Genomic DNA, 55,337 nt, shown 5'->3' with positions numbered 1-55,337 from the left:
GTGCCGTGCTGGGCACAGGGCACCCGCAGGCGCGAATCGGCCATGCCGTCTCCGTAATGGATGAAGATCTCGCGCGTGCCGAGTGCAAGCTGTTCGTCGCGCAGGCCGGTTACGCCGTCCAGTGGATCGGCGGGCAGGCTGCCGTCGAGGAACAGGGCGACCACACGGTTGCCGGCCGCCTGCGGAAACGGATTGCGCGCCACCACGCCGGCGATCTCGTTGGCCGAGCGCACCAGCACGCCTACCGGCTTGCCGGCGTACGCCTGCAGCCGTTGGGCGAGGGCCTCCCGCACGGCGGCTTCATCAAGCCCGCTGCGGAATACCGCGTTGCCACTGGCGATGTAGGTGCGGGTGTCGGAAAAGCCGGCGTCCTTGCACATCGCCACCAGTTCGCGCATCGGCAGCTTGCCGGTGCCGCCGACGTTGACCGCGCGCAGCAAGGCCACGTAGGCGTTCATGGCGTCCCCGCCTGCAGGCGGTCGTACATGCGTACCAGGTCAACCAGGGTGCGTGCGCCCATCTTGCGCATCACCTGTGCGCGACGCACCTTCACGGTGATCTCGCTGACGCCGAGGTCAGCGGCGATCTGCTTGTTGAGGCGGCCACGCACCACGCCATCGACCACCTCCCGCTCGCCGGCATTGAGGGTGTTCCAACGCAGCTGCAGCGCGCCGAGTGCCTCGCCCTCGCGGCGGCGCTGGCGGTCGATCTCGATGCCCTTGTGGATGGCATCGAGCAGTTCCTGGTCACGGAAGGGCTTGGTGAGGAATTCGATGGCACCGTCCTTGATCGCGTTGACGCCCATCGCGATGTCGCCGTGGCCGGTGATGAACACCACCGGCAACTGCAGGCCGTGGCTGCCCATGGTGCGATGGAATTCGAGCCCGCTCTGGCCGGGCATGCGCACGTCCAGCACCAGGCAGGCCGGCGCGTCTTCCAGCTCGTGTTCGAGGAACGCCTGGGTGGAGGCGAAGGCCCGCACCTGCAGGCCCATCGAGGCCAGCAGGTCTTCCAGCGCCGCGCGCACAGAGGCATCGTCGTCGACCACATAGACGATGGGTGCCGGATCGGGCGCGGCGGCAGTGGGCTTACGCATGGTGGGCGTCCGTGGCAACGGGCAGGTGGAACACGAAGCAGGCACCGCCGCCTGCCGGGCGTTCGGCACGGATCTGGCCGTCGTTGGCCTCGATCATCGAGCGGCTCAGGCTGAGGCCCAGCCCCAACCCGTGTGACTTGGTGGTCCAGAACGCGTCGAACACGCGCTCGGGATGCTCGGCGGGCAGGCCGACACCGCGGTCGCGTACGCTGAGGCTGACCCGTTGGCCGTCGCGCCGGGTCAGCAGGGACAGGCGTCGGTCGGCGGTGGGCACGGTCTCCATCGCGTCCACCGCATTGAGGATCAGGTTGCCGATCACCTGCTGTACCTGCACACGGTCGGCCTGCACCGGTGGCAGCTCGGCGTCCAGCAGCAGCGCCACGGCCACGCCATGCCGGTCCAGCTCGCTGCGCGACAGCGCCAGCATTTCCTCCACGGCCTGGTTCAGGTCAAAGGCGCGCCGCTGCGGTGCCGCGCCCTGGGTCAGGCCACGGATGCGGGCGATCACGTCGCCGGCGCGGTGTGCATCGGCCAGGATGCGGGCCACGGTCTGCCGCGCCTTGTCCACGTTTGGTGGATCCTGCGCGAGCCAACGCTGGCAGGCCTCGGCGCTGCTGGCGATGGCCGCCAGCGGCTGGTTCACTTCATGGGCGATGGAGGTGGTCAGCTCGCCCACGGTGGAGGCGCGCGCTACCCGCAGCAGGCGGCCCTGTGCTTCCTGCACGGCGGCCTTGGCCGCTTCCATGTTCAGCGCGAGATAGGTGGTGATGCCGATCACCAGCATGCCGATGACCGAGTTGACCAGGCCGATGCGATAGGTGCCGAAGCGGGTCAGGAAGAAGCTCAGCCCGGTCAGCGCGATGCAGGCGATGGCCAGGGTGATCAGTCCGCGCGCGCCCAGCACGCGCGACGCCGCAAGAATGACCGCCGCGTAGAAGCAGGCGGCAGCAACCGCGTAATCGGTGACGGTGTCGATCAGGAAGATCGCCGCCATCACGACGATCAGGACCAGCAGCACCAGTCGGCGGCGGGGCGACAGCGATGGCATCGGGACGGCTCCCTGGCGTGGGGTGAAAGGATAGCAAAGCCGCCAACGCTAGATGCCGACCGGTAGTGCCGGCCCCTGGCCGGCAGCTGCACGGTGTTGCTGGAGCTCATGAGGTTGCCGGCCAGCGGCCGGCACTACCGCCAACGGTCGGCACCCACCAAAGCGATGCACGGTGCGTCCAGGGATCATGAAGTTGCCGGCCAGCGGCCGGCACTACTCCTCCAGGCTGGCGTTCCAGAATCCCTGCAGGACGCCGGGCGTCGCCGCCAGCGTGGCCAGCACCGCATCCAGTTCACCGGCATCCACCGTGGTGGCATACAACACCGCTTCAATCTCCACATCGCGCTCGCCGAACGGGCGCTGGTCCACCGCGCGCACCGGGTACTGCGCCTGCTCAAGCAGCAGCAACAGCCGGTCCAGCACCTCGGCCTGCTGTTCGCGCTGGCAGACCACGTTGATCGCGTAGGTCGCCTCGCTGAGCGCTTCCGGCAGCGGCTGCCGCTGGATGCGGTTCACCACCGGCCGCAGCAGGGTGTTGGCGGCCAGCACGAACACCGCAGCCATCACCGCTTCCGGCAGCAGCTTGATGCCCGCGCACGCACCCACCGCCGCCGATCCCCACAGGGTGGCCGCAGTGTTCAGGCCGGACACCTGGGCGCCGTCCTTCATGATCGCGCCGGCACCGAGGAAGCCAACGCCGGAGATCACATAGGCCACCACATGCAGCGGTGACGGCGGGCCGCCGTACAGGTCATGGAAGCGCACCGCCAGATCGACGAACACCGCCGCCCCCACCGCCACCAGCGTATTGGTACGCAGGCCGGCGGTGCGTTGCCGCAGCTGCCGTTCCAGGCCGATGACCGTGCCCAGCACGAACGCCACCGACAGGCTGATCAGCGAGCTGAGCGTGGCGCCGGCGTTGAACGCCGGCAGGTTGGGATTGATGTCCATTGTGTTTCTCCCTGGACAAAGCGGCGGGCGCTTACTGCCAGCCGTAACGACGGATGTAGAACCGCTTCAGCGCAGTGGTCAGCACCGCATAGCCGAACAGGATTGCCACCAGGAACGGCCAGTAGCCAGCCGGCAGTGCCTGCAGCTTGAAGTAGCCGGCCAGCGGGCTCATCGGCAGGAACACGCCAACGGTCATGATCAGGCCGGTCATCAGCAGCAGCGGCGGCGCGGCGATGCTCTGCAGGAACGGCAGCTTCGGCGTGCGGATCATGTGCACGATCAGCGTCTGGGTCAGCAGGCCGACCACGAACCAGCCGGACTGGAACAGGCCCTGGTCGGCCGGCGTGCGCGCATCGAACACGTACCACATCAGCGCGAAGCAGGTCAGGTCGAAAATCGAGCTGATCGGCCCGAAGAACACCATGAAGCGGCCGATGTCCGCCGGGTTCCACTTCAGCGGCTTTCGCACCAGCTCCTCGTCCACGTTGTCGAACGGAATGGCGATCTGCGAGATGTCGTACAGCAGGTTCTGCACCAGCAGCTGCAGCGGCAGCATGGGCAGGAACGGCAGGAAGGCCGAGGCCACCAGCACCGAGAACACATTGCCGAAGTTGGAGCTGGCGGTCATGCGGATGTACTTCAGCATGTTGTTGAACGTGCGCCGGCCCTGGATGACGCCTTCCTCCAGCACCATCAGGTTCTTTTCCAGCAGGATGATGTCGGCCGCCTCCTTGGCGATGTCCACCGCACTGTCCACGCTGATGCCGATATCGGCCGCGCGCAGCGCCGGTGCATCGTTGATGCCGTCGCCCAGGAAGCCGACCACCTTGCCCTGTGCGCGCAACTCGCGCACCAGGCGCTCCTTGTGCAGCGGTGTCAGCCGGGCGAACACGCGATGGTGGTGCAGCGCCCGCGCCAGCGCGCCGTCATCCATGCGCTCGATCTGCGGGCCGGTCAGGATGGTGTCGGCGTCCAGCCCCACCTGTGCGCAGACACGGGCGGTCACCAGCTCGTTGTCACCGGTGAAGACCTTGACCTCCACGCCATGCGCGGCCAGCGCCTGCAGTGCCTGCGCAGCCGATTCCTTCGGCGGGTCCAGGAAGGCCACGTAGCCGACCAGGGTCAGCCCGCACTCGTCGGCCTGCGAATAGGTGGTCTGGCTGGCAGCGGTTTCCTTCATCGCCACCGCCACTACGCGCAGGCCCTGTTCGTTCAGTTCCTCGGTGGTCTGCCGCACGCGGGCCAGGCGGTGCTCGTCCAGCGGCATGTCCTGGCCGTTCTCACGCACGGTGCTGCACACCGCCAGCATCTCTTCCACGGCACCCTTGCAGATCAGCTCGTGGTGATCCTCGCGCTCGGAGACCACCACCGACATGCGGCGGCGCTCGAAGTCGAACGGGATCTCGTCCACCTTGTGGTAGTCCTGCGACAGCCGCAGCGAACTCTGCAGCTCCACGTGCTCCAGCACCGCGCGGTCCAGCAGATTGATCAGGCCGGTCTGGAAGTGGCTGTTGAGGTAGGCGAACTTCAGCACGTCTTCCGAATCGTGACCGAACACATCGGTGTGGCGCTCCAGCGCGATCCTGTCCTGGGTGAGCGTGCCAGTTTTGTCGGTGCACAGCACTTCCATCGCGCCGAAGTTCTGGATCGCATCCAGGCGCTTGACGATCACCTTGCGCCGCGACAGCAGCACCGCACCCTTGGCCAGGGTGGAGGTGACGATCATCGGCAGCATTTCCGGCGTCAGGCCCACCGCCACTGACAGCGCGAACAGGAACGCCTCGGTCCAGTCACCCTTGGTCCAGCCGTTGATCAGCAGCACGAACGGCACCATCACCAGCGCGAAGCGGATCAGCAGCCAGCTGACACTGTTGACGCCGGCCTGGAACGCGGTCGGCGCACGGTCGGTTGCAGTGCTGCGCTGGGCCAGCGTGCCGAAGTAGGTGCGGTTGCCGGTGGCCAGCACAATGGCGGTGGCGGTACCGGACACCACGTTGGTACCCATGAACAGCAGGTTGTGCTGTTCCAGCAGGCCGGCCAGGCCATCGCCCGGGTGCGCGAACTTCTCCACCGGCAGCGACTCGCCGGTCATCGCCGCCTGCGCCACGAACAGGTCCTTGGCGGTCAGCACGCGGCAGTCGGCCGGAATCATGTCGCCGGCCGACAGCACAATGTGGTCGCCGGGTACCAGTTCACGGATCGGCAGGTCCAGCAGGCGTGCCGGGCGACGGCTGTGCAGGTGCGCGCCGAAGTACTGGTCGGCCACGTCGGCCGCCTCGGTGCCGGGATTACGGCGCAGCACGCGTGCGGTGTTGCCGACCAGGGCCTTCAGCCGCTCGGCCGCCCGGTTCGAACGACCCTCCTGCGCGAAGCGGATCAGCGTGGACAGCAGCACCATCGCACCGATGACGATCGTCGCCTTGATGTCCTCGGTCAGCCAGGACACCGCCGCCAGTATGGTCAGCAGCAGGTTGAACGGGTTGCGGTAGCACTGCCACAGGTGCCGCCACCACGGCAGCGGCTTTTCGTGATCCACCTCGTTGGGGCCGAGCGTGGCCAGCCGCTCCCCGGCCTCGTGCGGGCTGAGGCCATCGGCATGCGACCCCAGCGTGGCCAGCAGCTGGGTCTCATCCTGCTGGGCAAGGGTGACCAGGCCGGTGGTGAGCGCGAACGGCGCGGCCTCGGCGTTGCCTGGGCCGAGCCCGGCTTCGGGCATCGCACGGCGGCGGAACAGGTTGCCTGCGCGGCGGCTGCGCAGGAAGGCGTTGAACCAGGCGTTGAGCAGGCTCATGGGACGCTCCTCGAATGTCAGAGCCGGCCGCAGCCGGAACACGAACGGGATGGGTGAGACAGATCAGGCGTGGCGCATCGCCAGAACCGCCGGCGACCACGGCTGCATGCGCAGGCGCTGGCTGCCACCGATGCACAGTGGCTTCATCGCGTCGCGCAGGGGATAGGGCAGGTGGCGCAGCACATTGATGCGCTCGCTGATCGGCAGCAGCGACAGTGCATCGGCTACCACACGCGGCGAACCGAGCGACAGCGAACGGGCGAACATCACGGGGCCGTGCTGCAGCAGCTGGCTGCGCAGGGCGGCGACATCGCGCTCGCCGATCATGCGGCGCACGGTGATGTAGAGGATCTTGTAGGACATGGGGGCGATCTCCAGGCAGGCGGCGCCTGGCGGTCCCCGTCACTCAGGCAGGCAGGGACCGGCGGGCAGGCGCCAGGAACAGGCAACAAGCGGTCATCCGGGGCGCGGTGCGCCCGGCAGGGTCGGGGTCCATCTGCGTCTCCATGAGGGGGGGTTCCAGCCAGGGTTGCCCTGGCCAGTGGCGCTATTGTCCGCCCCTGAATGGGGCAGGCCTAGAGGCCCGTGGGTTAGCCCGGCTATACCTTGGTATAGCCGGGCATGCGCAGCGCCAATTGAGGTTCAGTGCTGGGTCAATGCGCGCCGCTGGTCTGCCTGCACACGTCATACTCGCCGCGGCTCAGCGCCTTGTTGCGGTCGGTATCGCAGGCGTGCAGTCGCTCGGCCCAGTCCGGCGCCACTGCATCGACTTCCGCCAGGGTGACAATGCCATCCTTGTCCTTGTCCAGCGACTCATAAGACGGTATCAGCTTCACTTCGGTGACGTCCTCGGCGGCGGTGGCCTTGCTTGCCTCCTGGGTCCTGGAACAGGCGCCCAGCAGCAGGCCGATGGTGATGACGAGGACAGCAGGAACGTAGCGAATACCGGTCATGACAGGCTCCAGAAGTGGGGACGCGGGCCACGGGTGTGGATGGCCACGGCCGGATATTCGGCCCGGATCTGTAAGCGAGCTGCGAAGAACCGACCGGGTCGCCAGATGGCGGTGGGCCACCGTTCACCCGCACGCCCCATGCGTGTACCGGCCGCACCTGACGAAATTGTCAGGCAGGCGACAGCGAGGCGCCGGAGGCCAGCCGGGAGGATGGCATCAGGCCCGCGCAGCCCCCGCGCCGGCACCGGTATGGATCCCTGTCATGCGAATTCCCTTCCTGTCCGCACGAATGCGTCGCCGCCACCTTGCCCTGGGCGTGTTGCTGCTGGTGGTGTTGTCGCTGGTGATGCTGTTCCAGGGTATGTCGCGCAGCGACGCGCAACCGGCCAACGCGCCGCCGCCGGTACCGGTGGTGACCGGCCGTGTCGAGCAGCGCGACGTAGCCCATTGGCGCAGCGGCGTAGGCACGGTGCAGTCGTTGCAGAGCGCCGTGCTGCGGCCGCAGGTCGATGGCGTTCTGACCGAGGTGCTGTTCGAGGAGGGCCAGAAGGTGCGCAAGGGCCAGTTGCTGGCCCGTATCGATGATCGCGCGATCCGTGCCGACCTGGGTGGCGCACAGGCTGCGGTGGTTCGCGACCGTGCCACGCTGGATGCCGCGCGCTCGGACCTGGCGCGGCTGCAGCACCTGTCTACCGACCAGCTGGTTTCGCGGCAGATGCTGGAGCAGCAGGTGGCCACGGTGCAGCAGCTGCAGGCCACCGGGCGTGGCAATCAGTCGGCGGTGGATGCCGCACGGGTGCAGCTGTCGTACACCCGTATCCTGGCGCCGATGGATGGCCGCATCGGCCTGCGCCAGGTGGACCCCGGCAACCTGGTGCGTGCCACCGATACGCAGGGACTGGTGACGGTGCAGCAGACAGATCCGATCTCGGTGGTGTTCGCGCTGCCGCAGGACGCGTTGCCGCAGCTGCGGCAGGCACTGGCTGCCGGCGACGTGGCGGTGCAGGCGCTGGACCGCGATGGTGGCCAGCGCCTCGCCGAAGGCACCCTGCAGGTGATCGACAATCAGATCGACGAGACCTCCGGCACGGTGCGGTTGCGTGCCCGCTTTGCCAATGCCGACGACCGGCTGTGGCCCGGGCAGCTGGTCAGCGTGCGGGTACGCATCGGCCAGACCACGGACGCACTGGTGGTGGACGCTGCCGCAATCCAGCGCGGTGTCGAGGGCAGCTTCGTCTACCGCGTAGTGGGAGATGGGAGCGTCGAGGTGCTACCGGTCACCGTCGGTGAAGCCGAGAACGGGCAGGTGGCCATACAGGGCGAGCTGCGGGTGGGTGATGTAATCGTGCGCGATGGCCAGTCGCGCCTGCGCCCGGGTGTGGTCGTCACTGAAGCCGGCGCACCGGTTGCCAGGGCCGGGGCCGCACCATGAGCACCCGCGTTTCGCTGTCCAGCTGGTTCGTCCGGCATCCGGTGGCCACCACGCTGCTGACGCTGGCGGTGATACTGCTCGGCGTGGCCGCGTTGCCACGGTTGCCGGTGGCACCTCTGCCTGAAGCGGAATTCCCGACCATCCGCGTCAATGCCAGCCTGCCCGGCGCCAGCGCCGAGACCATGGCGTCGGCGGTGGCTACGCCACTGGAAACGCAGCTGACCGGCGTGCCCGGCATCATCGAGATGACCTCCACCAGCGCGCTCGGTAGCACCTCGATCACGCTGCAGTTCGATCTGGAAAAGAACATCGATACCGCCGCACAGGAAGTACAGGCGGCAATCAATGCGGCGGCCGGGCGCCTGCCCAGCGACCTGCCGAACCTGCCGACCTGGCGCAAGGTCAACCCGGCCGACAGCCCGATCCTGGTGCTCAGCGTGGTCTCGGCACAGATGTCGATGACCGAGCTGAGCGACCTGGCCGAGAGCCGCCTGGCGCGTTCGATCAGCCAGATCAGTGGCGTGTCCGAGGTCAATATCGTCGGCCAGCAGCGCCCGGCCATCCGCATCCAGGCCCAGCCGGAGCGCCTGGCAGCGATGGGCATGACCCTGTCCGACCTGCGCGGCGTGGCCCAGAACGCCAGCCTCAACCAGGCCAAGGGCGCGCTGATGGGCGAACAGCGCACGTCCACCTTCGAGGCCAACGACCAGCTGTTCGATGCCCAGGACTACCGCCAGCTGGTGGTCGCCTACCGGCAGGGTTCGCCGGTTACGCTGGGCGATGTCGCGCAAGTGGTCGACGGTGCCGAGAACGCCTATGTGCAGGCGTGGCCGAACGGGCAGCCGGGCGTGGGCCTGATCATCAGCCGGCAGCCGGGCGCGAATATCGTTCGCACCACCGATGCGGTACTGGCCGCCTTGCCGGAGCTGCGCGCCAACCTGCCGGCCAGCGTCGATGTGGAAGTGCTCAACGACCGCACGCGCACCATCCGCGCGTCGCTGCACGAGGTGGAGGTCACCCTGGTGCTGACCATCGTCCTGGTGGTGCTGGTGATGGGGCTGTTCCTGCGCCAGCTCTCGGCCACGCTCATCGTCGGTGCGGTGCTGGTCGTAGCGCTGGTCGCCACGTTCGCAGCAATGTATGTGGCCGGCTTCAGCCTCAACAACCTCACCCTGGTCGCACTGGTGGTAGCGGTCGGCTTCGTGGTGGACGACGCCATCGTGGTGGTGGAGAACATCCACCGCCATCGCGAGGCCGGTTTGGGGCCCGTGGACGCGGCACTGAAGGGTGCCGAGGAAATCGGCTTCACCGTGGTGTCGATCAGCCTGTCGCTGATCGCGGCGTTCATCCCGCTGTTGTTCATGGGCGGCGTGGTCGGGCGCCTGTTCGCGGAGTTCGCGATGACCATCACGGTCGCGATCCTGATCTCCATCGTGGCCTCGCTGACGCTGGCGCCGATGATGGCTGCGCACCTGATGAAGCGCATGCCGGCCCATCGCGACGGCCAGGACACGCTGGCCGGGCGCCTGTTGGCCGGCTACGACCGCAGCCTGCAGTGGGCGTTGGGCCACCAGCGGCTGGTCCTGCTCGGCTTCGGCGCGACGGTGGCGGTAGCGGTAGCCTCGTACGTGGTGATCCCGAAGGGCTTCTTTCCGCTGCAGGACACCGCCTTCGTGTTCGCCACCACCGAAGCGGCACAGGACATCGGCTTCGAGGAGATGGCGGCCAAGCACCAGCAGCTGGCGAAGATCGCCGCCGAGGATACAGCGCTGCAGGCCTACAACCATGCGGTGGGTGCTACCGGTGGCAGCCAGACCCTGTCCAATGGCCGCTTCTGGTTCATCCTGAAGGACCGCGGCGACCGCGACGTGGACGTGCACGGCTTCATCGACCGGCTGCGCGCGAAGATGGCCAGCGTGCCGGGCATCACCGTGTACATGCGGGCCGCGCAGGATATCAACCTGGGCGCGGGGCCGGCGCGTACGCAGTACCAGTACGCACTGCGCGGCCAGGACAGCAGGGAGCTGTCACGCTGGGCCGAGCAGCTGACCGAACGCCTGCGCGGGCTGCCGCAGCTGCGTGACGTGTCCAACGATCAGCAGGTCGGCGCCAGCGTTACCCGGCTGCAGATCGATCGCACTGCTGCGGCACGCTTCGGACTTACTGCCAACGATATCGACCAGGTGCTCTACGATGCGTTCGGCCAGCGCCAGATCAACGAGTTCCAGACCGAGACCAACCAGTACCGGGTGATTCTGGAGATCGCGCCCGGCCTGCTTGGCCAGGTCGATGCGCTGTCCTACTTCCACCTGCGTTCGCCGCTGACCGGGCAGATGGTACCGCTGTCGGCGGTGGCCCAGGTGCAGCCACCGGGCAACGGGCCGCTGTCGATCAGCCACAACGGCATGCTGCCGGCGGTGAACCTGTCGTTCAACCTGGCGCCGGGCGTCTCGCTGGGTGAGGCGGTTACCCTGGTCGAGCAGGCACAGGCGCAGATCGGCATGCCCGACAGCATCAACGGGCGCTTCCAGGGCACCGCACAGGCGTTCCAGGAATCGCTGGCCAGCCAGCCGTTGCTCATTCTGGCCGCGCTGCTGGCCGTCTACATCATCCTCGGTGTGCTGTACGAGAGCTTCGTGCACCCGCTCACCATCCTGTCCACGCTGCCGTCGGCCGGTATCGGTGCCGTGCTGATGCTGTGGCTGTGGGGGCTGGATTTCTCGATCATGGCGCTGATCGGCATCGTGCTGCTGATCGGCATCGTCAAGAAGAACGGCATCCTGATGGTCGACTTCGCGCTGGATGCCCAGCGCAACCGCGGGTTGACCCCGCTGCAGGCCATCCACGAGGCCTGCCTGACCCGCTTCCGCCCGATCATGATGACGACGTTGGCGGCGCTGCTGGGTGCCATTCCGCTGATGATCGGCTTCGGCACCGGCTCGGAGCTGCGCCAGCCGCTGGGTGTGGCGGTGGTGGGTGGCCTGCTGATCAGCCAGTTGCTGACCCTGTACAGTACCCCGGTGATCTACCTGGCCCTGGACCGGCTGTTCCTGCAGCGCCGACGCGAACGCAGGGCGGCCGCCGGTGCCGCGCTGACGGAGCCCGGATGAAACTGCTGATCGTCGAGGATGAGAGCAAGACCGCCCACTACCTGCGCACCGGCCTGGGCGAGCAGGGCTGGGCGGTCGACCTGGCCGCCGACGGCGTGACCGGCCTGCACCTTGCCCGCGAGTTCGACTACGACGTGATCGTGCTGGACGTGATGCTGCCCGGCATGGACGGCTTCAACGTGCTGCGCGAACTGCGCCGCAGCAAGCAGACCCCGGTGATCATGCTGACCGCGCGCGACCGCGTGGATGACCGCGTGCACGGGCTGGGGCAGGGTGCCGATGACTACCTGGTCAAGCCGTTCTCGTTCATCGAACTGCTGGCGCGCCTGCAGGCGCTGGTCCGGCGCGGCCGCCAGCAGGAGCCGACCGAACTTCAGGTGGGCGACCTGCAGGTCAACCTGCTGGCGCGCCGCGCCTATCGTGACGGTGCGCGACTGGACCTGACCGGCAAGGAATTCGCGCTGCTGGCCCTGCTTGCGCAGCGGCGCGGGCAGATCCTGTCCAAGACAGTGATCGCTGCGCAGGTCTGGGACATCAATTTCGACAGCAACACCAACGTGGTGGAAGTGGCGATCAAGCGCCTGCGCAGCAAGCTTGACGGCCCGTACCCCAGCAAGCTGCTGCATACGGTGCGCGGCATGGGCTACGTGCTGGAGGTGCGCGATGATGAGGGTGATGGTCGATGAGGTGGTCGATCGCCCAGCGCCTGTCGGCGATGTTCGCGCTGGCCGCGCTGCTGGTATTCGCCCTGCTGGGCATCGGCGTGTATGGCGTGCTGGAACGGCAGGTGGTGCGTTACCAGCACGCCGAGCTGCAGACCAAGCTGCACGCGGTCAGCGGCAGTGTGGCGATGTGCGATACCCGCGAACGCTGGAGCAAGGTGCGCGACAAGGTCGGCAACCTGATTTCCGGCGACCGCGACACGCTGGTCTGGGCCTGGAGTGACGACCCGACCTTCCGCATCGGTAGTGAGCGCCCACAGGTGCAGCCACCCAATGGCCACGACAGCGGCATGGGCACGTTGCAGCGCGAGGGCCAGCATCCGCTGCGTACGCTGTATGAGCGCGTGCCCGGCAAGGGCGTGCGGCCGGCGGTGGACCTGTGGATCGGTATCGACTCCGAACCGTACACGCATGCCTTGCAGCGCTTCGCCGTGGCGCTGTGGGTTGCCGGCGGGCTGGGCGTGCTGCTGGTGGCCGGCCTCGGCTACTGGATCGCGCGCCTGGGACTGGCCCCGTTGCGCGCGCTTTCGGACGAGGCGCGCTCGCTCAGCCCGCAGCGGTTGTCACAGCGGCTCGGCACACAGGCGCTGCCGGCAGAGCTGGGGCACCTGACGCATGCCTTCAACGGTGCACTGGATCGCCTCGAGGCCGCCTACACGCGGCTGGATGCGTTCAACGCAGACGTGGCGCATGAGCTGCGCACGCCGCTGGCCAACCTGATGGGGCAGACCCAGGTGGCCCTGTCACGGCCGCGCGACAACGCGCAGCTGCAGGACGTGATGCAGTCCAACCTGGAAGAGCTGGAGCGGCTGCGTGCCATCGTCAACGACATGCTGTTCCTGTCGCGGGCCGGGCAGGGCGACATCGCGATGGAGACCCGGCCGGTCGCGCTGGCCGACGAAGTGGCCGCCGCCGGGGACTTCCTTGAATTCCTGTTCGAGGAAGCCGGGCTGACCCTCCGCATCGAAGGTGATGCGACCGCCAGCATCGATCCATCGCTGTTCCGGCGTGCCCTGACCAACCTGCTGCACAACGCCGTGCAGCATGCGCGGGCCGGTACCGCGGTGCGGGTACAGCTGCAGGCCGAAGGCAAGGGCGCGCGCATTGCGGTGTTGAACGAAGGCGATGGCATCGCCGCCGAGCACCTGCCGCTGTTGTTCGAGCGTTTCTACCGGGTTGACCAGGCCCGCGAGTACCGGGGCGAACGCCACCACGGCCTGGGCCTGTCGATCGTCAAGGCCATCGCCGTGCTGCATGGTGGCGATGTGTTCGTGGCCAGCCGCGACGGGCTGACCACGGTGGGGTTCACGGTGGCGTGTTGACGCTGCGGGTCAGGTGCCGTTGCCGAACCGGTCGGCAAACGCATCCGTGGCCCGCACCAGCGCATCGACCGTGGCCGGCTCGTTGGCGCTGTGGCCGGAGGTCACCATCTCCAGCCGCGCTTCCGGCCAGGCCTTGGCCAGGTCCCACGCGCTGCGCGGCGGGCAGATGATGTCGTAGCGCCCCTGGACGATCACGCCGGGCAGGTGGCGGATGCGATCGATATCGCGCAGCAGCTGGTCGGGTTCCAGGAAGATGCCGTTGCGGAAGTAGTGCGCTTCAATACGAGCCTTGGCCAGCGTATCCAGCGGATCATCGGTGGATTGCGCATCCACGTCGTGCTGCAGGGTGGCGGCGTTGTCTTCCCAGCCCAGCCAGGCCTGCGCGGCTTCGATGCGGGTCGTCTCGTCCGCGCTGTCCAGCCGCGACCAGTAGGCTGCGATCATGTCACCACGCTCGGCCTCTGGTATGTAGGCCTCATAGCGGTCCCAGCGCTCCGGGAAGATCCAGCGCGCACCACCGTTGGCCTCGGCGAACCAGCGGTTCTCCATTTCGCGGCCGAGGAATACGCCGCGCACGATCAGGCCGGTGGCGCGCTCGGGATGTGCCTGCGCGTAGGCCAGCGACAGGGTCGACCCCCAAGAGCCGCCATAGACCAGCCAGCGCTCGATGCCCAGGTGCTCACGCACCTTTTCGATGTCCGCCACCAGGTCCTGCGTGGTGTTGTCGCGCAGCTCGCCGAACGGCGTGGAACGGCCGCTGCCGCGCTGGTCGATCAACACGATGCGGTAGCGCGCCGGGTTGAAGAAGCGGCGATGGGTCGGCGAGATACCAGCGCCCGGGCCGCCATGCAGGTACACCACCGGGATGCCCTCCGGCGTGCCGCACTCTTCGATGTGCAGCGTGTGCAGATCGCTCACCGGCAGGGTGAACTGGCGGTAGGGCTCGATGGCCGGGTACAGGGTGCGCATGGCGGGTGTCTCACAAGCAAGGGCGGCCAGCATAGCGCCGCCACCTGCGGCTTGCAGCGGCGGGCTCCTGCGCGGCGCTGGAAATGCGCTGGCCGATGCGCATAAGCTTCCGCGATGCAAGCGACCACGGCCGGGACGTCCACCTTCAACCTCACCCTCGGCAGCGGCGCGCGCGAGCTGCTGAAGTGGATCGCGCTGCTGGCCATGACCGGCGACCACGTGGCCAAGGTGGTGTTCGGGGGCTACGTGCCGGTGGTCAGCGAACTGGGGCGTATCGCGTTCCCGCTGTTCGCGCTGGTGATGGCCTGCAACCTGGCCCAGCCCGGCGCCGACCTGCGCAAATCGATGCGCCGGCTCGCGCTATGGGGGTTGATCGCCCAGCCGTTGCACGCTTTCGCGTTCGGTTCCTGGCTGCCGCTCAACATCCTGCTTACCTTCACTTTGGCTGCGGTGGCCGTGCATGCGCTGGCGAACCATCGGCCTGTGCTGCTGTTGATGGCTGCCGGCGTGCTGCCGATGTTCGTGGACTACCAGTGGGCCGGCGTTGGCGCCGTGCTGCTGGCCTGGATCGCGTTCCGGCATCGCGCGTGGTGGCCGCTGTTGGTCGCGCTTGCGGCGGTGTGCTGGGCGAACCACAACGGCTGGGCGCTGCTGGCCGTTCCGGTGGTGCTGCTGGCCGCGCGGGTGAATTGGCCACTGCCGCGCTGGCGGTGGGTGTTCTACGGGTACTACGTGGGACATCTGGCGGTGCTGGCGTTGACTGCCCATCTGCTTGCGTAATGTCGGAACTGGCGCGTCGCCTGTCTTGAATGCCGGATGCGGTCAAGGAATGCGCGGTGCCGATGGGGGTGAAGCATGCCGCCATCGGCATGGTGCAAGTTGTTGAATCTTCGGCTCGATTGTCGATATGCGACAATGCTGCCACTGCGTGAACGTTGCTGTCTCTGCACGTGGGTTGTTGGCGCCTGCCACCCCGTCGTGCACATGATGGATTGCCGCCGGAAAAGGGTGGCCGGGTGTGGAAACCCGTTTAGCTATGCGTTGTTTACGCTTGCCAGCCGGCGTCGCCTTGCGCGGCGCCGGCTGGCATTCCGTTCGCGTTCCATGGCGGGCGGTACGTGGGGTGCGCGCAAGCGAACCCACCGGGTAATGACGCTTAGCTACCGGTTTCCACACACGTACCGTCCGCCGCCTTTGTTAAGGGCGGTGGTCCCGCATGCCTTGCACGGAGACCTGCCATGAACGCATCGGAGTTTCCCCATCAGCGCGCCCCGGCCAATGCCGATGAAGCGCACGACATCGCGTCTAATCCCAACAGCCTGACGGCCCTGCTGCATCGCATCGGGTTGGGCGCGGCTGCCGACGGCCAGCCCTGGCCCGAGCGCCATCAGCTGCCCGGCCGGTGCCTGGCGTTGGCCGACGCCGACGGTGCACTGGCCGGGCTGCGCATCGTGCAGGAGATCCTGCTGGCGGCCGAACGCGCCCGCCAGAATGGCGGCCCGGACCAGTACGTCGGCGATCGCGTGATGGAAGGTCTGACGCTGGCGGCATTGGCGTTGACCAGCCACGCCATCTATCGTCTGCAGCCGGAATGAAACGCAGATCCACACCTTGTTCGCGGATTGCCCGACGACCTGTAGAGCCGAGCCCACGCTCGGCTCAGCAGACGAAACGGAGCCGGGCATGGCTCGGCTCTACAGGGGTTCCACGCCAGCTTAGAAATCCATCGTTGCCGACAGCAGCACCGTCCTCGGTGCACCCAGTGCCAGGCTCGACAACAACGGCATGCCCCAATACGACTTGTTGGTCACGTTGTTCACGCTGGCCCGCAACGCAAGCGGCCGACCCGCCACGGTGGTGCTGTAGCGCGCGCCTACGTCGAACAACGTGCGCCCCGGCACCGACAGGCGGTTGTCGGCACTGATGTACTGCTTCGACATCGCCGTGGCATTACCGGTCAGGGTCAGGCCTTCCAGCGCGGGCACATCCCACTCCACGCCCAGCTTGGCCTGCCGCTGCGCCACGGCGGTGGCCATGCGGCCTTCATTCACGCCGCCAGCCGTGCGGGTCAGCTTCGGCTGTACATAGGCCACGCCACCGAGCAGGCGCACGCCGTCCATCGGTGCGCCGAAGAAGCCCCATTCCACACCGCGGTTACGTTGCTCGCCGCCAAACGAGAAGATATTCGTGACCGGGTCGGTGTAACTGCTCGGCCGCCTGATCTCGTACACGCTGAAGGTGTGCGCGAAGCTGCCCAGATCAAGCTTCAGGCCCAGCTCCTTCTGCTTGGTGCGGAACGGTGCGAACACATCGCCGGCATTGGCGGCGGTCATCGGCGCGGTCGCGCCCTGGCTGAGCCCTTCGATGTAGTTGGTGTAGAGGGAGACCGTGTCGGTCGCCTTCACCAGCAGGGCCGCTGCCGGGGTGGTGGCGCTCTCGTCGTAGCGCGAGGTGCGTGCACCGCTGGCGACGTTGAAGGTCTCGCTGACCACCTGCTGGCGGCGCACACCCAGCGTCAACTGCACGCGGTCATCGGCGAAGGACAGGGTATCGGCAACGCCGATGCTGTCCAGCCGCAGTTCGCTATGCGAGATGTGCGGCGCTACGAACGGCGCGGCCGGGCCCCACACCGGGTTGTACAGGTTGGTGGTCCAGTCCCAGCCCGGCACGCTGCGGCGGCCGTAGTCGTTCTGGGTATGCTGATAGTGGGTCACATTGGCAGCCCACTGGTGGTCGACGCTGCCGGTGTGGAACGAACCGCGCAGGCCGGCATCTGCGGACTGCTTCCTGATATCGAAGGCGAGCTGGCCGATCACCGTGGTGAAGTCGCCGGCCGGATTGAGGATCTGCGCGCTGATCGAACCGTTGTAGCGGTAATCGGTCCTGCTGGTGCCGTAGGCCAGGTAGGCCGTCAGGGTATCGCTGATATCCAGTTCGCCGCGCAGCATCGCGCCCTTGTCCTGGCTGTCCACGTAGGCCCAGTCCGGATTGATCAGCGTATCGCCACGCGGCGGCCGCGGAATGGCCACGCCCGGCGCGAGGCCGACACCACGCGCGGGGCCATCAACACGGTCGTCGGCGCTGTACAGATCGGCCGACAGCCGGGCACGTTCGCCGCGCCAGTCCAATGCCAGCGAACCGAGCTGGACCTTCTTGCGCTGCTTGCCCACGGCGCCATCGCCATCACGGTAGGCGCCGTTGAAGCGGATGCCGAACTGCTTGTCGGTGCCCAAGCGGCGGCCGATGTCCACATGGGTGCCGAACTGCGCATCGGAGGCGAAGTTGGCGCTGACCCGCTGCAGCGGCTGCTCGCCTGCACGCTTGGGCACCAGGTTGACGCTGCCACCGACCGAACCACCCGGTGGCATGCCGTTGAGCAGTGCGGACGGGCCCTTCAGCACTTCGATGCGTTCGAACATCTCCGGTGAGGTGCGGTAGTACGGCGCCATGCCGATCAGGCCATTGAAGGTGGTGTCGCTGGTGCTGGAGGCGAAGCCGCGGATCGCGTAGTTCTCGCTCCACGCACCGGTAACACCGTTGCTGAAAACGGTGGGGTCGGTGGCGGCGATGACGTCGGTCAGGTCCTTGGCCTGGCGGTCGCGGATGAAAGATTCGGTGTAGCTGACCGTATTGAACGGCGTATCCATGAAGTCCTTGTCGCCAAGCAGGCCGACGCGGCCGCCAGCGGCCACCTGGCCGCCGGCATAGTCCCCCGTCACGCGGCGCTGTTCCTGCACCTGCACCGAGGGCAGGGTGGATGGCGCGGTTTCGGCCAGCGCGGCACATGATGCCAGCAGGCCAAGCGCGAGCGCCGATGCGCGGTGGCGCCGGGCCAGGCCGTGCAGATGCGCGTGGCCGCATGACGCGGCGGCAGCGCCGTTCTGCGGGGAAGAGGAGGGGTACGTGGTCATGCCAGGGTCCTGTGAATCTTGGGCGCGAGCGCGCCTGGCGCGCTGCCATCGGCAAGCACGGGAAGAGCGCGCAGCGCAGGGTTGTCGGCTGGGTGGGGACCTGGCGGGAAGTGAGCCTGGGGCTCGGTTCGGGCTGCGCCGTGGTTGCGAGCCGGACGCATTCCGAATTAGTTGAGTAAAATAAACTAAATCGACCAAAGCGGACAAGAGGGTCCCTTTGCTGGCACCCTCGGCAGGGTATGAACACGCAACGCGAAACCACGGTGCCGCCGCGCGGCCGCCCGCCGACCATCACCCCCAAGCGCCTGGCCGACATCGGCATCCGCCTGGGCCTTCCCAACCTGACCATGGCCAACGTGGCCGCCGAACTGGCGGTAACCCAGGCGGCGCTGTACAAGCGCGTGGCGAACCTGGAGGCGTTGAAGCGCCTGGTGGCGGAGGCGGTGTTCCAGCGCTGGCAGATCCCGCGCGCGTCGGCAGATGCGCCGGGCGGCTTGCAGGGTTATCTGATGGTCTTCGTCGAATCGTTGTGCGAGGTGGTGAAGGCGCACCCCGGGCTGCCGCCGTACCTGCTGCGGCGCACGGTGGCGACCGCGCCGATGCTGGAAAAGATCGCCGCGCACCAGGCCCACGTGGCCGAGGTATTCGGCCTGCCGATGGACAAGGCGCGCTGGCTGCTGGCCACGATCGCCTTCTACTGCATCGCCGGCGCCGACACCATCTACGCGATTGCGGACGACGAAGAGGGGCAGGTGATCACCGAGTTCAAGCAGGGCATGCAGGCGCTGGTGATCGGGTCATTGCAGCTGCTGGACGCGGAGAGCGCGGACTGAGCACCGTGATGCCATCCACGCACGGCGTGGATCTACAATGCGGCCATGCCTGTCACGCCCACTCTTGAAAACCTGCGCCGCTACGCGGTGGCGCGCACCCTGTTCAAGCCGACCACGCTGCTGACCGCGATCCGGAAGCTGGGCTTCGTGCAGGCCGACCCGATCCGGGCACCTGCACGCGCGCAGGACCTGACCCTGCGGCACCGGGTGAAGCACTACCGCGCAGGCGATCTTGAGCGGCGCTACAGCCGCTTGCCGGTGGAAGAGGACTGCCTGGTGAACTACGGCTTCCTGCCCCGCGAGCATCTGGCACTGATGCACCCGCGCGTGGCCAAGCGCAATTGGGACGCCGAGACCCATCGCCGCGCCGCCGAGGTGCTGGCGTTCGTGCGCGAGCGCGGCAGTGTGCATCCGCGCGAGGTCGACCAGGCCTTCGCGCATGGGCGCGTAACCAACTACTGGGGTGGCACCAGCAATGCCAGCACGCATCTGCTGGATGGCATGCACTACCGTGGCCTGCTGCGCGTGGCGCGGCGCGACAACGGCACCCGTATCTACGCCGTGGCCGAGCATGCCGAGGCGGATGCCAGCGAGCAGTCGCAGGTCGAACGCGCGGCCGCCCTGATTGATCTGGTGGTGCGCAAGTACGCGCCGCTGCCATCGGCCAGCCTGACCTATCTGGTGCGGCTGCTGGGCTATGGTGCCCCCCATCTGGCCGAGCAGACCCGCAAGGCATTGGCACTGGCAAAGCAGCAGCTGGCCAGTTGCACGCTGGAGGGCACTACCTGGTACTGGCCGGCGGACGAGAATCCGCGTTCGCGCCGCCATGCATCGGACGAGCAGGTGCGCCTGCTGGCGCCGTTCGACCCGGTAGTGTGGGACCGCCGCCGCTTCGAGTTGCTGTGGGGCTGGGTGTACAAGTTCGAGGCCTACACGCCTGCGCCAAAGCGCCAGTATGGGTACTACGCACTGCCGGTGCTGTGGCATGACCAGGTGGTGGGCTGGGCCAACCTGAGCGTGTGCGGCGGTGAGCTGGTGCCGAACGTGGGTTATGCCGGCAAGTCGCTGGCCCGCGACAAGGCATTTCGTGGCGCGCTGGACGACGAGTTGCAGCGCATGGCGGAGTTCCTGTAGCGCCAAGCGGCGCATGGGTACCTATCTGGGTGCTGGCCGCGTTGGTGTGTTCGTCTGTGATCGGGCTGGGCTTCGGCTGCTTCCCGGCACGCAGTGCTGCACAGCTGGACCCTATCCAGGCACTGGCGGCGGAATAGGGCCGCCCGCTATGGCACCTGTAGAGCCGAGCCCGCGCTCGGCTGCACTCCGTTCAGGTCGCGCTGCACCGAGCGCTGCGCGCAGCAAGCCGAACATAGGATCTCGGCTCTACAGCTGCTCAGCGCACCTTGCCTTTGATTGGCACGCTTCCCGGCAGCTGGGAATACCCGCCGTCACCCCAGTGCCGGGTGATGCGCTGGAAGAACAAGGAGTTGGGCACGCGCAGCAGGCAACCGCGCGCGCCTTCGCCACGATCACTCAGCGTGGTGTAGATCAGGTTGATGTCAACCACCTGACCGCACAAGCCCGGCTTGTCCACGCTTTCCAGCACTTCAATGGTGTCATTGATGCGGAACGGGCGCGTAGCGACGATCAGGAACGAACAGAACAGGTTGGACAACACGCTCCATGCGGCGAAGAACGCCACCGCACCGACCGCCATGAACCCGGTCAGCGCGGTCCACAGCACCGAGCGCGACACGCCCAGGCGCTCCAGTATCAGCAGCGCAGCCGCCAGATACAGCAGCAAGGCACCGCCGCGGCGCAGGCCCACATGAAGCTCGGGAGCCAGCCTGCCGCGCTGCCGGGCCTGCACCAGCAGCCACGCCAGGGCACGCACCATCACCCATGCGACGCCCAGGATGGCCAGCACCTCGGCCACCGGCACCACCACAGTCAGCCAGTCTTCGATCCAGGCGGGCAATCCGGCCATGAGGAGTCACAGTGTTGCCGCGCCGCCGGAGATAGTCAGCAGTGCACCGGAGGTGTAGCTGGCGCTGTCCGAAGCCAGCATCACATAGGCCGAGGCCAGCTCGGCCGGCTGTCCGGGGCGGCCGAATGGCGTCTGCGCGCCGAACTGTTCGACCTCTTCGGCGGCCATGCCTGCGGGAATGAACGGCGTCCAGATCGGGCCGGGCAGCACGGCATTGACGCGGATCTGCTGCTCGGCGAGCAGGCCGGCCAGCCCCAGCGTCAGGTTGGCGACGGCACCTTTGGTTGCAGAATAGGGAAGGATGTTCGGCGTCGGTCGCTTGGAATTGACCGATGCGGTGTTGATGATCGCACCGCCACCGCGCAGGTGCGGGACGCACAGCCGGGTCAGATTGAACACGGCATGGACGTTGGTATCGAACGTCCGCTTCCAGTCATCCAGGGTGATGTCGTCGAAGTGCTCGTAGTAGCGCTGGTAGGCAGCGTTGTTCACCAGGATGTCGAGACCGTCCAGCTCGCTGGCCACGCGGTCTACGAGCGAGCGCGCCTGTGCCGGGTCACTGATGTCACACGGTACCAGCACGGCTTTGCGCCCGGCCTGTTCGATCTGCTGCTGCACATGGCGGGCGTCGTCCTGCTCGCCATCGAGGAATGCGATGGCAACGTCGGCGCCTTCGCGCGCGAAAGCGATCGCCACCGCCGCGCCGATACCGCTGTCACCGCCGGTGATCAGTGCCTTCTTGCCCTGCAGCAGGCCATGCCCGCGATAACTGTCCTCGCCATGGTCCGGCCGGGGCTGCATCTGCGCAGTCTTGCCGGGGAAGGGTTGCTGCTGGGCCGGGAAGGGCGGGCGTGGGTAATCGGGCAGGGCCATCGTCACTCTCCGAAAGGAAACCGGCGCCAGTCTCCCTCCAAGCGGGTAAACGGCTGGAGGGCGCGGTGTCGTTGCAGCGTGGACGCCTGCGCGCGCGGCTTCACAATGGATGCGCGATGGTGGTCATGATGCTGTTGGCCGGTTGCCGTGAATCCAGCCGCGTATGCTGCACGATGATCGGCTGGTCGGATTCGACGAGGGTGGCGAAGCCCGTGCCGCGCGGCACAGGTGCCGGATCCTGCAGATCGTTGAAGCGCAGATGGCAGGTGCGCCGCGCCGGCACCGTTATCCGGTAGGGGCCCACCGGATCGCGGTCCTCGAAGTAGAGGGTCAGGGTGACATGTGCGTCCTCGTTGCCGGCATTGAGGACGCAGCATGTTTCGTGACTCTGCATCTCCGGTGACGGGCCGTTGCTCCAGGCTGGAATGTAGCCTTCGGCGATAGCCCAGCGTCGATGCCCGATGCAGGAAGCGTTCGTTTCCATGACGCCGTTTTAGCTGGAGGGGTGTTGCCATCGTGTCCAGTCCCCGCACGGAATCCGTGATGACCATCGGCTACCACGCATCGCATGAGCAGTTCCCGCCCACCACCTTGCTGGGCCTGGCGCTGCGCGCCGAACAGGCGGGATTCGAGGCCCTGATGTGCTCCGACCATTTCCACCCGTGGACGACCGCACAAGGGCAGTCGGGCCACAGCTGGGTGTGGGCCGGCGCGCTGGCGGTGCAGAGCGCGTTGACCCTGGGCATGGTGACGTGCCCGATGCTGCGCCAGCACCCGGCCTTGGTGGCACAGGCAGCGGCGACGCTGGAGCAGCTGGCGCCGGGCCGGATCTGGTTGGCGCTGGGTACCGGCGAGGCGCTGAACGAGCGCATCACCGGCCAGCCGTGGCCAGCCAAGCGGGAGCGGCAGAGGGCACTGCGCGATGCGGCCGAGGTGATGCGGCGGCTGTGGGGCGGCGAGCAGGTCGACCACGACGGTGGCTTCCAGGTGCGCCAGGCGCGACTGTACAGCCGGCCGGCACTTCCCCTGCCGCTGCTGGGTGCAGCCGTCACGGAGGACACCGCACGCTGGATGGGGGGCTGGGCCGACGGCCTGATCACGATCAGCCAGCCATTGGCGCAGTTGCAGCGCGTGGTGGCGGCGTTCGAACAGGGCGGTGGCAGGGGCAAGCCGATGTACCTGCAGGCCAAGCTCTCCTACGCGCGTGCCGAACAGGCGGCACTGGAAGGCGCGATGGAGCAGTGGAGCGCCAATGTCCTGCCACCGGAACTGGCCGAAGGCCTGGACCAGCCCGAGCAGTTCGAGGCACAGGCCCGGTCGGTCAGTGCCGACGAGCTGCGCCAGCACGTGCATGTCTCGGCGGATCTTGGCCAGCACCGGGCCTGGCTGCAGGAACTGCAGTCACTGGGCTTCGATCGCATCTACCTGCACAACGTGAACCGCGAGCAGGACCGCTTCATCGATGATTTCGCCGAACACGTGCTGCCCGCGCTGCGCACTCAGGCGCCCTCGGCGGCCAGCCACGTATAGCCATGGCCCTGCAGGCAACAGCGGCGATCCTGCAGCCTGGCGCCGTGGCCCACCAGCGTACGCAGCGGGCCGTGCAGGGGCACCTCTACCTCAACCGGGTCGTCGCCGAAGTTGATCAGTGCCAGTGCCTGGTGGGGGGCCTCGCCGTAGCGGAGCATCAGCAGCGCAGGTGAAGGTGGGTCGAGCGTGTGAGGACCCTGCTGCAGCACGGGATGTGCATTGCGTTGCTGCAGCAGCTCGCGCACGCGCTGCAGCAGCGAGCCGGGCGTCGCGCGTTGCGCCTCGACATTCACCGTCCGGTAACCGTAAGCGCCGTCTGCCGGAGGCACGCGCCAGGCATGCCGCGGTTGATCGGTAAACCCCGCCGCTGGTCCACCGTGCCAGTGCATCGGCACCCGCACGGCATTGCGTTCTGGTAGCTCCAGGCAGTCACCGAGGCCGATCTCTTCCCCATAGCGGATCACCGGCACCTGACCCAGCGACAGCAGTGCGGCCCAGGCCATGGCCTGCCACGCGGTGTCGCCGTCCAGCATGGGCGCCAGCCGGCGGCGGATGCCGCGGCGATAGATGCGCATGCCAGGTTCGGGCGCGAAGCGCTCCATCACCGCCTCGCGTTCGTCCGGCTCAAGCTGCTCCAGGTCAAGCTCATCATTGTTGCGCAGCCAGGCGATGCGCGTGCGCGGCGGCGCCTGCGGTCCGTATTCGGCCATGACCCGGGCCACTTCACTGGCGTCGCCGCGCGCCAGGGCCAGGAAGAAATGATTGTTCAGATGGAAGTCGAGCAGGTGCGAAAGCCGCCGGCCCTGGCACAGGAAGTCACCGTAGCGGGGCGCGCTGACATCCGCTTCGCCGATCAGCGGCAGGCCTGGCTGTTGCGCATCTGCCGTGGCGCGCATTTCCTCCAGCAGCCACAACCCGTCGTCGCGCGGGTCGGCGTGGCGGGCGCGCTCGACCATGTACGGGACCGCATCCACGCGGAAGCCGGCCACGCCGCGCTCCATCCAGAACGTCATCACCCGCAGCAGTTCGTCGCGTACCGGCGCATGGGCCAACTCCAGGTCTGGCTCGTGCCGGTAGAACATGTGACGGTTGAACGCGCCGGCCTCGGCGTCCCATGTCCAGGCAGACGCCTCGATCGGTGGGAACATCGGCTGCAGGCCGTCGTCGGGCACGTGGTCGCTCCACAGGTACCAGCGGCGCCATGCCGGGTCGCCCCGCTGCGCGGCGACGAACCACGGGTGGGTGCTGGCAGTGTGCTGCATCACCAGCTCGACGATGATGCCGATACCGCGTGCGTCGGCAGCATCGACCAGGTGCTGGAACGCGGCCTGGTCGCCCAGGCGTGGATCGATGCGGTAGTGATCGGTGACATCGTAGCCACCGTCACGGCCGGCGTTGCAGTAGAACGGCAGCAGCCACAGGTGGCTGACACCGAGCCACTGCAGGTAGTCCAGCTTTTCGGTGATGCCATCCAGCGTGCCCCAGCCGCGGCCGTCGCTGTCGCGGAACAGGTAGGGGTCGACCTGGTAGATCGCGCGAAGCGGGCGCACCGCCATGGGGCTTCTCCGTCACTGTCCACGGATGACCAGCCTGCTGTCGCGCGTGGCAGCGGTTCGTGAAACGGATGGCACCCTGTCGTGACATGGCATCCACGGACTCTGCATGCGCGGGCGCGCACAGTGAACGCTCATTCCCTGCGCCGAGGAGGCTTCCTGCATGGCCCGACGCAAGTCGCTTCGTATTGCCACGTTCAACGTCAACGGCATCGGCACGCGCCTGCCACAGCTGCTGGACTGGCTGCACAGGGAATCGCCGGACGTGGTTGCCCTGCAGGAACTGAAGGCGACCGACGCCGCGTTTCCGGCTGCGTCATTGGAGGAGGCTGGGTACGGTGCACTCTGGCAAGGCGAGGCGCGCTGGAACGGCGTGGCACTGCTGGCACGGGGGGCCACGCCGGTCGAGAGCCGCCGTCGATTGCCCGGCGAGCCCAGCGACACGCAGAGCCGCTACCTGGAGGCGGCGGTGCACGGGGTCATCGTGGGTGCCCTCTACCTGCCCAACGGCAACCCGCAGCCCGGGCCCAGGTTCGACTACAAGCTGCGCTGGATGGCGCGCCTGATCCGGCATGCGCGCAGCCTGGTCGAGCTGCCGCACCCGGCGCTGCTGCTGGGTGATTTCAACGTGATTCCCACCGAAGCCGACGTCTACGACCCCAAGGCCTGGCGCCGCGATGCGCTGTTCCAGCCCGAGGTGCGCGAGGCCTTTGAACGGCTGCTGGCGCAGGGCTGGACCGATGCGTTGCGGAAGGTGCACGGCAACGCCACGATCTACACCTTCTGGGATTATTTCCGCCAGCATGCCGAGCGCGACCGTGGGTTGCGCATCGATCATCTGCTGTTGAACCCCGTACTGGCGGAGCGACTGAAGGACGCTGGCGTCGACCGCTGGGTACGCCTGCAGGCAAAGGCCAGCGACCACGCGCCGGCGTGGGTGACGGTAAGCGCGTGATCAACGCGCGGTTGGGTCTTCGCGTCGCTCGCGGCGTACCCGTGCGCGGGTGCGGTACAGGCGGCTGTCCGCTTTCTGGATGGTGTCGGCCACCGGCTCGCCGGGCGTGTTGATGGCCGCACCCATCGAGAACGCGCTGGGCGAGAGCGCGGCGTGGTCCTGGTACCAATGCTCCAGTTCGCTCAACCGGCCGTCCGCAGGCGCGACCAGTACCACCATGAATTCGTCGCCGCCCAGTCGCACCACCGTCTCCTCCTTGCCCAGCGGTGAGCGCAGGAACGTGGCGAACTCGACCAGGACGGCGTCGCCACGCCTGTGGCCCTGGGTGTCGTTGATGTGCTTGAAATGGTCCAGATCGAACATCACGCAGGCCCAGCGCTCGTCAATCAGTTCATCCAGCCGGTGCAGGTAACGCCGGTTGTAGCACTGCGTGAGCGGATCCTTGAAGGACATCTCGCGCAGCTGCTGCTCCTGCATCCGCAGCGCGGTGACGTCCTGAGCATGTCCCAGCACGTAGGGCGGGCTGGCTTCGTTGTCGAGCACGTTGTGATACGCCCAGTAGTGGCGCGTTCCGTCCGCGGCGATCAGCTCGATCACGCCAGCGTCGGTGTGGTTTGCCTGGATCCGAGCGAGGTAGGCCTTGAAGCCCTCGCGTTTTTCCGGCGGCATCAGGTCACACAGGCTGCGCCCGACCATCTGGCTTTCCTCGAAACCCAGCGATTGCACGGCCGCCGGATTCACCGAGGTCAATGTGCCGTCCAGGGTGTGGGTGCAGATCAGGCCCAGGCTGTAGTGGAACAGTCGCCGGTAGCGGGTTTCGCTCGCTTCCAGCGCGTCGAGCGCGGCTCGCTCGTCCGTGATGTCCTGGATCGCCCCGACCAGGCGCGGATGCCCGTCGACCTGTTGCCGGCTGCCGACCACCCGGGTCCAGATCGCGCGCCCGTCGGCGGTGGTCATTGGCAGCTGCACCTCCCAGGACGTGCCTTCGTCGATGCAACGCTGCACTGCTGCCCGGATGATGTTGCGGCTGTCTTCGCGATAGAACGACAGCGCGGTGTCGAGCGTCGGTTCAAAGTTGCTGCGCACGCCGTGCAACTGCTTGGTCTCGCGGGTCCAGCGCACTTCGTTGGTGACCAGGTCCATCTCCCAGCCGCCCACCCGGGCGGCGCGGTTGGTGCGCTCCAGGAAGTCTTCGCTGCGTTTGAGCTCGCGATGCAGCGCCTTGGCCTGGCCCACCTGCGCCATCAGCGTGCTGCGCTGCTCCAGCACCTGGGTGGTGACCCGGGCAAGGTGCACCATCAGTTCGCGCTGGGACGGAGACAGCACGCCGGGCATCGGATCGAGCAGGCACAGCGTGCCGATACGTGCGCCGTGCGCCGAGCCCAGGGGGATGCCAGCGTAGTGGCGGATGCGCGGCCCACCTGTCACCAGCGGATTGGTGGAGAAACGTGGGTCCTGGCGCGCATCGGGTATCTCGAACAGCTCGTCCTGGCGTATGGCATGGGTGCAGAAGGAAATTTCGCGGGCCGTTTCGCTGACGCCCTCAAGGCCGATGTTGGCCTTGAACCACTGGCGGTCTTCGGCCACCACGCTGATCAGGCCCATGGTCATGCCGGTTGCGGCGCGGGCGGCGGCGACGATGGCATCGAACACCGGCTCCGGTGGCGTATCCAACAGGTGCAGTCGTTCGATTTCGAGCAGTCGTTCGGCTTCGTCCATGGCGCTTTTCAGGGCTGGGTGGCGAGGGCGCTTGCGGCAGCTGTCTGGGACTACGCTAGTGCGCACGGCGTTATGTATCGCCATGGCGGGGTGATGCCGATGTGAGGCGGGCGCGCCGGTTCAGTGCTCGCGCAGCGATGCCTGCAATGCGGTTGCCAGCGCCGCGTCTCCGGACACCAGATCCTGCCAGCGCAACGCAATGCCCTTGCGTCGCCCCTTCTCCACCAGCTTCAGGCCGTCAGGGTCCACAGTCAGGGTGTAGGGCTGGCCATCGATCTCCAGTTCGCGTCGCAACGGCTTGTCGAGATGTGTCATCAGGGTTTCCTTGCGGGGGCGGAGATGCGGCGTCGCCGCACCGACACGTGACGGTGGTCACGGACGTGCCATCGCCAGGGGAAATCGACGGCGCGCGTGATTCCGATCCGTGGACCAACTTCCGGGTCGGACGGAGGCGGGGTGCCATCGCTGGCGATCACGATGCCATGGCTGCCTGTCACCAGATCGGCGCCGTCGAAGCTGCGGTCCAGACCGAATGCCTGCGAGAGCTTGCCGGGGCCGCTGGCCAGATCGTGGTCGCGGCGCGCGGCGGGACGCAGCTCGTGCATGCGCTCCAGGCCCGCCAGCGGTTCGACGGCCCGCAGCAGCACCGCCACGCCTTCACCGACCTCTCCGCAGACCACGTTGCTGCCCCAGTGCATGCCGTACGTGAAGTAGACGTAGAGGTGGCCGGCCTCACCGAACATGCTGGCCGTGCGCGGCGTTGGCCCGCGATAGGAGTGCGCGGCGGGATCGTCGCTGCCGGCATAGGCTTCAACCTCGACGATGCGGCCAGTGCGACCATCGTCGCGCACCAGCAGCTTGTTGAGCAGCTCCGGCGCAACGTCGGTCGATGGACGCCGGTAGAAGCGGCGCGGCAGGATCTGCAGGGAGGCGGGCAACCAGTCCGGCACGGTGGTGGCAGGCTCGGGTGAAATACCGTGGCACTGTGGCATCGATCAGGTGAAACGGGCGCAGACGCCGCGTCATTCCGGCGCAGGCGGTGCGGCCAATGCAGCGCGCCGGGCGGCATACACCTCCGGCGTCTGCGGCTTGATGAACAGTGCCACCAGTTCCGGATACTCGCGCTTCACCGCCGTTTCGATGCGGGTGATGCAGGCTTCGATCTGCGGGGTCCGGCGGTCATCCTCGAACTCGGCGCTGAGCATGGCCACGACCTGTTCCGGGCCCATCTGCATGGTGGTCACGCCATTGGCGCGGCGCAGATCCGGATCGGTTTCGGCCACCGCCATGATCCGCTCGGCCACTGCGGGATGGGCAGGTTCTCCGACCAGCAGGCCCTTGGTCTCACGGGCCAGGAGGAAGGCGGTGGCGGCCAGCACGCCGGCGATGCACAGCGACGCAACGCCATCAAGCACCGGCATGTCCAGCACCTGCGCGGCCACCAGGCCGATCAGTGCGAAGCCCAGCCCGAGCAACGCAGCGCTGTCTTCCAGCAGTACGGTGAAGGTGGAAGGATCCTTGCTGCGGCGGAAGGCTTCGAAGTAGCCAAGTTTGCCTTTGGTACGCCGGAACTCGCGCAGCGCCACCCACCAGGAGGCACCCTCGAACAGGATGGAAATGCCCAGCACGCTGTAGCTCAACGCATGGTTGGTGGCCGGCTCCGGCCTGCGGATGTGCTGGATGCCCTCGTAGGCCGAAACGCCGGCACCGGCCGCGAACACCAGCAGGGCGACGATGAAGCTCCAGAAGTACAGCTCGCGGCCATAGCCGAACGGATGCAGGGAATCCGGCGCCTTGCCGGCACGGCGCAGCCCGTACAGCAGCAGAAGTTCATTCAATGTGTCGACCAGCGAATGCACGCCCTCGCTGAGCATGGCCGAGCTGCCGGAGATGCCGGCGGCGATGAATTTGGCGATCGCAATGGCGAGGTTGCCCGCGAGCGCGGCATAGATGACAAGGCGGGAACCAGTGGGAGCGGACATTTCGGTGAGCGGGCGGGGCGGACGCCTGATCTTCGCGGTCGCCGCGTGCCCGCTGCGTGCACGCTACGCTCAACGCCCCTTCGGATTGAGATACAACCGCGCACCGTCGGATTCACGGAACCCGGACCAGCGGCCACCGCCTGACGCGCGGAAGCGCCCGAACACCGTGTTGCTGGTATCGGTGAGCAGCAGCTGGTTGCCCGACAGCACCCAGCGGTTGGCCGAGAAGAAGCCGTCCGGGCAGCCGGTGGGAACGTAGGCGCTGTAGCCACCGAACCACTCGATGCTCTTCAGTTCGATGGTGCACGTGCTGCCGTTCTCCTGGCCCAGCGTCCAGCTGCCGAACAGATCGCCTTCGCGCACGCCGCGGCCGCCGCGCTGGCGGTCGTGGTCCCAGTCATCGTTGTTGTCGTGGAAGCCGAAGTCCACGTCCAGCCCCTTGCTTTCACTGCGCGACTCGGACTGCGAGCTGCCGCTGGTGGTGGTCTGCGTGGTCACTGCGCCACTGCTCTGGGTCTGGGTACTGCTGGATTGCGTGGTCTGCTCGGTACGGGTGGTCTGTTCACCGAAGCCGAACGACGCGTCCTGGGCAAGGGCGGGCAGGGTCAGGAAGCACAGGACGGACAGGCAGGCACGGGCAGGAACGGCGGCCATCGCAGGATCCTCGGCAGGGTGGACCGCGCGAGTATCGAACCGGTGGAGCGGGAGACGGCGTGAGGACGCGCCCAGGGGCGGGCGTGCCAAGAGTCGGCGCTGTTCGCTGACGGGTCGTGCCGGCCGCTGGCCGGCTCCTCTTTGGCGCCCAGAGGCCGAAGGCATGCCGGCCAGCGGCCGGCACGACCCGCAGCCAGGCATGGCCTCGCTCTATTCTTCGGGTTTCACCCGAGCGACCCGTTTCCGGTACTCGTACACATTGTCGCCGCGGATACGCTTTTCCTCGGTGCCGGTAACCCGGCCGACCTGCTGGTCAGAGCCGGTGACCGGCTTGGCTTCGATGGCGGTCTCGTGCTCGAAGGAGTGCGATTTGTCGGTGTTGCGGTAATAGCGGTACAGCGCCCAGTACAGCGCGGTTGCGCCGGCTGGACCTGCCGCCAACAGCCAGAGGCCACTGTCGTCGCTCATGTCGATGCCACCAGGAAGGCTATTGCGAGGGCTTCAATGACGGTGCCGGTGGCCAGGGCCGCCAGCAGCATCTTCCATTGCTGCACGGGCACGCTGCCCATGGTTTCGCCGGTACGGCCGTTCACCGCGATGTAGTGCAGCATGCCGCCGTTCTTGCCGGGCTGGTGGTAGGAGTACAACCACACCGGCAGGTACATCGAAACCCAGCGGGTGCCATGCACCTCCAGCTGTTCCTGTTCCCAGCGCACGCCACGGTTGTAGCGCCTCACCGACCCTTCCACCTGCGCACGCGCGATCGACAGCAGCTGGTCTTCCAGCCGCGGCCGCAGCTTTTCCACATCCAGGTTGCGTTTTTCAGAGGTGAAGCCGGCCAGGTACGAGGCGTTCCACTTCACCGCGTTCTTGGTGTCGAACGGCAGGATGGTGTTGATGATGTTGTTGGTGTTGGCGCGGGTATCCAGATTGCCGCGCTCGGCCGAGGATTCCAGGGGCAGGTCATCAACCGTGAAATCCACCTGGCGTTCGACCTGGTAGACATCGGCGTCGTACAGGGTGCGCTTGTTCTTCTCGGTGCCGACCGTGTATTGCCGGGTCTGGATCTCGCCCTTGCCGGCCACGGCCGCGCTGACGTTGCTGTCCACGATCATGTAGGGCAGGAACACGCCCACCACGTTTTCCGGGGTGAACTGTTCCTTGAACGCCTTCAGCGCGAACATGCGGCGCTTGTCGACGAACTGGCGGATGCGCGCGACCGCATCGTCCTTCTTGATGTGGAAGGGCAGCACCGCGTCTGGCACCGCACCATTGCTGATCTGTTCGTTGACGCCGAAGACGTGGCGGCACCAGTGGCAGCGCGCCGTCATCGTGCTTTCGGTATTGACCGTGACTTCGGCACCGCAGCCCGTGCACTTGAACGTCATCAACGCCGAGGTGTCGGCATCGATGTTGCGTGCACCGGAGGCGATGACCGTGCCACGCAGCTGGTCGATGGCGTCGCCCAGCCCGAATTCCTCCTCGACCCGCGCGCCATGCCATTCGTGACGGCAGTACAGGCAGACGAGGATATCGGTGCCGGCCTTGGGCCGGATGTCGGTGGCGCCGCACTTCGGGCAGCGGTTGAGGCCGTCCTTCAGCTCGCTGGCCGAGGTATCGATGGCCACGGGATCGGGCGCTTCCACTTCATCGCGGATGGCCTGAGGCAGTTTCGAGGTGTCCAGCGGGAAGCTGCCGGGCAGGGGAGGGACGTCCTGCGGCGAACCGGGCCCATCCAACGACGCCGCCGGCAAGGGCGGCGGCGTTGCGGGCGCGGATCCGGGCAGCGGCGGTGGGCCGTTTCTGGGATCGGACATGTGGGTTGTGCGTCCTGCTGTTACAGGCCCAGTGCCTTGGCTTTCAGGGCGTCATAGTCGCCCTGGGTGATCAGGCCCAGGTCCAGCATTTCCTTGGCCTTCTTCAGCTTGGCCACCGGATCGTCGGCAGCCGGCGTGACCGGCTGCTGCATGCCGCCGACACCGAACATGCCCGAGGCCATGCCGACACCGACCAGGCCAGCCGCACCGCCGTTCTCGCCGGCCGACTGGATGCCCTGGGCGACGCTGGCCTGCAGGTTGGAATTACCGCGCGAGCCAGACAGTGCATCTGCGCGCTGCACGGTCTTCAGCAGTTCGCGGGTGTTGGCGTCGTACTCGATCGAGACAATGGCGGTCTTGACGATGGCCAGGCCGCGATCCGACTTCCACTGGTAGCCCTGCTCGACGGCGGCCGACAGGCTCTGTGCAAATCCCAGCGAGTCCTGCTGCAGCCTGGTGATGCGGTTGCCCTTGCCCGTATCGTTCGTGTACAGGCTGAAAGCCGGCGCCAGCGAACCGACCACTTCATTGAACAGCTGGCTGGCGGCGGCGTTGTCCAGGTCGGTGAAGTCGAACACCTGGCCCGGCTGCAGGTAGCTGGCCGGCACGAAGTTCTTCACGAACAGGATCGGGTCCACGATCTTCAGCGTGTACGAGCCGCGGGTGATCGCACCGACCTGGGTATTGAGGAAACCGTCGTCCCAGTAGATTTCCGACTGGGTGCCGAAGCGGTTGTCCGGCAGCTCCTTCAGCGAGACGAAATAAGCCGCCTGCTGCGAACCGGGCTGGCCGCCGAACTTGAAGCGTTCCCAGCTCTGCTTGATGAAGGTGCTGACCAGACCGTCGCCGGCGAAGATCGATTGCGAGTTAAGATCGTCCGAACGCCACTCGTAGCCGCCCGGTTCGGCGACGAACGCGGTGATCGCGCCGTCCTGGAACAGCAGCAGGCCGTAGCCCTCCGGCACGATGATCTTCGAGCCGTTGGTGATGATGTTGGACGAGCCGCTGGTGTTGGAGCCGCGGCCGGCGTTGGTGCCGCGCGGCACCGCCGCGAACAGGGCCGCCGTCGAGGGCAGGCCTGTGGGCACGGTGTAGAAGTCCTTCCACTGGTCGGCCAGCACGCCACCGACCGCACCCTTCACCGCCTGTACCAGACCCATGTCCAACTCCCTGTGATTCGAGGGCAGGCACCATGCCTGCCGAGCTGGGCTGAATATAGCAGCGGGCAGGGACCGCTGTGGTGCCGGAAGATGAATCCAGGCCCTGCCGGGGCGCAGGATCGCGCCTGGCGCTGTCTCTACAACATGTACGGGATCTTGAACGCCAGCGTGAAGTCCGGTGCATCCGGGGTCAGCCCGATGCCGAGCAGGGTGACCAGTGTGGTGTGCTGGTTCAGCGCGTACGTCACGCCCAGATTCAGTGATGCCGCGTTGGCGTCGCTGCCGATCACTTTCATCCACTTCCCGCCTTGGAAACGGGTGGATGCGCGGGCGCTGATACGGTCGCTGAAGGACAGGCTGAGGCTGGTGCGCTCGTTGAACGCAAAGGCCACGCCAGCGCCGAAGTAGACCGCGCCGCCGAGCTTCACGTCACCCGGGTTGACCGTATCGGGGTTGCTGTCGATATCACCGAAACCACGCGGGAACGAATGCACATAGCCGACGTTGGCGAACAGGATCGCCGGATCGGCGGTCTTGACCATCGACAGGCCCACATTGGCCTGCCACACGCCATTGCCGGTGGGCTGTTCCCTGGGTACGGCGAAGCGGATGTAGTCATCGTCGTCGCGCTCGATCACCTTCCAGTCCAGACCGTAGGGTGCGCGCCCGGTAGGGGCGGTGACTCCGGCGGTGAGCACCGTTTCCGGGCGCCAGCCGCGTTCGCCGAACAAACGGTAGTTCGCACTCAAGCCGATATCGCCCAGCCCGTTGCCATTGGTTTCTTCCTGCGCGATCGCGGCCGCCGCACCGCCGGCGCCGCCCTTCTGGTAGACGGTGCGCCGCGCCAGGTAAGGCACGTCCAGGTTGAGCGTCAGGTTCGGGCTGACACCCCAGCGCGCGGCCAGGTTGTAGGTGAGCGAATCGGATTCAACGTTCTCGATGGCGATGTTGCCGAGGAAGATCGCGTCCAGCGCCAGGAAACCATTGAGAGTGAGCTGCTTGCGGTCGTAGCGGGCGTAGGTGAGGCTGTTCTCGACGGTGAAGCGGCGCGAGAACAGCGCCGACTGCTGTTGTTTCACATCATCCACGCTGCGCCGCGATTCCTGCTTCGCCTGCTGTGCCTCGGCCGCCGTGCTGGCGTAGCCCTCGCTACCCTGCGATGCCTGCAGCGTCGAGCCATGCTCGACTGCCGCGCCCGTTGCCGCCGCCGTTGCCGGCCCGGTGGACCCCGTGCGTCCACTCAATCGCGCCTGCATCGCCTGTACCTGCATGTCCAGTTCGCGCAGCCGCCGCACCTCCTGTGCGTAGTTGGATTTGAGCTGCTCCAGCTGGTTGGCCAGTGCCTGCACGTCGGCGCCATCGTCCGCCGCCGGTGGTGCGGCAAAGACGGTGCCCGCCAGCGCCGCCAGCGCCAACGGGGTGATCCTCTTCAAGGTGTGCATGTTCGTGTCCTGCGTTGTGGAGCGCTTCCCCCAACGCCGTGCCGTGGTGCTAGCGGCCCGGCCCCATGCCGCGGTTCATCGCAATCGCCTGGGCCACGTTCTGGCTCAACGGCAGGTTGCCGCCCGCGGTATCCCGCACCAGTTCCAGCCGCAGCTGGTTGCTGGCGATCTGGCCGTCACCGGCCAGGGCGATGCCCTGGCCGACGCTGCCATTGCGTATCCATTGCTGGACCAGCCCCTGGCCATCTACCTGCAACAGCAGGCGTGCCTGGTTGCCGTCGAGCACCGCGGAGGCCGAGAGGCCTGCGGCCTGCGCACTGATCGAATGGGCACCGTCACCCGGCAGGGCCGGCACCGCGCCATTGCGTACCACCAGCGTGGTCGCATTGCGGGCGACGTTGCCATCGCCGGCCACCTGCACGCTCTGCACCAGGCCGCTGGCGTTGGCCAGGCCGCTGCTGTCGATAAGGCGACCCTGCGTGTCCGGCAGCGGCGCGTCTGCGGCAGTCACGTGCACGCTGGGCTGGAAGCTCAGTTTCGGGCTGCCGCCGCCGCGGAAGTCCATGCCCAGGGTCAACGCACCCTGCAATACATTTCCGTTGCCGGCCTGCCACTGCGAGACCATCGTCACCCCGAACCACGCGACGGTATTGCCGCCCACGGTGTAGCGGCCGCGCAGCAGGTTGAGTTCGGAATCCGGAATTTCCTTCAGGCCGCGTCCCGGCGCAGCATCCGCCGCCTGCAGGGGCAGGGCGGGGCTCGCCAGCAGCAGGAGCATCAACAGACGGTGGCGGAACATGGCGGAACCTCCTTCAGAACAGGTCGGCGTGGCTGAAGCCGAAATCGACCAGTTCGGCATCGGTGATCGGCCCCTGTCGCGCGTAGAGCGCGCGGGCGCTGGGCCGTTCGCTGGGTTGCAGCAGGACCGTGTTGCGATCGAAATCACTGCCGATCACCACGAATACGGCACGCGATGGCCACGCAGCGAGGAATTCAGGCAGCGCCAGGCTGCGGTTGCCAAGGATGGGATCAGCCACCTCGACCACGCCGCCGCGCACCTGCTTGAGCACCACGAAGTGGCGGAAGCCGCGCACGTCCATCAGGACAAGACCAGGAACGCGAAGCGTGCGCAGGCGTGCCTCATCGATGCGATAGCCGCGCCCGCGCATGCCCAGCGATTCCACGTAGCGCTTGATGTCGAGCAGCGAAAAGCCACGCTCGGCCACCAGCGCCGGGTCGGACACCCCCATCATCCCTTCGATCACCGTCGCCTCGTCGGTGTCCAGGTGGTAGGCATGGCGCAGGAGGGTCGCCAGTGCGGCCGCTCCGCAGCTGTAATCGGTGTGCTGGCGTACCACGTTGCGGTAGCGCCGTTCCTGCATGCTCTCTACCTTCTGCTGCAGCAGCGCGCCATTGGGCAGTACGCCGGCGAAGCCGACGTCGCCCGCCCGCGCGGACGCGCCGCCCAGCGACAGCAGGCAGGCCAGCAGGCGTATCGAGAGACGGTGGCCGAACATCGCATTCTCCGGCAGCAAGGGGGAGCCCCTGTCCCAAGGGGGAGGAGGAACAGGGGCTCCCGGGGACCCGGCCATTGGCGGACGGCCGGGGTGTTGCGCTTACTCGCCGCTGCCACCACCGCCGCCGGTGCTGGGCTGGGCGACTGCCAGGGCCAGGCTGTTGGCCTGCAGGTTGCCGGTGCCCGCGGCCACGTTCACGCCGATGTTGCCGGAGGCGCCGGAGAAGGCACTGCCGGACAACGCCGAGGTGTTGGTCGCATCCACATTCACCCATCGCGTGGTGCTGACGGTGCCGCTGAGGCTGGCATACAGGTCGGCCACGCCCAGTTCGACGAACTGGCTGGTGCCACTCTCACGCGTATCGAAGCCCAGGCCACCCACCCCCGGCCGGTTGGGGTTCATCGTGGCGTTCTGGATTTCGTCGTCCAGATCGATATGGCCGGTGCTGCTGCCACCCGGGTGTGGCAGCTCCCCACTCCAGGTATCCAGATAGTAGTTGGCCATCTGGTAGGCGTTGCCGGTGCCGCGGTAGGTGCCGGCGCCATAGGCCAGGGTCAGGCCGCTGACGCCGCCACGCATGCCGACCTGCACGGTATCGGTGTAGGACTGCACGAAGCCGGCGTTGCTGACCGTGTTGCCGGTGGAGACCTGGTTGGAGCTGATGCTCGACTGCGCCACCGCGGTGGTCGCGACCGACGCCGCCAGCGCGTTCTTCTGCTCGTTGTTGTTGCCCGACGCAATGTTGACGCCGATGTTGCCGGATGCACCGCCGAAGGCATTGCCACCCAGACCTGCGGCATTGGTGACGCCGGAGTTCATGGTCGCGTTGCCGAAGCCGGCCTGGTTGACGAACACCTCGGCGTCGGCCATGCCGAAGCTGAAGGACGCGTCGGCGGCGGACAATGACGCGGCATTGTCCTGGGCGTTGTTGTCGCCCGATACCACGTTGAAGCCGAGGTTGCCGGAGGCACCTGCGCCCACGCTGTCACCGATGGAGGCACTGTTGGTGACCAGGCTGTTGCTGGTGGCGTTGTTGCTGATCGACTGGCGGTTGTCGATCACGGCGATGGCCGCCGAGTCGAGGTCGATGTCGCCGGTGATGTTCGGGTCGCCGGAGAAATTGATGTCGGTGCTCAGTCGCAGGTCCTTCTCCAGGTTCACGTCGACGCCGTGGTTGTTCTTTTCCTTGCGTTCGTCGGCCTGGATGTTGCTGTGCTTCTGCACATTGACGTTGACGGTGCGGTTGCGCACGTCGTTGTCGGTGTGATTGTGGGTGTCGTTGCGGGTTTCGCTGACGGTGTGGGTGTGGTTGATGTTCGCGTTGGCGTTCTGGTTGTCCCAGCCATTGGCCGCAGCGGCGGTCGAGGCAGTGGCAATCGCCATGGCGAGCATGGTCCGTTTGACGGTCGCTTTCATGGTGCCCTCTCTCTCATCAGGTGGTGCATCGGTTGGGTGGTTGTCACGGGCGGTCCTGCACGACCAGGCCCAGCACATTGGCCGTGTCATTGCCGCTGCCCGCGATCTGATTGAGTTGCAGGACCCCGTCGAATCCCCGCAGCGCGGTGCTGGTGACACCGGCGCTGCGGGTGCCCGTCGCGACGCCGCGACCGGCGTCGTCCCGCCCCCCTGCCAACGCGGAACCCTCGGCGGCCAAGGCCGTATCGTCGGTTTCGCGTATGCCCTGTCGGGCCAGTGTCGCGCTGACGACGTTGAGCGTCGTGTTGGCGATGCCGCTGGCCTGGTTGATGGATGCGATACCGCTGGCACCGGCCAGCGCCTTGCCATCGATGACGGCGGTGGCGTGAACCGGTGCACCCAGCACGCGGTCGCCACCGCGCAGTTGTCGGTTGCCGATCGAGACGTCGGCATGTTCGCCAGTGGCGATGCCGCGCAGGTTGGCCTGCAGATTGAGGTCGCCGGCCGCCTGGTTGACCGCGATGGCGCCGTTCGCGCCGGCCAGTGCATGGCCGTCGATGCGGGCAACGTCGAGGTAGGCGAGCATGCCGCTGTAGTCATCGGCCTGCGCGATCAACGGCGTGGCAGGCAGGATCAGCAGCAGCCAGTGCGCCCGCCTCACTTGCCACCTGCCGGGGCCATGCCCTGCAGCGGGAACTGGCCGAGAGCGCCGCGCACGGTATCGCCGATGCCGCGGGTACTGTTGCCGACCGCGCCGAGCGGGCCGTTCATGGCGCCACCGAGGCTGCTGCCGACCATGCCGTCACCGCTGCGGCCGAGCGTGCCGCCCAATGCCTGCTGCGTCACACGTTCGACCGTGGTGCCTGCGGGTGTGGTGGCTGTGGCGGCGTGACCTGCCCCCATGCCTGCGTAGTCCTCATCGCTCAGCTCGTCCATCCCGTTTGCCGGGGCACCCGCACCGAGGGCCGCCGCGATCTCGCGCTGGGGTTTCGGGTCGGCGATCAGCGCCATGCCGGGCGGTGCCATGCGATAGGCCGGGCGTGCGGACACATCACGCAACAGGACGATTTCGCCCGGTTGAGCCTTCACGCCCTGGCGTGCACCGGAGGCAGAGGCGCTCGCGCCAACCGACAGCAGGGCCACGGCCAGCGTTGCCAGCAGGCCGCGAATGGGGGTGATGCCGTCCATGCCGATCTCCCGTGGTGGGTGCGGCGGAACCACGCATCAACCGTGCCAACCCTGCAAGGCTTGGCTGCCATGGCGCCAGGTGGTGGCAGACGCAGGGGGTCTGCTGCCGCGCTGTTACAGCGGCGTCGGAAAAATGTTGGGATTGCGCTGTACCAAGCGCCGCAGGGCAAGGCGGGCGCCCGACTGTCACACGGGTGTTACAGGTGCCGTCGCGGACTGTAACGATGCCGCTTCAGCCGGTGCTCTCTTGACGCGGCGCTCATTGCGCCGCCGTTTAGCGCAGCGCTAGGATCCGCCCATCAAAGGCCGCTGCGGCGGCTGTAGAGGTCCCGGCGGAGGGCGGCACGCCGGTGATTGCCTGACAGTCCGCCGACGATGTCCGGATGCTGGGGGAAGCATGGCGGCGGTCCCGGAGGCTTCTACATCGCGTTGCGTGCTCTGGTTCGGCGAGCCGCTGGCGAACGAGCGCAGCGCGCTGGCGGCCGCAGGCTGGTACGTGCGCCGCATCCATCCCGACCCGGCGATGGCGATCGGGCTGCGCGGGCGTGATCGGCTGCTCGCTGTGCTGGATCTTCGCCATCTGGATACGCCCGCGCTGCAGTTGCTGGCGCCATGGATCGAACAGCACGCGCATCTGCCCTGGCTTGCGGTGCTGCCACCCGGCGCGGGGCCCACGCCTGCGGCGTGGCAGCCCTTGCTGCAGCGTTGCATCTCGCGGTTCACGCTGCCTTTCGGCCTGCAGGACCTGGTGGCTGCGATGCGCCAGCAGTTCGACGCAGATGATCCTTCTGCCAGCGAGGTGTGCGGCGGCCAGGGGCCGCGCACACTGATCGGCGAGAGTCCTGCGTTGCATGCGGTGCGCATCGTGCTGCACAAGTTTGCGCCGGTCGAACTGCCAGTGCTGGTCACCGGCGAAACCGGCACCGGCAAGGAGCTGGCGGCTCACGCGCTGCATGCGTTGTCCGGCCGTGCGGGCAAGCCGTTCATCGCGGTCAACTGCGGTGCCATTCCGGCCAACCTGGTGCAGTCGGAGCTGTTCGGCCACGAGCGCGGCTCGTTCACCGGCGCCGACAAGCGGCAGATAGGCGTATTCGAAGCCGCACACGGCGGAACCGTGTTCCTCGACGAAGTGGGCGACCTGCCAGCGGAGGCGCAGACCAGCCTGCTGCGCGTGCTGCAGGAAGGCACCTTCGAGCGCGTCGGCAGCAGCCAGCCGCTGCGGGCGGATGTGCGGGTACTCGCCGCCACCCACGTGGAACTGGAACACGCGGTGGCGCAGGGTCGGTTCCGCAGTGATCTCTACTATCGGCTCAATGTGCTGCGCCTGCTGATGCCGCCCTTGCGCGAGCGTGGCGCCGATGTGCAACTGCTGGCCGAGCACTTCCTGCGCTGCTTCCGACTGCGCCACAGCGTGCGTGCACGTGGCTTCGCACCCGCTGCGCTGCAGGCGATGCGACGCTTCGGTTGGCCCGGCAACGTGCGTGAACTGCTCAACCGGGTGCAGCGGGCGGCGATCATGGCCGAAGGCGAGCTGATCAGCGAGCGTGACCTCGAACTGGGTGGGCCCGGGCATGCGCCGCCGGGGGCGATGCTGCACGATGCCCGCGGCCAGGCCGAGCGCGATGTGCTGCTGCAGACCCTGCGCCAGACCGGCTACAACGTCTCCGAGTGCGCACGGCAGATGCAGATCTCGCGGGTGACCGTGTACCGGCTGTGCCGCAAGCATCGGCTGGAGCTGCCGGCGCAGCGCTGAGTGCGGATCATGGTTCGCCCGAACGGTAGCGGATGCGGTACAGGTCCAACCCCGCACCGTCTGCGCGCCGCGCCGAATAGGTCAAAGTGTCAGGTTGCGAGCCATCCAGCATCGCACCGTAGCTGTCGCCGGAGGCTTCGTTCACCGGGGAGGGCAATGCATGGCCCGCGTCATAACGACCTCCACGGTCGTAGGAAATGAACTGGCGCACCGGTGCAGTGGCGAAGTCCAGGGCGCGGGCAAACACCACCGTTCGGCCGTCGCCCAGGAAGGTGGCATCGAACTCCTGCGCTGCGGTATTGAGGTCACCCGCCAGCGGCCGTGCCGGCTGCGCGACGCCGCCGATCATCGCCGCGCTGTAGAGGTCATGGCCGCCGGCACCGCCCGCACGATCGCTGGAGAACAACAGCGTACGACCGTCCGGCGAGAGCATCGGCGCGAACTCGTCGGCCGCACTGTTTACCGCAGGCCCGAGATTTTCCGGTTCGCCGAATCGACCGTCGCGTCCAATCCTGACCCGGTACAGATCGTCGCCGCCCTGGCCGCCTGCGCGGTCCGAGCAGAAATACACCACACGGCCATCGGTGGAAAAGGCGGGATCGAAGTCACGTCCCGGCGTGTTGAACGAGACCGGCGTCGCCGGCCGCCAGCGCTGTCCATCGTGGCGGGAGACCCAGATGTCATACCCGCCCGGACCGCCGGGCCGGTTGCGGCTGAACCACAGTGCGGTCTTTCCATCTGGGCTCAGGGTCAGTCGAATTTCGTCGTACTGCGTGGATGCAACGCCCGGCGCAAAGCGTTCAGCGGAGCCGACGATCTGCAGCACGCTTGAGGGAGTCGCAGGGGGCGACGCAGCAACCAGCAGCATCACGGCCAGCCGCGCTTTCATGCCTGCCGCTCGAAGTCGCTGACCCAGTTGGTTTCCCAACTGCGTCCCCCATCGGTCGAAGCCGCCTGTTCCCAGCGCGCCGAACGCGGGGTGTTACGTGACCAGATCACCCGCGTCTGGATCGCGCGACCGTCGTGCTGGTCCTCGCCAAAGAAGCGACCGACGCCGGCCTCGAAACCACCGCGCAAGGGCGCGCCGATCCGGGTCGGCTCCCGGCCATCCAGCCACCAGCTCAGCCAGTGCCGCTCAGCGGCGCTCCAGGCGCGGATGCCCATGCCGCGCAGCGGTGCTCCCGGCACGTCCATCAGGTTGTCGCCCACGTTGCCGAATCCTCCCAGTACCGGCCAGTTGTGCAGGGTGCCGTTGAACGCGTCCCACGCATCACTGCCCGCCAGCCGAGCGCGCAGGCGACGATGGCGCACGTTCCAATGGCCCACCAGGAAATCAAAATCGCGCGGTGCATCCGGCAGCTTCGGAAGCGGAGAAGGGGCTGCCGCAGTGCGCCGGAACCAGTTGCGCCAGTTCACTTCCCAGTGCGCGCCGGCATCGTCGGAGAATGCCTGTTCCCACCAAGGCTCCTCGCCATGGATGTCATGCCAGCGGAACCAGACGTCGATGGGGCGTCCCTTGAAATCATCACGACCACGGAAGCTGCCGCCGTCGCCCTCGAAGACGCCGCGCACGGGCGCTTCGATATGAGCAGGGGTGCGTCCATCGATCCACCAGATCGACCACGTGGAAGACACCGGATCAAAGGCACGCACGCCCAGGCCCCTGTAGGGACCCGAAGGCAGCGCCATGACGTTGTCATCGATGGTGCCGAGCCCGCCCAGGGAGAGCCAGACCGCGCTGGCGCCGGTGAAGGCTTCCCAGCGGGTATCACCCACCAGGCGCTCCTTCAGGCGTTGGTGCCGGACCCGCCAGTTGCCCTGCAACCATTTCCAGTCTTCGCTGTGGCTGGCCAGGGGCCGCCCCGAGGGCAAGGCGCTTGAGGCTGCCACTGCGGCCAAGGTGGCCAGGAACTGCCGTCGATCCATGTGCGTGATCCCTTGCCGGAAGTGCCTCCATCGTTGCGGGTGCGAGGGGGATTGACCACGCAGATATCCGGGCTCAGGCTAAGCCACACTTATGGTGACCCAACGCCAGCTTCCATCGCTTGTCGCCATCCGCGCCTTCGAAGCGGCGGCGCGGCTGGGCAGTTTTGCCCGTGCCGCCGAGGAGCTCGACACCAGCGCGGCATCGGTGAGTTACCACGTGCGCCGGCTGGAGGCCCAGACCGGCACCTGCCTGTTCCTGCGCCATGCACAGCATGTGGAATTGACCGCCGCCGGTGCGAGCGTCGCAGTGGAGGCCACCCGGGCCTTCGACGCGCTGCGCGCCAGTTTCATGCGTGCCGCTGACATGGATGCGGCGCGATTGCGCCTGTCCGTCTTGCCCACGCTGGGCACCAGCTGGTTGACGCCGCGGCTGGGCAGCTTCCGCGCCCGCCATCGGAACATCGTGCTGGAACTGGACCTGTCGGCAGAGCCGCAGGACCTGGCCGCCGGGCGTTTCGATGCCGCCATCCGCAACGGGCATGGTGCGTGGCCCGGGCTGCAGGCCACGCCCCTGTTCCCCAGCATTTTCACCCCGTTGTGCGCACCGGCGCTGCTGCCGGCGGCGGCCGGGCTCGGTCGCCGGGCGCTGGACATTCCGCTGCTCGGCAGGCCCGACTGGTGGGCACTGTGGTTCTCCGCACATGGTGCCGTTCCGCCGCCGGCCGAGGAGAGCCTGGTCAGCCCCTTTGCGTTGGAGCATCTGGACGTCGGCGCGGCCATTGCCGGGCAGGGCATCGCCATTGCTTCGCCAATCCTGTTCCAGGCCGAACTGGACAGCGGGCGCCTGGTGCAGGCGCATCCCGGTGTGGCCAGCGACGGGCGTGGTTTCTGGTTCGTGGCACCGACGGCGCGCAGCCGGAGCGCCAAGGTCATTGCATTCGGTGACTGGCTGGTCGAGCAGGCCGCGCAGGCCAGGCATGCGGCGCGACATCATCTGGCGCGCACGGTGACGGCATGAAGCAGAGCCCTGAACTGCTGCGACGCCTGCTGCGTGCCAAGGACCGGATGGACCATGCCAGCCACGAGGACTGGACGGTGGCCCGCCTGGCCGAAGTGAGTGCCGTATCCGCGGCGCATTTCGCGCGTTCGTTCAAGCAGGCATTCGGGCTGCCGCCGCACCGCTACCTGCTGAGCCGCCGCATTGAACGGGCCGTGGCGCTGTTGCGTGACACCGACCTGCCGGTCACCGAGATCGCCGCGCAGACCGGCTGGAGCAGCCTGGGCACCTTCGGCCGCATCTTCCGTGACATCACCGGCGACAGCCCCGGCAACGTGCGCGCACGCGAACGCCGGCACCCACCGCTGCGCGGCGCCGTGCCCGAATGCCACGCGCGCGCCGCGCAGCGGCCCTGCCTCGACACGTCCGTGCTGGAACAACGCCGCCGTGGCGCGCCGCCGGTGGTGCCCGCCGCGGAGCGTCAGGCCGGTACGACAGGGGCGGCACGGAGACGGCCGGCATCGACCGCGGGATCGCTTCCGGCGAGCGCACCTTCAAGACCTGAAACATCGGTGTCCAGCAGGCACGTCGCAAACATGAGGAAGCGGTAGGCGTCGGCAAAGTTCGACCCGAGCCCGAATGAAATCCTGACCGCGCCGCAATCTCCCTTGTCCAGGATCTTCTCATCGAAGGCGGTGCAGTCGAGGATCTTCCCGGTCTTGTCCAGTTCGCAGTGCTCGGCACCTGCGGTGGCATAGGTTGCCTGCTGGACGGCCCCGAGGTTGCAGAAACATCCATTGCGCAGGGTGATGCCGAAGCGGTCGGCCAGGCGCTTGATGCGGGCATGCGGCATGATCGAGCCATAGCAGTCGAAGAAGTTGAGCATCACCGTCGCTCCTTTGTGCTGTGCCGGCGGGCCGTACACGCGGCACAGCGGTGTGTCGCCGCGCACGGTATGGCGAAGCGCGGCAAGGCGCGCCTCGAGCCACCGGGCCAGTGCACCGGAACGCAGCGCCAGGGCCTCGACGCCGCCCATCCGCGCCACGAAGGCAAAGCCCCGGGCGATCGCCGGGAACGCGGCGTAATTGGGTGTTCCGATCTCAAAGCGTTGCCCGGCATCGCGATACAGCAACCGCTCGGTGGGCGACCACGGGCCCGAGTAGTAGCAGACGCCGCCACCGGCAAAGGACGGTGGCCTGAGCAGTTGCAGTGACGAGCGGCGGGCAAGCAGGCATCCTGCGCCGGTGGGGTAGCCGAAGATCTTGTAGAACGAGGCCACCACAAAGTCCGGTTGAAGGGCGCCGCAATCCAGCCGCGCCTGCGGAACCAGTGCGGCAGCGTCGCACAGCACCATCGCACCATGCGCCTGCGCGCGAGCGATCCAGGCCAGGTCATGTCGCGCACCGGTCGCGTTGGACTGGGCGGGAAAGGCGAGCAGATGCGGGGCGCCATCGCCCAGCCGCTGCAGCGCACGCTGCATCAGGTCCCCGTGCAGCAGCAGGTCGTCGTCCAAGGGGATGTACTTCACCGAGGCGCCCTTGGCCCTGGCGTATTCGCGCAGGCCATGCACCGATGTGTGATTGTCCTTGGTCAGCAGCAGCTGCGTGCCCGGCTGGAAGGGAAACGATTCCGCCACCAGCCGGATCGCGCTGCTGGCGTTGGCAGTGAATATCACCTCGTACTCGTCCGGCGAACAGCCGAAAAAGGCGTAGATCGCGTCCCGTGCCTGCTGGTAGGCGGCCTGCGAGGCCTTCGATCCGCTGTGCGGATTGCCCAGGATCGCGTGTTTCAATGCCTGCAGGTCCTGATCGAGCAGGCTTTCGGGTGGCAGGGTTCCGCCCACATGATCCAGGTACGTCACGTGCTGCTCATCCAGTCGTGCGTACTCCTCGTTGCGCATTTTCTCTACCGATGCGTCAGGGAAGCCCGGATGCTCGGTCAGGAACTGCGCCCTGGCCGCGGTGAATGCATCGAGCGCCTGCGCCTCGTGCGCAGGGACGGCGCGCTCGGTGCCCACGCAGGACGCGCGATGGGTCAGCTGCTGGCACCGCAGCAGCGGCGAGAAATCGGGGGGCGTGATATCCAGCGTCGTGCCCGCATGGGCCGGATCAGCCTGGCCGCGCAGCAGCCATGCCTCCACCCGATAGCGCTGGTCAGGCACGTCCTTGCGGAACTGCGCGAGCATCAGGTCCAGGTAGTGCTCGCGGGTGCCGGTGTCGCACTGGTTGAACTCCTCGAGCAGGATGCAGGCGTTGAACAGGAACTCGCGCGCGCCGGCCGCATCCAGCGAGAACGACAGGGGATGCAGCCCCGCAGGCAGATCGTTGGCCCTGGACAGGCCTTCGATCGCGAAAGCCCGGGTGATTGGCGACGGGTCGGTCAGGCTCAGCGCAGCGTCCATCAGCCGCGAGGGCATGCCGAAATGCAGCTGCGATTGCTGGCGGGTGAGTTCGAAGAGCTGGTTGTAGTGGAACATCGTGGCATAGACACGCCCGCCCGGCCGCAGCACGCGGCGGAACTCCCTGGCCACGCGCGCCTTGTCCGGCGGGAACATCAGGCCGAAGCCACAGACAATCACATCGAAGCTGTTGTCCTCGAACGGAAGCTCTGCCATGTCCACGTCGGCCAACAGCGGAACGTGCTGCTGGATCTCCGGGCTCAGGACGCGCCGGGCCATGTTCACCGCGGTCTGCGACAGATCGCTGGCCACCAGCCGCAGGCCCCGTGGCCGCGCAAGATCCTCATACAGGCTTGCGGTGATCACCCCGGTGCCGCAGGCGACTTCCAGCACGTCCCTGACCACGAATCCGCCATCGATGTCGCTGGCGACTTCGCTGGCCAGCAGCTTCCCGTAAGGGTGGAAAATGCGAGGACTCAATACCCGCTCATAGAATTCCATGAAGGTACTGAGTGACCAGCGGCTGTCGGACACAACTTTGCATTGGCCTTGCGCTACGTCCTGCATGGTGCGCTCCCTGGCAGCGTGATGGTGCCGATGGACCGGGCTGGCGCGGTTATCCCATGCGTTCCTGTGTGCGTGCGTGATTGGCATCACATTAAGTGGACTTAATCATCCGGTGGATTATCCGCTGTTGCCGATCTGCGTATTCATGCGCCCCGGAGGCGCCATTGACCCCCGGTTTCTCCACGCTGGGCGTCGCGGCCACTGGCGCAGTTTTGGAGAAGCGGCGCCGGGCCGGGGGGCGTAACGTAGCCGCACTTGTGAGGAGGTGTTGCATGTCAAATACGGTGGATACGATCGGCCTGTATGTGCGTGACCAGGATGAAGCGCTCGATTTCTATGTCGGCACGCTCGGCTTCGAGGTGCACACCGATGTGCGCAATGGCGGCTATCGCTGGCTGACAGTGCGCAACCGCGGCCAGCAGGGTTTCCAGCTGGGCCTGTTCGTGCCCGGCCCACCCACCCACGACGCCGCCACGGCGCAGGCGTTGCGGCAGTTGGTGGCCAAGGGCGCGATGCCGCCGCTGGTGCTGGCGGTGGACGATTGCAGGGCGCGCTATGTGGAATGGCAGGCCAAGGGCGTGGAATTCATCCAGGAACCCATCGAGCGTTATGGCGCGGTCGATGCCGGATTCCGTGACCCATCCGGCAACGGCTGGAAGATGATCGAAGCACGATCTGACGCGAGGCGCCGGCAATGAGCCGTGGCGGCTGGGCGCGGCCCGTGCATCGCTGGACGTCCATCGTGTTCACGCTGGCAGTGGTCGCCAATTTCGTGGCGCGCGGGCTGGGGCAGGGCGAGCCTTCGGCCTGGATCACCTATTCGCCGTTGCCGCCGTTGTTCCTGCAGCTTTTCACCGGCTTGTATCTGTTCGTCCTGCACTATGCAGGCAAGCGCGGCAGCGCCACGGCGGGCGCTGCGCGCTGAGGGCCATGCCGTCAGGCGACGGCGTCGGCCGCGAAGGCGGCGAGCAGGCCCGGCAGGTCTTCCATGCGCTGGAAGATCACGCGGGCGCCGACTGCACGCAGGGCCTCCGGCGTGCTGTGGTGCGGGCCGCCTTCGCTGAAGCCGAACACCGTGGCGCCGGCGGCCACGCCCGCAGTCGCGCCGGTGACGGTGTCCTCGATCACCGCGCAGCGCGTGGGGTCCACGCCCAGCGCCGCAGCGGCCGCCAGATACACATCCGGATGCGGCTTGGTGCGGGGCAGGTCCTGGCCACTGAACACATTGGCCCCGAACACATCGAGCAGCCCGACCTTGTCCAACTGCAGTTTCACCTTGTGCAGGTCTGCTCCGGAGGCGCAGGCAATGCGGCCACCGGTCGCCGCGGCGATCGCACGCACGGCCTCGGGCGCCCCCCGGATCGCCTCAAGGTCCTGTTCCAGCGCACGGTTGCGCTGCTGGCGGAATTCCTCCAGCCATTCCTCCGTGAACGGCTTGCCGGTGCGCTCTGCGATCAGCCCGGCCAGATGGGCCACGGATTGGCCGAGGAAGACCTCGCCGGCCTGAGCCGGGGTCAGCGGCCAGCCGCGTGCGGTCAGCATTTCCGAAAGCACACGGGCCACCAGCGGCTCGGAATCGACCAGTACGCCGTCGCAGTCGAAGAGCACGGCATCGAAGGGAAAACGGGACATCTACAACTCCAGGGCGCAATGCAGTGATTCAATTGCAGGCCATTTTCCCACAGCCATCCCCGCGTGGCACCCGGGCCGGGTGCCACCCGATCCCAGTGGACCGGTCAGCCCAGATCACACCCGGCCGGCTGCGGCCACGTGCTGGCCGGCAGCATGTTCTTCAGCGAGGCCGGCGCGTTGATCGCCACGTAGCTCGCACCCAGCAGTTCCTCCAGATCGGCAATCGTCACCAGGTAGTTGTCCAGGCTGCCCAGGTTGGCCTCGTTGGGGATGATCCAGCTGATCGCCTTGGCGGTTCCCGTATTCGGGTCGCGGGTGATGATCGTCTTCCAGAAGAACTCCGGCGTCGGGATGCCGTGGCTGGCCAGGAAATAGTCGTTGGCGGCATCGCCGTAGACCACGCCACCGTAGACGTCCACCGGCGCAATGTCGCGGTAGCACTCGGCCACGTTCTCGGCCTTCACCCAGATGCCCTGGTTGAAGCTGGACACCTGCGGAACGATGTTGGTCATGTAGTTGGCGCGGCGGATGTAGGTCGCGTCGTAATCCATGTGGTTGGACGTGACCAGATGGCCACGGTCATAACCGGACTTGATGCTGGCATACGAGGCCGTGCTGGTCTGGCCCAGGCAGCCGGCCGGCAGGTCCGGGTCCTTGTAGAAGCTGGACGGCCGCGCCGCGGAACCGGTATCGGCGGTAAGCGTGTACTCGTAGCGGGTGGCACTGTGGATGCTGCAGTCGTAGGTGAGCACGAAGCCGCCCTTGTTGAGGGTGACTACCTGGGCCTGGGCTGCGCCGGCAAAGGCGCTGAGGACGAAGGCAAAGACAAAGCTTGCAAGGCGCATTGCGATTCTCCAGCAAAGAGTTCGGGACGCAGCTGCCCGCCACGACGAGGCCAGGCCTGTGTCATGTGAAGGCATTGCGGATACGGGTGATGCGGAGTGCGGTGGGACTGACCGCGATGACGGGGCCACAGAGGCCGTGCGGTGTCGCAAGCGTCACAAGCTGTCGTCTTTTGGTCAACGACGAGAACGCGAAGCTGTGACCGGGTGCAAGCACTGGTGATGTGTCAGATCACCTGGTCCGTGGCTGACACGCGCGCGTGATAGGGCGTCGTGGCACAGTGGCTGCGCGACTCGGTACCATACCCGGCATCTGGGAAAGCCCTGGCATTGCACGTGGGGAATGATGAGCAGTGACGTCTTTGCGGGGGCTGCTGTTGTTGCCGTCGTCGGAATAGCGATCGTGGCTGCGCTGCGTCGACAGAAGCGTCCGCCACATCGCAGTTTCAAGTGTGGGCGCTGCGGCAGCGCGGCGCTGCACGACGCACGTACCATCGGCGCCTGGCGAGACGGGAAGCAGCGCTTCTACTGCAGCACTTGTCATGCAGACTGGTTGCGATCACACCCGCAGGATTCCAGGTCGCGCCGTGGGCAATCCGGGTGCCTGGGCGTGGTTGGCATGCTGGCATTGATACCGCTGGCGGGCCTGCTGGTGTGGGTCGTCCACCGCGCCTGAATCTGGTTTCGCATCGATGCGCCTGGGCTGTCGGCTCCGAAAGCGGCATGCTGCGTCGCAAGGTGCGAGCCACCATTCGCACTGGTACGGTCCGACCCGTTGCACCACCACCGACGGGGAGAGACAACGATGCGCAAGGTTCTGCTGCTGTTGATCCTGCTGACCGGGCTGGCGCCCACGGCCCTGGCGGCCACGGTCAAGACCACCCATCGCACCATCCCCAGCTGGGATGGCACGCCCCTCGGGGCCTTTGTCATCGAACCGCAGGATGCCGGCAGTGGCCGCTATCCGCTGCTGGTGATGCCCAGCAGCTGGGCAGTGCCCAGCGTGGAGTACGTGGGCGTGGCACAGTCGCTGGCGCAGCGCGGCTATGTGGTCATCAGCTACAGCTCGCGCGGCTTCTGGGAGTCCGGCGGCAGCATCGACATCGCCGGGCCCGCCACGGTCGAAGATGTCAGTGCGCTGATCGACTGGGCGCTGGACAACACCCGCGCCGATCCGGCCAGGATCGGTGTCTCTGGCATCTCCTACGGTGCCGGCACCAGCCTGCTGGCGGCGGCACGCGACCCGCGCATCAAGGCCGTTGCCGCGCTCAGCGGCTGGGCCGACCTGCAGGCGTCGCTCTACAGCCATGACACGCCCAGCGCGCAGGGCATCGCCCTGCTGGTGGCAGCGGGCCTGGCCACTGGCCGCCCCGGCGCGGAACTGGCCACCATCAACGGCAATGTGCTGGTCGGCAACTACCAGGGGGCGGTGGACTCGCTGCTGCCGGTGGCGGCACAGCGCAGCCCGGCCAGCAGCCTTGATGAGATCAATGCCAACCAACCCGCGGTATTCCTCGCCAACGCCTTCAACGACAGCCTGTTTCCGCCGGGCCAACTGGTCGACTTCTTCACCCGCCTGAAGGGACCCAAGCAGTTGCAGCTGCGCCATGGCGACCACGCCCTCAACGAAGCCTTCGGTGCGCTCGGCATTCCCAATGAGGTCTATGCCACGGTGGGCGACTGGTTCGACCACTACCTCAAGGGCGTGGCCAATGGCATCGATCGCCAGCCGGCGGTGCAGCTGAAGTCGCAGAAGGGCAGCTGGAGCCGCTATCCGGACTGGCAGGCCACCTCTACCGGCGCCGTAAGCTACGGGCTGACCGCGCCGACCGGGCTGCTGCTGCCCACCGGAGGGCTGGCCGAGAGCGGTGGTGGCACCGGTTGGAACTACCGGATCGGCAGCGGCCTGCTGACGGCCGCCAACTCCGGCGTGGTGATGGCGTCCGGCGCGCTGCAGATGTTCAACCTGCCGCCCGGCGCCTATGTACCGTTCGTTGGCCGCAACGCCGCAGGCGTCTGGCAGGGCCCGGTCTACTGGAGCGCACGCCGCCTGGATGGCGCACCGGAAGTGCGGTTGACGGTGACGCCCACCCGCGCCAACACCACGCTGTATGCCTACCTGTATGCCGAAGATGTGCTGGGCAACGGCCAGCTGATCAGCCACAAGCCGTACACCCTGCGCGGTGCCACGCCCGGCCAGCCGAGAACCATCGATCTTCGCCTGGAAGCCAGCAGCTGGAACCTCCCGGCCGGCAGCCGGCTGACCCTGGTGGTCGATACCGTGGACCTGCGCTATGCGGGCATCAGCCAGCTGGGCGGTGCGGTCACCTTCAGCTCGCCGGCCAGCGCGCCTTCGGTGCTGAAGGTGCCTTTGCGTTGATGGGTCAGCGCAGGTCCGGTGGATTCATCGAAGCGTCGCGTACACAGGGATCACCGGCGTCCGGTGTCAGGTGCGCCTCGATGTCCGGTGGAAACCGCGGAATCCTGCTGGTCTGCATCACCACCCAGCGCATGATCGTGTGCAGGTAGTTGAGTGGCAGCATCGTGAGCCACATGAAACCCGGGAGCTGCGCGTCTTCGGCGAAGATGCGCTCCTTGCAGGACGCGAAGCTCCCGCGCTTGCCGTCCAGCGGCATGCAGTAGTGCACCGCATCCACGACGGCTGCCGGTCCTTCTTCCATGTAGCGCCGCAGGAACTCCCAGTGGGCATACGCGTTCTCGATGCGGGAGGTCGCGATGCAGAACGCGAACGTCTCCCGTACTGTCACGCCATCCGCGTCCAGGATCAGTCCGCGGACATCCCAGTTGTACCATCCGAAGGTTCCGGTTCCGCGGCCAAGCGTGAAATACACCCGGTCCCAGGGCGCGCTGAGGGTGGTGCCATCCAGCCGGAACACGTGTATCTGCCGATGCTTGCGATCAAGCGCGATCGGATAGTAGGTCCAACGGAACAGCTCGAGGCAAGCCACCCATATGCTCGCTGCAGTGAAGACGGCCAGCATCGCCATGCCTATGAATATCGCCTCCCACAGGCCGTTTTCGTTCGGTAGCCTGTTCACGACCAGCAACCAGAGCAGCATCAGCATGCCGCCCAGCCCGAAGGCAATGCCGATCGCGCCTAGCAGGGCTGCAAAGCCACGTGCGGCGAACCAGCGATCCACCGAAACCAGGCAGTTCGAATTCATCTTCACCACGCACAGCTGCGCCAGCGGCGCGACATCCAGTCGCTTCTTCCGCAGCAGGCGGTGCTCACGATCAAACGCATTCAGCGGGCGGTTGTTGGGAAATTTGCGCGTGTATCCGGTGTAATCCATGGGCGATCCCTGCGCGATTCCAGCGCCCGTTGGATTCTAGCGGGATTATCCTGGGGGAGATCAGCGACGAACGTCGAACTGGTCGCTCTCCATCAGCGCCCGGACTTCAGCTTCGCGGGCAGGGCTGAAGTCGCCGGGAATGGCGTGCTTCAACGCGCCCGCGGCCAGTCCGAAGCGCACGGTGCTTTCTGCGTCCAGCCCGGACAGCAATCCGTGCACGATGCCGGCGGCAAAGGCATCGCCACCGCCGATGCGATCAACGATGCCGGGCAGCGGCCTCGGAGGAGCCTGCGCGCGGGTTCCATCGCGTCCCAGCAGCAGCGCACCGAGCACGTGATGGTCGGTGCTGATTACCTGGCTGTTTCTGAAGAACTACCAGCGCTAAGCTTGATCTGGCGCGACGCACACCTGCGTTGAAGCGCGCAATGCATCGCGAAACGGTGAATGGCCCTCCTGCCCCGCCGAGCGCAAAGAGGTTTCCTGCTACCTTCGGCCGTGGAGCCGGCACTGGCTCCTGAACTCATTCCATGGAGGAAACCTAGATGTCGCTAGCATCAGTTCTGCTTGTTCTCGCGTCAGCTCAGAGTCTCGCGGTCATGCCGGCAGGCCAGGCATTTTCGGAGAAGGAATCGGATATCGCTGCCAAGGCCTACATGAGTGCGAACGGCGTGTCACTCGACACCGCCAAGCGCAGGCTGGAAGTTGAATCCGAGCTACCTTCGGTCATCGCCGAACTGAAACGGCGATACAGTGATCGGCTCGCATTTGTTTCGATTGAAAACATGCCCGATCAACACCTCGTTGTTGGACTGAAGGGAAACATGATGGAGGCGGTCCGGCACTTCAGAGTGAGCGACTCATCGATCAGGGTCGAGTTCGAGGAGGGGTATCCGTACACGGAGAAGGAGTTCTCCGAAACCATGCATAGAGTCGTTCCACTCGTGGTCGAACTCATACCTGATGCAGTGAGTGTGGACGGCCGCCCCGAGCTGGGCATGATTGACGTTTCGGTTCGTGGAGCCGATGTAAAATCGTATGAAGCGGCCAAGCGCAAGATTGAAGAGGCTGCGAAGCTGAAGGTCAACATCATCCTTGGGAGGGATCCCTTCCGCAATTCGGCGTACACCGCCGGTGGGGCGATCCTGACTGCCAATGGCAGGATGTGCACAAGCGGCCTTGCGGTTCGGCACAAGCTGACCAAGGTGAAAGGGCTCCTTACGGCAGCGCACTGCGATGATCAGTTGCTTTACAGCAATTACGGTCATGAGGTTGGTGGCCCGCAGGTCATGATGCCACTGACATTCCAGGACGCGCTCTTCGACGGTAGTCACGATGTTCAATGGCATTCGCTTCCTGCTGGAAATACACCGCTCCAGGAAGTGTTCGCAGAATTGAAGGGTGAGTACCAGACGAAGGCATTGATACTGATCCATGCGGACCTTCCACTGCATGGCCTCCTTTGCTTCCGAGGGGCTCGCACCGGATTCAGTTGCGGAACCGCCACATCGGTGCAGCACGCCCCGTTGGGCGTATGTGGTGCTGCAGTCTGTGCACCCACTTGGGGAAGAGTGGAGGGCTCCGAACTTGCATGCGCGTCCGGTGACAGCGGCGCCGCCGTCTTCAACAAGAGCGGCTCAGGCTACGGGATCGTAAAATCCGCTGAGAATCCCAGTGATTCAATCGAGAAGGGAAGCTGCAAGGCGTTGACCGTCATGCCCTTCGGCAAGGTTGCCGATCTGAATCTCGACCCGGTATGAGGCACCGGGACCGAGGAAGCCTTCAGTAGGCGCCGCAGGGAATTGCTGCGGACAGGAGAGGTGGCGCGCTCTGCCGTGGGCGAGAGCAGGGCACCACGGCGGCGGACGATGCCGATCGTGCGCGACACTACCGGGTTGCCGATCGCGCGTGTCACCAGGGTGGGGTGATCCCCGTACGGCGTGGCCATCTTCGGCAGCGCTGACACGCCGATGCCGGCCTCGACCATGCCCAATGAGTCGACAGGTGGGGCACTTCGTAGTGCCAGCTGAGCTTCAGGCTCTCACGCGCCAACGCACCATTCAGCAGCGTGCGGTTGCCGCTTGTGCGGTGCACGGTGATCAACTGGCGCTTGGCCAGATCCGCCCATTCCACCTTGCGCTTGCGTGCCAGGGAATGATTGTGCCGGGTCGAACAGGCCTTCGCGCCGGGCCAGCCCGGCCAGCCCGGCCAGCCCGGCCAGCCCGGCCAGCCCGGCCAGCATCATCATGCCGATCAGGAACAGATAGACATCGCGGCCCTCGGCCACCGCGTGCAAGGTCGTGCCGAACGGCACCGTTCCCAGCAGTGGAAGCAGAAGAGCAGCCCCCAGTGCCCACACGTACTCCGGAATGCGGAATGGCCGGAACAGCAGGCCGAGGGTCGCCACGGTCACGGCCGCCCAGATGAGGAAAGAGGAACAGGAAGCGAGCATCGGGCGGGGTGTCGCACCTCCCCGCATAAGGTGGGAGCCATTCAGGGCGTTGCGGTGGACTCAACGATGTTCGACTACCAGGGCTGGACCTTCAACGCCAATGGCCGAACCCGGGTGGCCCGGGTGGAACTGGATGGCGACGGCGGCGGCACCATCAACCGTTACCGGTTGACCCTCGGGCCCGCCCAGTCCGGGCTGTGCATCAAGGTGGCCTCGAAGGAGGAAGCCGCCAAGAGGCCCGAAACCGAGGTGGAGAAACTGCTCGGCCCAGAGTGGTAAAGAGGGGAGTGGTAAAGAGGGCTTCACTGCGGCAGAAGCGTTGTGAGGTTGCCAGCGCCACTCCGCAATCTCAGTCCATGCGACGGCCGACCGTATTCTTACGGCCATGCATTCGCCCTCCAGCGCTCCCGATTTCATGATAGCCCGCCGGCCCTCGGGCTGGGTGCAGAGCGGCGAGCGCTGGGACCTGTGGTGGAACGGCCGTTCAGTGGCCAGAATCGTGCCGCATGCCGTGCTCGGGTTCCGCATGTG

Annotated in this window: 50 protein-coding genes and 4 pseudogenes (1 of these 54 running past the window's edge); 18 read left to right on the top strand and 36 right to left on the bottom strand. The window is 66.8% G+C overall.

Annotated features, from left to right (window positions below):
* The 7 genes from ACMGRF_RS08845 to ACMGRF_RS08815 all read right to left on the bottom strand — a co-directional run.
* Positions 1 to 458, bottom strand: the 5' portion of a protein-coding gene (locus tag ACMGRF_RS08845; protein ID WP_049439868.1) for a DUF1697 domain-containing protein. Its footprint begins 58 nt before the window's first position; only the first 458 of its 516 coding nucleotides appear in the window; the start codon lies at positions 456 to 458; the stop codon falls past the left edge of the window.
* A complete protein-coding gene (locus tag ACMGRF_RS08840; RefSeq protein ID WP_312547711.1) occupies positions 455 to 1,096 on the bottom strand; it encodes a response regulator transcription factor in 642 nt (213 codons plus the stop codon). The genes ACMGRF_RS08845 and ACMGRF_RS08840 overlap by 4 nt, the downstream gene beginning before the upstream one ends.
* Positions 1,089 to 2,144, bottom strand: a complete 1,056-nt coding sequence (locus tag ACMGRF_RS08835) for a sensor histidine kinase (RefSeq protein ID WP_049410899.1) — start codon at positions 2,142 to 2,144, stop codon at positions 1,089 to 1,091. Before ACMGRF_RS08835 ends, ACMGRF_RS08840 begins: the two co-directional genes overlap by 8 nt.
* 213 nt (positions 2,145 to 2,357) lie before the next feature.
* The gene (locus ACMGRF_RS08830; RefSeq protein ID WP_049439870.1) at positions 2,358 to 3,095 is read right to left on the bottom strand and encodes an MgtC/SapB family protein; all 738 of its coding nucleotides are present in this window, start codon (positions 3,093 to 3,095) and stop codon (positions 2,358 to 2,360) included.
* 31 nt (positions 3,096 to 3,126) lie between these two features.
* Entirely contained in the window at positions 3,127 to 5,886 is a 2,760-nt protein-coding gene (gene mgtA / locus ACMGRF_RS08825; RefSeq protein WP_414485845.1) for a magnesium-translocating P-type ATPase, read from the bottom strand.
* A 63-nt stretch (positions 5,887 to 5,949) separates the two neighbouring features.
* Positions 5,950 to 6,249: a hypothetical protein gene (locus tag ACMGRF_RS08820; protein WP_049439874.1), complete on the bottom strand. Its 300-nt coding sequence runs from the start codon at positions 6,247 to 6,249 to the stop codon at positions 5,950 to 5,952.
* Between the two features lie 290 nt (positions 6,250 to 6,539).
* Positions 6,540 to 6,839, bottom strand: a complete 300-nt coding sequence (locus tag ACMGRF_RS08815) for a hypothetical protein (protein ID WP_414485844.1) — start codon at positions 6,837 to 6,839, stop codon at positions 6,540 to 6,542.
* Between the two features lie 262 nt (positions 6,840 to 7,101).
* Between ACMGRF_RS08815 and ACMGRF_RS08810 the strand changes: the two genes are divergently transcribed.
* From ACMGRF_RS08810 to ACMGRF_RS08795, 4 genes are read left to right on the top strand one after another with little or no spacing between them, the layout of a single operon-like run.
* Positions 7,102 to 8,271 carry an efflux RND transporter periplasmic adaptor subunit gene (locus tag ACMGRF_RS08810; RefSeq protein WP_414485843.1) on the top strand — a complete coding sequence of 390 codons (1,170 nt, stop codon included), beginning with the start codon at positions 7,102 to 7,104 and terminating at the stop codon, positions 8,269 to 8,271.
* The gene (locus tag ACMGRF_RS08805) at positions 8,268 to 11,381 is read left to right on the top strand and encodes a multidrug efflux RND transporter permease subunit (protein ID WP_414485842.1); all 3,114 of its coding nucleotides are present in this window, start codon (positions 8,268 to 8,270) and stop codon (positions 11,379 to 11,381) included. Before ACMGRF_RS08810 ends, ACMGRF_RS08805 begins: the two co-directional genes overlap by 4 nt.
* Positions 11,378 to 12,067 carry a heavy metal response regulator transcription factor gene (locus tag ACMGRF_RS08800; RefSeq protein WP_005413570.1) on the top strand — a complete coding sequence of 230 codons (690 nt, stop codon included), beginning with the start codon at positions 11,378 to 11,380 and terminating at the stop codon, positions 12,065 to 12,067. Before ACMGRF_RS08805 ends, ACMGRF_RS08800 begins: the two co-directional genes overlap by 4 nt.
* A complete protein-coding gene (locus ACMGRF_RS08795; protein WP_049410881.1) occupies positions 12,064 to 13,425 on the top strand; it encodes a heavy metal sensor histidine kinase in 1,362 nt (453 codons plus the stop codon). Before ACMGRF_RS08800 ends, ACMGRF_RS08795 begins: the two co-directional genes overlap by 4 nt.
* Before the next feature lie 9 nt (positions 13,426 to 13,434).
* On the opposite strand, the gene pip is transcribed toward ACMGRF_RS08795, so the two are convergent.
* Complete coding sequence (gene pip, locus ACMGRF_RS08790) at positions 13,435 to 14,394, bottom strand: prolyl aminopeptidase (protein ID WP_049410927.1); 960 nt, start codon at positions 14,392 to 14,394, stop codon at positions 13,435 to 13,437.
* A 114-nt stretch (positions 14,395 to 14,508) separates the two neighbouring features.
* On the opposite strand from pip, the gene ACMGRF_RS08785 reads away from it, so the two are divergent.
* Together ACMGRF_RS08785 and ACMGRF_RS08780 are read left to right on the top strand one after the other, a co-directional pair.
* Positions 14,509 to 15,174 carry a TraX family protein gene (locus ACMGRF_RS08785; protein WP_049410879.1) on the top strand — a complete coding sequence of 222 codons (666 nt, stop codon included), beginning with the start codon at positions 14,509 to 14,511 and terminating at the stop codon, positions 15,172 to 15,174.
* Between the two features lie 458 nt (positions 15,175 to 15,632).
* Positions 15,633 to 15,989 (top strand): hypothetical protein, encoded by a 357-nt coding sequence (locus tag ACMGRF_RS08780; RefSeq protein ID WP_049410876.1) that lies wholly within the window; start codon positions 15,633 to 15,635, stop codon positions 15,987 to 15,989.
* A 120-nt stretch (positions 15,990 to 16,109) separates the two neighbouring features.
* Here ACMGRF_RS08780 and ACMGRF_RS08775 read toward each other — a convergent pair whose 3' ends face one another.
* The gene (locus tag ACMGRF_RS08775) at positions 16,110 to 18,305 is read right to left on the bottom strand and encodes a TonB-dependent receptor (RefSeq protein ID WP_414485841.1); all 2,196 of its coding nucleotides are present in this window, start codon (positions 18,303 to 18,305) and stop codon (positions 16,110 to 16,112) included.
* A gap of 239 nt (positions 18,306 to 18,544) precedes the next feature.
* Between ACMGRF_RS08775 and ACMGRF_RS08770 the strand changes: the two genes are divergently transcribed.
* Positions 18,545 to 19,138, top strand: a complete 594-nt coding sequence (locus tag ACMGRF_RS08770) for a TetR/AcrR family transcriptional regulator (RefSeq protein ID WP_049410869.1) — start codon at positions 18,545 to 18,547, stop codon at positions 19,136 to 19,138.
* 45 nt (positions 19,139 to 19,183) lie between these two features.
* On the top strand, positions 19,184 to 20,272 hold the full coding sequence (locus tag ACMGRF_RS08765) for a DNA glycosylase AlkZ-like family protein (protein ID WP_049410866.1): 1,089 nt from the start codon (positions 19,184 to 19,186) through the stop codon (positions 20,270 to 20,272).
* 256 nt (positions 20,273 to 20,528) lie between these two features.
* On the opposite strand, the gene ACMGRF_RS08760 is transcribed toward ACMGRF_RS08765, so the two are convergent.
* From ACMGRF_RS08760 to ACMGRF_RS08750, 3 genes are all read right to left on the bottom strand, one after another.
* The gene (locus ACMGRF_RS08760) at positions 20,529 to 21,122 is read right to left on the bottom strand and encodes a mechanosensitive ion channel domain-containing protein (RefSeq protein ID WP_049410863.1); all 594 of its coding nucleotides are present in this window, start codon (positions 21,120 to 21,122) and stop codon (positions 20,529 to 20,531) included.
* Positions 21,123 to 21,128: 6 nt separating this feature from the next.
* Positions 21,129 to 21,995 carry a glucose 1-dehydrogenase gene (locus ACMGRF_RS08755; protein ID WP_049410860.1) on the bottom strand — a complete coding sequence of 289 codons (867 nt, stop codon included), beginning with the start codon at positions 21,993 to 21,995 and terminating at the stop codon, positions 21,129 to 21,131.
* Between the two features lie 100 nt (positions 21,996 to 22,095).
* Entirely contained in the window at positions 22,096 to 22,479 is a 384-nt protein-coding gene (locus tag ACMGRF_RS08750; RefSeq protein ID WP_049410857.1) for a sensory rhodopsin transducer, read from the bottom strand.
* A gap of 59 nt (positions 22,480 to 22,538) precedes the next feature.
* Here ACMGRF_RS08750 and ACMGRF_RS08745 point away from each other — a divergent pair, with 59 nt between their 5' ends.
* Positions 22,539 to 23,525, top strand: a complete 987-nt coding sequence (locus tag ACMGRF_RS08745; RefSeq protein ID WP_414485840.1) for a TIGR03885 family FMN-dependent LLM class oxidoreductase — start codon at positions 22,539 to 22,541, stop codon at positions 23,523 to 23,525.
* On the opposite strand, the gene ACMGRF_RS08740 is transcribed toward ACMGRF_RS08745, so the two are convergent.
* On the bottom strand, positions 23,495 to 25,081 hold the full coding sequence (locus ACMGRF_RS08740) for an alpha-amylase family glycosyl hydrolase (RefSeq protein WP_049410851.1): 1,587 nt from the start codon (positions 25,079 to 25,081) through the stop codon (positions 23,495 to 23,497). The genes ACMGRF_RS08745 and ACMGRF_RS08740 overlap by 31 nt on opposite strands.
* Before the next feature lie 160 nt (positions 25,082 to 25,241).
* Between ACMGRF_RS08740 and ACMGRF_RS08735 the strand changes: the two genes are divergently transcribed.
* On the top strand, positions 25,242 to 26,033 hold the full coding sequence (locus tag ACMGRF_RS08735; RefSeq protein WP_414485839.1) for an exodeoxyribonuclease III: 792 nt from the start codon (positions 25,242 to 25,244) through the stop codon (positions 26,031 to 26,033).
* Here the strand turns inward: ACMGRF_RS08735 and ACMGRF_RS08730 are convergent, their stop codons facing one another.
* From ACMGRF_RS08730 to ACMGRF_RS08665, 14 genes are all read right to left on the bottom strand, one after another.
* Entirely contained in the window at positions 26,034 to 27,752 is a 1,719-nt protein-coding gene (locus ACMGRF_RS08730) for a diguanylate cyclase (protein WP_049410846.1), read from the bottom strand.
* A gap of 120 nt (positions 27,753 to 27,872) precedes the next feature.
* Complete coding sequence (locus ACMGRF_RS08725) at positions 27,873 to 28,067, bottom strand: hypothetical protein (RefSeq protein WP_049410843.1); 195 nt, start codon at positions 28,065 to 28,067, stop codon at positions 27,873 to 27,875.
* A complete protein-coding gene (locus tag ACMGRF_RS08720; RefSeq protein ID WP_049410925.1) occupies positions 28,067 to 28,702 on the bottom strand; it encodes a DNA-3-methyladenine glycosylase in 636 nt (211 codons plus the stop codon). Before ACMGRF_RS08720 ends, ACMGRF_RS08725 begins: the two co-directional genes overlap by 1 nt.
* Before the next feature lie 72 nt (positions 28,703 to 28,774).
* Positions 28,775 to 29,734, bottom strand: a complete 960-nt coding sequence (locus tag ACMGRF_RS08715; RefSeq protein ID WP_049438394.1) for a cation diffusion facilitator family transporter — start codon at positions 29,732 to 29,734, stop codon at positions 28,775 to 28,777.
* Between the two features lie 69 nt (positions 29,735 to 29,803).
* Entirely contained in the window at positions 29,804 to 30,388 is a 585-nt protein-coding gene (locus ACMGRF_RS08710; RefSeq protein WP_049410837.1) for an AprI/Inh family metalloprotease inhibitor, read from the bottom strand.
* A 210-nt stretch (positions 30,389 to 30,598) separates the two neighbouring features.
* Positions 30,599 to 30,856, bottom strand: coding sequence for a hypothetical protein (locus ACMGRF_RS08705; protein WP_049410834.1), 258 nt, complete (start codon positions 30,854 to 30,856; stop codon positions 30,599 to 30,601).
* Entirely contained in the window at positions 30,853 to 32,205 is a 1,353-nt protein-coding gene (locus ACMGRF_RS08700; protein WP_049438396.1) for a membrane protein, read from the bottom strand. Before ACMGRF_RS08700 ends, ACMGRF_RS08705 begins: the two co-directional genes overlap by 4 nt.
* Before the next feature lie 20 nt (positions 32,206 to 32,225).
* Complete coding sequence (locus tag ACMGRF_RS08695; protein ID WP_134709626.1) at positions 32,226 to 33,365, bottom strand: SPFH domain-containing protein; 1,140 nt, start codon at positions 33,363 to 33,365, stop codon at positions 32,226 to 32,228.
* 137 nt (positions 33,366 to 33,502) lie between these two features.
* A complete protein-coding gene (locus ACMGRF_RS08690; protein ID WP_049410822.1) occupies positions 33,503 to 34,807 on the bottom strand; it encodes a transporter in 1,305 nt (434 codons plus the stop codon).
* A 49-nt stretch (positions 34,808 to 34,856) separates the two neighbouring features.
* The gene (locus ACMGRF_RS08685) at positions 34,857 to 35,606 is read right to left on the bottom strand and encodes a hypothetical protein (RefSeq protein ID WP_049410818.1); all 750 of its coding nucleotides are present in this window, start codon (positions 35,604 to 35,606) and stop codon (positions 34,857 to 34,859) included.
* Positions 35,607 to 35,619: 13 nt separating this feature from the next.
* Positions 35,620 to 36,324, bottom strand: a complete 705-nt coding sequence (locus ACMGRF_RS08680; RefSeq protein WP_414485836.1) for a C39 family peptidase — start codon at positions 36,322 to 36,324, stop codon at positions 35,620 to 35,622.
* A 99-nt stretch (positions 36,325 to 36,423) separates the two neighbouring features.
* A complete protein-coding gene (locus ACMGRF_RS08675) occupies positions 36,424 to 37,740 on the bottom strand; it encodes an adhesin (RefSeq protein WP_414485835.1) in 1,317 nt (438 codons plus the stop codon).
* Between the two features lie 43 nt (positions 37,741 to 37,783).
* The gene (locus ACMGRF_RS08670; RefSeq protein WP_049438400.1) at positions 37,784 to 38,401 is read right to left on the bottom strand and encodes a hypothetical protein; all 618 of its coding nucleotides are present in this window, start codon (positions 38,399 to 38,401) and stop codon (positions 37,784 to 37,786) included.
* The gene (locus ACMGRF_RS08665) at positions 38,398 to 38,928 is read right to left on the bottom strand and encodes a hypothetical protein (RefSeq protein ID WP_049438401.1); all 531 of its coding nucleotides are present in this window, start codon (positions 38,926 to 38,928) and stop codon (positions 38,398 to 38,400) included. The genes ACMGRF_RS08670 and ACMGRF_RS08665 overlap by 4 nt, the downstream gene beginning before the upstream one ends.
* A gap of 397 nt (positions 38,929 to 39,325) precedes the next feature.
* Between ACMGRF_RS08665 and ACMGRF_RS08660 the strand changes: the two genes are divergently transcribed.
* Positions 39,326 to 40,681, top strand: coding sequence for a sigma-54 interaction domain-containing protein (locus ACMGRF_RS08660; protein ID WP_099487150.1), 1,356 nt, complete (start codon positions 39,326 to 39,328; stop codon positions 40,679 to 40,681).
* A gap of 7 nt (positions 40,682 to 40,688) precedes the next feature.
* Here the strand turns inward: ACMGRF_RS08660 and ACMGRF_RS08655 are convergent, their stop codons facing one another.
* Together ACMGRF_RS08655 and ACMGRF_RS08650 are read right to left on the bottom strand one after the other, a co-directional pair.
* Positions 40,689 to 41,570 (bottom strand): TolB family protein, encoded by an 882-nt coding sequence (locus ACMGRF_RS08655; RefSeq protein ID WP_099496001.1) that lies wholly within the window; start codon positions 41,568 to 41,570, stop codon positions 40,689 to 40,691.
* Positions 41,567 to 42,607, bottom strand: a complete 1,041-nt coding sequence (locus ACMGRF_RS08650) for a hypothetical protein (protein ID WP_414485834.1) — start codon at positions 42,605 to 42,607, stop codon at positions 41,567 to 41,569. The genes ACMGRF_RS08655 and ACMGRF_RS08650 overlap by 4 nt, the downstream gene beginning before the upstream one ends.
* A gap of 91 nt (positions 42,608 to 42,698) precedes the next feature.
* Here ACMGRF_RS08650 and ACMGRF_RS08645 point away from each other — a divergent pair, with 91 nt between their 5' ends.
* Positions 42,699 to 43,625: a LysR substrate-binding domain-containing protein gene (locus ACMGRF_RS08645; protein WP_049410792.1), complete on the top strand. Its 927-nt coding sequence runs from the start codon at positions 42,699 to 42,701 to the stop codon at positions 43,623 to 43,625.
* Positions 43,622 to 44,059, top strand: a pseudogene (locus tag ACMGRF_RS08640) (helix-turn-helix transcriptional regulator); the annotation flags it as partial. The gene ACMGRF_RS08645 and the pseudogene ACMGRF_RS08640, both read left to right, overlap by 4 nt.
* Before the next feature lie 26 nt (positions 44,060 to 44,085).
* On the opposite strand, the gene ACMGRF_RS08635 reads toward ACMGRF_RS08640, so the two are convergent.
* Positions 44,086 to 46,503 carry an aminotransferase class V-fold PLP-dependent enzyme gene (locus ACMGRF_RS08635; protein ID WP_414485833.1) on the bottom strand — a complete coding sequence of 806 codons (2,418 nt, stop codon included), beginning with the start codon at positions 46,501 to 46,503 and terminating at the stop codon, positions 44,086 to 44,088.
* 338 nt (positions 46,504 to 46,841) lie between these two features.
* Between ACMGRF_RS08635 and ACMGRF_RS08630 the strand changes: the two genes are divergently transcribed.
* The gene (locus ACMGRF_RS08630) at positions 46,842 to 47,267 is read left to right on the top strand and encodes a VOC family protein (RefSeq protein WP_049410787.1); all 426 of its coding nucleotides are present in this window, start codon (positions 46,842 to 46,844) and stop codon (positions 47,265 to 47,267) included.
* On the top strand, positions 47,264 to 47,494 hold the full coding sequence (locus ACMGRF_RS08625; protein WP_099495910.1) for a hypothetical protein: 231 nt from the start codon (positions 47,264 to 47,266) through the stop codon (positions 47,492 to 47,494). The genes ACMGRF_RS08630 and ACMGRF_RS08625 overlap by 4 nt, the downstream gene beginning before the upstream one ends.
* Before the next feature lie 11 nt (positions 47,495 to 47,505).
* Here ACMGRF_RS08625 and ACMGRF_RS08620 read toward each other — a convergent pair whose 3' ends face one another.
* Positions 47,506 to 48,201, bottom strand: a complete 696-nt coding sequence (locus tag ACMGRF_RS08620; protein ID WP_099495909.1) for an HAD family hydrolase — start codon at positions 48,199 to 48,201, stop codon at positions 47,506 to 47,508.
* Between the two features lie 104 nt (positions 48,202 to 48,305).
* Positions 48,306 to 49,046: a DNA/RNA non-specific endonuclease gene (locus ACMGRF_RS08615; protein ID WP_049410777.1), complete on the bottom strand. Its 741-nt coding sequence runs from the start codon at positions 49,044 to 49,046 to the stop codon at positions 48,306 to 48,308.
* Positions 49,047 to 49,848: 802 nt separating this feature from the next.
* Between ACMGRF_RS08615 and ACMGRF_RS08610 the strand changes: the two genes are divergently transcribed.
* Entirely contained in the window at positions 49,849 to 51,423 is a 1,575-nt protein-coding gene (locus ACMGRF_RS08610) for a CocE/NonD family hydrolase (protein WP_414485832.1), read from the top strand.
* 4 nt (positions 51,424 to 51,427) lie between these two features.
* Here the strand turns inward: ACMGRF_RS08610 and ACMGRF_RS08605 are convergent, their stop codons facing one another.
* Both ACMGRF_RS08605 and ACMGRF_RS08600 read right to left on the bottom strand, forming a co-directional pair.
* Entirely contained in the window at positions 51,428 to 52,357 is a 930-nt protein-coding gene (locus tag ACMGRF_RS08605; RefSeq protein WP_262258069.1) for a DUF6708 domain-containing protein, read from the bottom strand.
* Between the two features lie 60 nt (positions 52,358 to 52,417).
* A pseudogene (locus ACMGRF_RS08600) lies at positions 52,418 to 52,714 on the bottom strand (PfkB family carbohydrate kinase); the annotation flags it as partial.
* Between the two features lie 185 nt (positions 52,715 to 52,899).
* On the opposite strand from ACMGRF_RS08600, the gene ACMGRF_RS08595 reads away from it, so the two are divergent.
* On the top strand, positions 52,900 to 54,114 hold the full coding sequence (locus ACMGRF_RS08595; RefSeq protein ID WP_414485831.1) for a hypothetical protein: 1,215 nt from the start codon (positions 52,900 to 52,902) through the stop codon (positions 54,112 to 54,114).
* Between the two features lie 65 nt (positions 54,115 to 54,179).
* Here the strand turns inward: ACMGRF_RS08595 and ACMGRF_RS08590 are convergent.
* Both ACMGRF_RS08590 and ACMGRF_RS08585 read right to left on the bottom strand, forming a co-directional pair.
* A pseudogene (locus ACMGRF_RS08590) lies at positions 54,180 to 54,514 on the bottom strand (LysR substrate-binding domain-containing protein); the annotation flags it as partial.
* Positions 54,453 to 54,806 (bottom strand): annotated as a pseudogene (locus tag ACMGRF_RS08585) (hypothetical protein); the annotation flags it as partial. The pseudogenes ACMGRF_RS08585 and ACMGRF_RS08590, both read right to left, overlap by 62 nt.
* 66 nt (positions 54,807 to 54,872) lie before the next feature.
* On the opposite strand from ACMGRF_RS08585, the gene ACMGRF_RS08580 reads away from it, so the two are divergent.
* A complete protein-coding gene (locus tag ACMGRF_RS08580; RefSeq protein ID WP_049441220.1) occupies positions 54,873 to 55,085 on the top strand; it encodes a hypothetical protein in 213 nt (70 codons plus the stop codon).
* Positions 55,086 to 55,337: the final 252 nt, after the last annotated feature.

The organism is Stenotrophomonas sp. EMP41 (assembly GCF_047495535.1).
Classification (GTDB): Bacteria; Pseudomonadota; Gammaproteobacteria; order Xanthomonadales; family Xanthomonadaceae; genus Stenotrophomonas; species Stenotrophomonas sepilia.
This window is presented reverse-complemented; position numbering and strand designations above follow the sequence as displayed.

Coding starts and splice junctions, on each gene's coding strand:
- ACMGRF_RS08840 (WP_312547711.1), bottom strand. CDS start 1,096: ATGCGTAAGCCCACTGCCGCCGCGCCCGATCCGGCACCCATCGTCTAT.
- ACMGRF_RS08835 (WP_049410899.1), bottom strand. CDS start 2,144: ATGCCATCGCTGTCGCCCCGCCGCCGACTGGTGCTGCTGGTCCTGATC.
- ACMGRF_RS08830 (WP_049439870.1), bottom strand. CDS start 3,095: ATGGACATCAATCCCAACCTGCCGGCGTTCAACGCCGGCGCCACGCTC.
- mgtA (WP_414485845.1), bottom strand. CDS start 5,886: ATGAGCCTGCTCAACGCCTGGTTCAACGCCTTCCTGCGCAGCCGCCGC.
- ACMGRF_RS08820 (WP_049439874.1), bottom strand. CDS start 6,249: ATGTCCTACAAGATCCTCTACATCACCGTGCGCCGCATGATCGGCGAG.
- ACMGRF_RS08815 (WP_414485844.1), bottom strand. CDS start 6,839: ATGACCGGTATTCGCTACGTTCCTGCTGTCCTCGTCATCACCATCGGC.
- ACMGRF_RS08810 (WP_414485843.1), top strand. CDS start 7,102: ATGCGAATTCCCTTCCTGTCCGCACGAATGCGTCGCCGCCACCTTGCC.
- ACMGRF_RS08805 (WP_414485842.1), top strand. CDS start 8,268: ATGAGCACCCGCGTTTCGCTGTCCAGCTGGTTCGTCCGGCATCCGGTG.
- ACMGRF_RS08800 (WP_005413570.1), top strand. CDS start 11,378: ATGAAACTGCTGATCGTCGAGGATGAGAGCAAGACCGCCCACTACCTG.
- ACMGRF_RS08795 (WP_049410881.1), top strand. CDS start 12,064: ATGAGGTGGTCGATCGCCCAGCGCCTGTCGGCGATGTTCGCGCTGGCC.
- pip (WP_049410927.1), bottom strand. CDS start 14,394: ATGCGCACCCTGTACCCGGCCATCGAGCCCTACCGCCAGTTCACCCTG.
- ACMGRF_RS08785 (WP_049410879.1), top strand. CDS start 14,509: ATGCAAGCGACCACGGCCGGGACGTCCACCTTCAACCTCACCCTCGGC.
- ACMGRF_RS08780 (WP_049410876.1), top strand. CDS start 15,633: ATGAACGCATCGGAGTTTCCCCATCAGCGCGCCCCGGCCAATGCCGAT.
- ACMGRF_RS08775 (WP_414485841.1), bottom strand. CDS start 18,305: ATGACCACGTACCCCTCCTCTTCCCCGCAGAACGGCGCTGCCGCCGCG.
- ACMGRF_RS08770 (WP_049410869.1), top strand. CDS start 18,545: ATGAACACGCAACGCGAAACCACGGTGCCGCCGCGCGGCCGCCCGCCG.
- ACMGRF_RS08765 (WP_049410866.1), top strand. CDS start 19,184: ATGCCTGTCACGCCCACTCTTGAAAACCTGCGCCGCTACGCGGTGGCG.
- ACMGRF_RS08760 (WP_049410863.1), bottom strand. CDS start 21,122: ATGGCCGGATTGCCCGCCTGGATCGAAGACTGGCTGACTGTGGTGGTG.
- ACMGRF_RS08755 (WP_049410860.1), bottom strand. CDS start 21,995: ATGGCCCTGCCCGATTACCCACGCCCGCCCTTCCCGGCCCAGCAGCAA.
- ACMGRF_RS08750 (WP_049410857.1), bottom strand. CDS start 22,479: ATGGAAACGAACGCTTCCTGCATCGGGCATCGACGCTGGGCTATCGCC.
- ACMGRF_RS08745 (WP_414485840.1), top strand. CDS start 22,539: ATGACCATCGGCTACCACGCATCGCATGAGCAGTTCCCGCCCACCACC.
- ACMGRF_RS08740 (WP_049410851.1), bottom strand. CDS start 25,081: ATGGCGGTGCGCCCGCTTCGCGCGATCTACCAGGTCGACCCCTACCTG.
- ACMGRF_RS08735 (WP_414485839.1), top strand. CDS start 25,242: ATGGCCCGACGCAAGTCGCTTCGTATTGCCACGTTCAACGTCAACGGC.
- ACMGRF_RS08730 (WP_049410846.1), bottom strand. CDS start 27,752: ATGGACGAAGCCGAACGACTGCTCGAAATCGAACGACTGCACCTGTTG.
- ACMGRF_RS08725 (WP_049410843.1), bottom strand. CDS start 28,067: ATGACACATCTCGACAAGCCGTTGCGACGCGAACTGGAGATCGATGGC.
- ACMGRF_RS08715 (WP_049438394.1), bottom strand. CDS start 29,734: ATGTCCGCTCCCACTGGTTCCCGCCTTGTCATCTATGCCGCGCTCGCG.
- ACMGRF_RS08710 (WP_049410837.1), bottom strand. CDS start 30,388: ATGGCCGCCGTTCCTGCCCGTGCCTGCCTGTCCGTCCTGTGCTTCCTG.
- ACMGRF_RS08705 (WP_049410834.1), bottom strand. CDS start 30,856: ATGAGCGACGACAGTGGCCTCTGGCTGTTGGCGGCAGGTCCAGCCGGC.
- ACMGRF_RS08700 (WP_049438396.1), bottom strand. CDS start 32,205: ATGTCCGATCCCAGAAACGGCCCACCGCCGCTGCCCGGATCCGCGCCC.
- ACMGRF_RS08695 (WP_134709626.1), bottom strand. CDS start 33,365: ATGGGTCTGGTACAGGCGGTGAAGGGTGCGGTCGGTGGCGTGCTGGCC.
- ACMGRF_RS08690 (WP_049410822.1), bottom strand. CDS start 34,807: ATGCACACCTTGAAGAGGATCACCCCGTTGGCGCTGGCGGCGCTGGCG.
- ACMGRF_RS08685 (WP_049410818.1), bottom strand. CDS start 35,606: ATGTTCCGCCACCGTCTGTTGATGCTCCTGCTGCTGGCGAGCCCCGCC.
- ACMGRF_RS08680 (WP_414485836.1), bottom strand. CDS start 36,324: ATGTTCGGCCACCGTCTCTCGATACGCCTGCTGGCCTGCCTGCTGTCG.
- ACMGRF_RS08675 (WP_414485835.1), bottom strand. CDS start 37,740: ATGAAAGCGACCGTCAAACGGACCATGCTCGCCATGGCGATTGCCACT.
- ACMGRF_RS08665 (WP_049438401.1), bottom strand. CDS start 38,928: ATGGACGGCATCACCCCCATTCGCGGCCTGCTGGCAACGCTGGCCGTG.
- ACMGRF_RS08660 (WP_099487150.1), top strand. CDS start 39,326: ATGGCGGCGGTCCCGGAGGCTTCTACATCGCGTTGCGTGCTCTGGTTC.
- ACMGRF_RS08655 (WP_099496001.1), bottom strand. CDS start 41,570: ATGAAAGCGCGGCTGGCCGTGATGCTGCTGGTTGCTGCGTCGCCCCCT.
- ACMGRF_RS08650 (WP_414485834.1), bottom strand. CDS start 42,607: ATGGATCGACGGCAGTTCCTGGCCACCTTGGCCGCAGTGGCAGCCTCA.
- ACMGRF_RS08645 (WP_049410792.1), top strand. CDS start 42,699: ATGGTGACCCAACGCCAGCTTCCATCGCTTGTCGCCATCCGCGCCTTC.
- ACMGRF_RS08635 (WP_414485833.1), bottom strand. CDS start 46,503: ATGGAATTCTATGAGCGGGTATTGAGTCCTCGCATTTTCCACCCTTAC.
- ACMGRF_RS08630 (WP_049410787.1), top strand. CDS start 46,842: ATGTCAAATACGGTGGATACGATCGGCCTGTATGTGCGTGACCAGGAT.
- ACMGRF_RS08625 (WP_099495910.1), top strand. CDS start 47,264: ATGAGCCGTGGCGGCTGGGCGCGGCCCGTGCATCGCTGGACGTCCATC.
- ACMGRF_RS08620 (WP_099495909.1), bottom strand. CDS start 48,201: ATGTCCCGTTTTCCCTTCGATGCCGTGCTCTTCGACTGCGACGGCGTA.
- ACMGRF_RS08615 (WP_049410777.1), bottom strand. CDS start 49,046: ATGCGCCTTGCAAGCTTTGTCTTTGCCTTCGTCCTCAGCGCCTTTGCC.
- ACMGRF_RS08610 (WP_414485832.1), top strand. CDS start 49,849: ATGCGCAAGGTTCTGCTGCTGTTGATCCTGCTGACCGGGCTGGCGCCC.
- ACMGRF_RS08605 (WP_262258069.1), bottom strand. CDS start 52,357: ATGGATTACACCGGATACACGCGCAAATTTCCCAACAACCGCCCGCTG.
- ACMGRF_RS08595 (WP_414485831.1), top strand. CDS start 52,900: ATGTCGCTAGCATCAGTTCTGCTTGTTCTCGCGTCAGCTCAGAGTCTC.
- ACMGRF_RS08580 (WP_049441220.1), top strand. CDS start 54,873: ATGTTCGACTACCAGGGCTGGACCTTCAACGCCAATGGCCGAACCCGG.